General features: G+C 67.5%; 31 protein-coding genes. All 31 read left to right on the top strand.

The features are described from left to right. A partial coding sequence (locus tag VFW45_00915; protein ID HEU5179325.1) for a hypothetical protein occupies window positions 1-242 on the top strand: 242 nt, incomplete at its 5' end. Window positions 243-396: 154 nt separating this feature from the next. Beyond that, window positions 397-2,088 carry an O-antigen ligase family protein gene (locus VFW45_00920; GenBank protein ID HEU5179326.1) on the top strand — a complete coding sequence of 564 codons (1,692 nt, stop codon included), beginning with the start codon at window positions 397-399 and terminating at the stop codon, window positions 2,086-2,088. Window position 2,089: 1 nt separating this feature from the next. Then, entirely contained in the window at window positions 2,090-4,006 is a 1,917-nt protein-coding gene (locus tag VFW45_00925) for an O-antigen ligase family protein (GenBank protein ID HEU5179327.1), read from the top strand. 111 nt (window positions 4,007-4,117) lie between these two features. After that, window positions 4,118-6,064 carry an asparagine synthase (glutamine-hydrolyzing) gene (gene asnB / locus VFW45_00930; GenBank protein HEU5179328.1) on the top strand — a complete coding sequence of 649 codons (1,947 nt, stop codon included), beginning with the start codon at window positions 4,118-4,120 and terminating at the stop codon, window positions 6,062-6,064. Then, on the top strand, window positions 6,061-7,365 hold the full coding sequence (locus VFW45_00935; GenBank protein HEU5179329.1) for an oligosaccharide flippase family protein: 1,305 nt from the start codon (window positions 6,061-6,063) through the stop codon (window positions 7,363-7,365). The genes asnB and VFW45_00935 overlap by 4 nt, the downstream gene beginning before the upstream one ends. Beyond that, window positions 7,356-11,717, top strand: a complete 4,362-nt coding sequence (locus VFW45_00940) for a methyltransferase domain-containing protein (GenBank protein ID HEU5179330.1) — start codon at window positions 7,356-7,358, stop codon at window positions 11,715-11,717. Before VFW45_00935 ends, VFW45_00940 begins: the two co-directional genes overlap by 10 nt. 10 nt (window positions 11,718-11,727) lie before the next feature. Continuing rightward, a complete protein-coding gene (locus VFW45_00945) occupies window positions 11,728-13,785 on the top strand; it encodes an alginate lyase family protein (GenBank protein HEU5179331.1) in 2,058 nt (685 codons plus the stop codon). After that, complete coding sequence (locus VFW45_00950; GenBank protein HEU5179332.1) at window positions 13,782-15,905, top strand: Gfo/Idh/MocA family oxidoreductase; 2,124 nt, start codon at window positions 13,782-13,784, stop codon at window positions 15,903-15,905. Before VFW45_00945 ends, VFW45_00950 begins: the two co-directional genes overlap by 4 nt. Further along, the gene (locus VFW45_00955) at window positions 15,902-17,080 is read left to right on the top strand and encodes a glycosyltransferase (GenBank protein ID HEU5179333.1); all 1,179 of its coding nucleotides are present in this window, start codon (window positions 15,902-15,904) and stop codon (window positions 17,078-17,080) included. The genes VFW45_00950 and VFW45_00955 overlap by 4 nt, the downstream gene beginning before the upstream one ends. Next, window positions 17,077-18,177: a glycosyltransferase family 1 protein gene (locus VFW45_00960; protein HEU5179334.1), complete on the top strand. Its 1,101-nt coding sequence runs from the start codon at window positions 17,077-17,079 to the stop codon at window positions 18,175-18,177. The genes VFW45_00955 and VFW45_00960 overlap by 4 nt, the downstream gene beginning before the upstream one ends. Next, window positions 18,174-19,292, top strand: coding sequence for a glycosyltransferase family 4 protein (locus VFW45_00965; protein ID HEU5179335.1), 1,119 nt, complete (start codon window positions 18,174-18,176; stop codon window positions 19,290-19,292). Before VFW45_00960 ends, VFW45_00965 begins: the two co-directional genes overlap by 4 nt. Further along, a complete protein-coding gene (locus VFW45_00970) occupies window positions 19,289-20,284 on the top strand; it encodes an MraY family glycosyltransferase (GenBank protein ID HEU5179336.1) in 996 nt (331 codons plus the stop codon). The genes VFW45_00965 and VFW45_00970 overlap by 4 nt, the downstream gene beginning before the upstream one ends. Before the next feature lie 10 nt (window positions 20,285-20,294). After that, window positions 20,295-21,635: an FAD-dependent oxidoreductase gene (locus VFW45_00975; protein HEU5179337.1), complete on the top strand. Its 1,341-nt coding sequence runs from the start codon at window positions 20,295-20,297 to the stop codon at window positions 21,633-21,635. Beyond that, on the top strand, window positions 21,632-22,795 hold the full coding sequence (locus tag VFW45_00980) for a glycosyltransferase family 4 protein (GenBank protein ID HEU5179338.1): 1,164 nt from the start codon (window positions 21,632-21,634) through the stop codon (window positions 22,793-22,795). The genes VFW45_00975 and VFW45_00980 overlap by 4 nt, the downstream gene beginning before the upstream one ends. A 27-nt stretch (window positions 22,796-22,822) precedes the next feature. After that, on the top strand, window positions 22,823-23,743 hold the full coding sequence (locus VFW45_00985; GenBank protein HEU5179339.1) for an ABC transporter ATP-binding protein: 921 nt from the start codon (window positions 22,823-22,825) through the stop codon (window positions 23,741-23,743). After that, window positions 23,740-24,504 carry an ABC transporter permease gene (locus VFW45_00990; protein ID HEU5179340.1) on the top strand — a complete coding sequence of 255 codons (765 nt, stop codon included), beginning with the start codon at window positions 23,740-23,742 and terminating at the stop codon, window positions 24,502-24,504. Before VFW45_00985 ends, VFW45_00990 begins: the two co-directional genes overlap by 4 nt. Continuing rightward, window positions 24,505-25,344 carry a hypothetical protein gene (locus VFW45_00995; GenBank protein HEU5179341.1) on the top strand — a complete coding sequence of 280 codons (840 nt, stop codon included), beginning with the start codon at window positions 24,505-24,507 and terminating at the stop codon, window positions 25,342-25,344. A gap of 2 nt (window positions 25,345-25,346) precedes the next feature. Continuing rightward, window positions 25,347-26,174 (top strand): prepilin peptidase, encoded by an 828-nt coding sequence (locus VFW45_01000; GenBank protein ID HEU5179342.1) that lies wholly within the window; start codon window positions 25,347-25,349, stop codon window positions 26,172-26,174. A gap of 4 nt (window positions 26,175-26,178) precedes the next feature. Beyond that, the gene (locus VFW45_01005; GenBank protein ID HEU5179343.1) at window positions 26,179-28,098 is read left to right on the top strand and encodes an ATP-binding protein; all 1,920 of its coding nucleotides are present in this window, start codon (window positions 26,179-26,181) and stop codon (window positions 28,096-28,098) included. 169 nt (window positions 28,099-28,267) lie between these two features. Beyond that, entirely contained in the window at window positions 28,268-28,762 is a 495-nt protein-coding gene (locus tag VFW45_01010) for a prepilin-type N-terminal cleavage/methylation domain-containing protein (GenBank protein ID HEU5179344.1), read from the top strand. 12 nt (window positions 28,763-28,774) lie between these two features. Beyond that, window positions 28,775-29,278, top strand: a complete 504-nt coding sequence (locus VFW45_01015) for a hypothetical protein (protein HEU5179345.1) — start codon at window positions 28,775-28,777, stop codon at window positions 29,276-29,278. 45 nt (window positions 29,279-29,323) lie between these two features. Beyond that, a complete protein-coding gene (locus VFW45_01020; protein ID HEU5179346.1) occupies window positions 29,324-32,122 on the top strand; it encodes a prepilin-type N-terminal cleavage/methylation domain-containing protein in 2,799 nt (932 codons plus the stop codon). Window positions 32,123-32,132: 10 nt separating this feature from the next. Beyond that, window positions 32,133-34,040: a hypothetical protein gene (locus VFW45_01025; protein ID HEU5179347.1), complete on the top strand. Its 1,908-nt coding sequence runs from the start codon at window positions 32,133-32,135 to the stop codon at window positions 34,038-34,040. Window positions 34,041-34,129: 89 nt separating this feature from the next. After that, entirely contained in the window at window positions 34,130-34,759 is a 630-nt protein-coding gene (locus VFW45_01030; GenBank protein HEU5179348.1) for a hypothetical protein, read from the top strand. Further along, window positions 34,756-36,195 carry a sigma-54 dependent transcriptional regulator gene (locus VFW45_01035; GenBank protein HEU5179349.1) on the top strand — a complete coding sequence of 480 codons (1,440 nt, stop codon included), beginning with the start codon at window positions 34,756-34,758 and terminating at the stop codon, window positions 36,193-36,195. The genes VFW45_01030 and VFW45_01035 overlap by 4 nt, the downstream gene beginning before the upstream one ends. A 273-nt stretch (window positions 36,196-36,468) precedes the next feature. Further along, window positions 36,469-37,767 (top strand): aspartate aminotransferase family protein, encoded by a 1,299-nt coding sequence (locus tag VFW45_01040; protein ID HEU5179350.1) that lies wholly within the window; start codon window positions 36,469-36,471, stop codon window positions 37,765-37,767. Between the two features lie 36 nt (window positions 37,768-37,803). Beyond that, window positions 37,804-39,114, top strand: a complete 1,311-nt coding sequence (locus VFW45_01045; GenBank protein HEU5179351.1) for a cyclic 2,3-diphosphoglycerate synthase — start codon at window positions 37,804-37,806, stop codon at window positions 39,112-39,114. Then, on the top strand, window positions 39,115-40,104 hold the full coding sequence (locus tag VFW45_01050) for a carbamate kinase (GenBank protein HEU5179352.1): 990 nt from the start codon (window positions 39,115-39,117) through the stop codon (window positions 40,102-40,104). Continuing rightward, window positions 40,101-41,039 (top strand): ornithine carbamoyltransferase, encoded by a 939-nt coding sequence (gene argF / locus VFW45_01055; protein HEU5179353.1) that lies wholly within the window; start codon window positions 40,101-40,103, stop codon window positions 41,037-41,039. Before VFW45_01050 ends, argF begins: the two co-directional genes overlap by 4 nt. Before the next feature lie 87 nt (window positions 41,040-41,126). Next, window positions 41,127-41,561: a 50S ribosomal protein L13 gene (gene rplM / locus VFW45_01060; protein ID HEU5179354.1), complete on the top strand. Its 435-nt coding sequence runs from the start codon at window positions 41,127-41,129 to the stop codon at window positions 41,559-41,561. Window positions 41,562-41,579: 18 nt separating this feature from the next. Then, window positions 41,580-41,744, top strand: a 165-nt coding sequence (gene rpsI, locus VFW45_01065) for a 30S ribosomal protein S9 (GenBank protein ID HEU5179355.1), incomplete at its 3' end; no start/stop codon positions are given.

A 41,744-nucleotide genomic window follows, 5' to 3' on the forward strand; every position in this document is an offset into this window, starting at 1 on the left:
ACGCCAACGTGGTTCCGTTCGTGCAGCCGATCTACATCAAGACGGCGCCCACGTGGGACGGCTGGAACAAGGTATGGGAGTTCCAGGGCGACACCACCAACGGTGCCGACTACACCCTGATCAGCCGCGCCAAGGACGGCGTCGCGAGCGCCATCACGGGCGGAATGACCAACGACTTTCTCTGCGACATCTTGTTCGCCAACGGCCAGTTCTTCCAGTGGCCGCAGGGGACGCAGACCTAGCCGAGCGCTTCAGCGCTTCCAGGGCGGTGCCGGATTCGGCACCGCCTTTTTTTTGTCCGCATGCCGCCGCGACGGGGAAGGGGCGCTGCGCTACAATCCCCCGGCCCGCGCATAGGCGCCGGGAGGAGAGTCTTCCCGGTTCTTCCAGGAGGCCATGCCCCACCGACGGCTCCCCGCGCGCTCCCTCCTGCTCTGCTCCCTCGTCGGGACGGCGGTCATTCTCCCGCCCGAAATGCATCCCATCGGGCTGGCCCTGTGCTGCTTCCTCGCCTTGGTCCTTGGACTCGTCCTCCTATGCCGGATGCGCAGCGCGGCTGCTTTCGGCGGACTGGAGATTGCCGCGGCCGTCTGGCTCTTAACCCTGCTGCGCGTCTCCACCGATCGTCATGCGAGTGGGATGCTTCTCCTGTTCATCCTACTTGCCGCGACGGCGTTCAAGGCGGGCCGGGAGGAAGCATCCTCCAAGACGGGGGCGGATTCTTTGTCCGACACCATCATCCTGCTCGGTGGCGTGGTCTCGCTGTGGGGACTCTATCAGGTGGCGATTGGTCTCCCTGGCGCGGCGCGGTCGCTTCGCGCGATGGGACAGCCGGAACTCGACGCCATGGTGCTGCGCGCCGAGTCGGGGCGCGCCTTCGGCCCCTTTCCCCTCCCCGCGGATCTGGGAATCTACCTCGCCATGGCGCTGCCACTGGCCTTCCGGAAGCTGCTCGCCGAGAAAGGACGCCTGTCCCGAGCGGCCGGCGCGGCGCTTGCGGCGCTCCTGCTCGCCGGGATCGCCGCCAGCCGCTCCTACGGTGCCGTCCTTTCCCTGGGGGTCGCGGCCCTCCTCCTGCTCCCGATCACCCGGTTTCCGAAGAAGCTCCCCGCTACGTTGCTGGTCAGCGGGGCCGGAGCCGTCGGAACGGGGGCGTTTTTCCTGTCGCGTGGGGCCGAGCGCTTTTCCCCCCTGGCGCTGCGATGGCGCAACTGGGAGGCGGCGGCCTCGCTGTTCCTCGACAGTCCGGCCCTGGGAGCCGGACTGGGAGGATTTGGCGATGCCGTCACGCGGGTCATGAAGACCGGCATGAACGAAACGATCTTTGCCCATAACAGCTATCTCCAGGTCGCCGCCGAGACGGGCATGGTCGGGCTCGGGGCGGTGTTGCTCGGAGTCGCGCTCCTTCTGGGGCAGATGATCCGGGGCCTGAAGGGAGACCGCGACTCCGTCGGAAGGGCCCTTCTTTGTCTGGCTCCCCTGACCTTTCTCGTTCACAACCTTTTCGATTTTTCCGCCTACCTGCCGTCGCTCCTGATCCCCTTCGCGGCGATGGCCGGCTGTGCCGCTCGCGATGCGCTCCCCGGGGTTCCTCCCCGTCCGGCCATCAGTTCGAGAGGGGGCTGGTCTTGGCAGCGTCCGGCGGCGTGCGTCCTGCTGCTGGCCTTGGGACTCGGTTGGGGGCTGCGCGAATCGCTGGCCGCCGCGCTGATCCGCAGCGCGAAAGAAGAAAGTCCTCTGCAGGCCGGGCAAGCCGCGCTCGCCCTTGGGAGAGCGGCGCGGGTTTCTCCATGCCACCCCGATCCGCCGGCGATGCTTTCCGAGATGAGCCTCGTCGGCACGCCTGACGATCCCAACCGCCTCAGAGTGGGGGAGGCGTGGGCACGGCGGGCGGTCCGGCTGCGCACCGGGCGGGCTTATGGCTACTACATCCTCTCGCTCTACCGCCTGGCGGCGGGAGATATCGGGGAAGCCTACGTGATGCTGGAGCGCGCCCGGGATCGATACCCGGAGCGCCCGCTGTACCAGGAACAGGAGCGCCGGCTCAAAGAGATGAGAGGCAATCCGGCTGCCGCAGGCGGAAGCTGAGATGCCTCCCGAGACGAAGCGCTTCCGGCTGGCCATCCTGATCGCGCTCCTTTTCCTCACCCCTTTCGGCGAAGGAGGAGCGGGAGCCGCGGGGCTTTTCATGAGCCAGAGCCTGATCGCGCTGGCCTGGGCCATTCTGCTTCTCGACCGCGGCGAATCGTCCGGGTCGCGCTTTCTGCCGACTTCCGTTGTCGTACCCCTCGGCTGTTTTCTCCTCGTTGCCCTGCTTTCCGGATCCTTCTCCGGGTACCCGTATGCTTCCTTCCTGCGGACTCTCGATCTGGTCACCTTCGTCGCGGTCCTCTTCCTGGCGGGCGGAGAAGGATGGGACCCTGAGGAGAAGGGATGGATTGCCGACGCGCTCCTTGCTTCGGCGACGCTGCAGTCCCTCCTGGTCATCGTCTCCGTCGCGCGCGGCACCCTCGCCAGCATCCTGGCGAATCTCGGTCTTTTGAATTCGAATCATGAAGCCGCTTACCTTCTCCTCGGGGCGCTGGTGACCCTTCCCCGGCTTCTCCAGCAGCCCAAGGGACCACCCGCCCTGGCACGCGGCACAGCCGTCCTGATCACGGGGATCGGCTTCTTCCTTCTCATGTCGCGCGGCGCTCTGCTCGGTTTGCTCGCGGGAGCGATTCTTCTGTTGAGCTACCGGAAATCCATGGGCTGGCAGGTCGGCCGCCGCCGCATCGCCTTGCTGCTGGCGGCAATTCTGCTGGCCTGCGCCGCCGGGGTGGCGGCCCGTTTCTGGCGTGCCGAGGACCCGTATCGCTATCAACGCATGCAAATCTGGCAGGCCGATCTCCGCACCTTCGCCCAGGGCCCGCTGCTGGGGATCGGACCGGGGATGTTTCGGCACGTGGCGCAGCGCCAGAACTTCCCGCTCGCCGGACCCATTCGTTTCGGTCGCACCTTCCAGACCCCGCACAGCGATCTCCTGGGCACGCTGGTGGAGACGGGACTGCTCGGCCTCGGCGCGGCGATTCTCGGCCTCGCCGCGATCCTGCGGCATCTGGCCTCGAAGGGGAGCAGGGAAGGGGGCTTCTCCTTCGGAGTCTTCCTCGCATGCGCGGGAATCGCATCCCAAGGGCTGGTGGAAGATCTCTCCACCCGTCCCGCGATCCTGATCTCGCTGGCCATCCTGCTCGGGATCGCCCTCGCCGGAACCGATCCAAGGCGGTCGAGGCTGTTCGTAGGGCGCGGCCGGTGGCACGCCCTGGTGGCCGGCAGTGCCCTGGCCTTCTCCTGGTACCTGGCCTGCGTGCGTCCGTTCCTGGCGTATCGCAGCGATGCCGCGATGCGCCGCGCCACGACCTATGCGGCCATGGAGGGGAAATTCCAGGAGGCCATCTGGCGCAACCCATATCAGGCTCCCACCTATCTCTATCCGGCCATCCTGTTCCTCTCCGCCGATCCGAAGCAGCGGCTGAGCCTCGATCTCTACGCCCGCTTCCGCCGTGATCTCGATCGGGGCATTGCCCTGAACCGCGCCTCCGCCGATGCCAGCCTGGCACTCGCCAGGCTCGAGGCCACCGCGTTCCGCGAGCTCTTCCACGATGTCCCTTCGATGGAGCGCAGCATCGAGGCCTATCGCGCCGCCGTGCGGCTCGCGCCTCACGATCCCAGGATCCGGGTGGAGCTGGGAGGATTCCTGCACGAGGTGCGGCGCGGCGCGGAGTCGGCGCGGCAGATGGTCCTCGCCTTGCATGAGGAGCCGACGTACCTGAGCGCGCGCTATCTCCTCAGCCGGCTTCGTCTGGAGAGCGGCGATGATGAGTCGGCCCGCAGCGAGTTCAGGAGAGCGGAGGAGATCCGCGCCGGGCTCGCGAGCTACAAGCCCGACAGTCCTTATGCCCGGGACATCAGCCGCGACCCCGCCCCGCTGCGCCAGGCCCTTCAAACCCAACTTCCTGGGGAATAAAGGGTTTCGGGATCTCGTCAATTTCTGGACAAGGCCTGGAGGGGAATATATATTTCCCCGCTGCAAGTGCTTGTGTTTGTAAAAAGATGGCCCCTTCTCTGGAGAGTTCCCTTGTGCGGCATCTGCGGATTCTTCCGCTTCGGCGAGCCTCCCTCGGCGCTGAAAGGTGATGAGCCGATCCTGCGCCGGATGCGGGACTCGCTGATCCATCGCGGCCCCGACGACGCGGGACTCTGGCTGGAGAGGCGAGGGCGCGTCGGCTTCGGGCACCGGCGGCTGTCGATCGTCGATCTCTCCCCGGCCGGCCGGCAGCCGATGAGCAACGAAGACGGAGCGGTCTGGATCACCTTCAACGGAGAGATCTACAACCACCGCGGCCTGCGCGGCCCCTTGGAAGCGAAAGGCCACCGCTACGTTTCCGCCACCGACACCGAGACCATCCTCCATCTCTACGAGGAGGAGGGGGATGAGATGCCGCGGCGGCTCGACGGAATGTTCGCCTTCGCGCTTTACGATGCGCGGAGCGAGGAGCTGCTCCTGGTCCGGGACCGGATCGGGGTGAAGCCGCTGTATTACGCCGTCGTTCCCGGCGGATTGCTGTTCGCCTCCGAGATCAAGGCCATCCTCGCCCATCCCTCGATGTCGGCGACCCTCGATCTCGAGGCTTTCTATCACTACCTCACCTTCGTCTCGACACCCGCGCCTCTGACGTTGTTCGCCGGGATCCGCAAGCTGCGGCCGGGAACGATGCTGAAGGTGGGGCCGCGCGGCAACCTGCGCGAGCAGGTCTGGTGGGACGCGATCGTCCCCGGAACTCTGGAGCGCGAAGACGAGGAGGAAATCTGCGCCGAGATCCTCCGGCTCCTGGAAGAGGCGGTCCGCAAGCGGATGATGTCGGACGTCCCCTTCGGCGTCTATCTGTCGGGCGGTATCGATTCCTCCGCCAACGTGGCGCTCATGGCAAAGCTGATGGACCGGCCCGTGCGGACCTTTTCCGTCGGATTCGAGAACCAACCCTCCTACAACGAGCTGGAGGAAGCCCGCGCCGTGGCCCGCCGGTTCGGATGCGATCACCATGAGGTGGTCCTGTCGGCCCGCGACCTGCAGGCTTCGGTCCCGGAATTGATCCATCACCAGGACGAGCCGCTGGCGGACTGGGTTTGCGTTCCCCTGTTCCACCTCGCCCGCCAGACGCGCGACAGCGGCACGGTCGTGGTCCAGGTGGGGGAGGGAAGCGACGAGCAGTTCTTCGGCTATCCCGGCTACCTCTCGGTCTTCGGGCTCGAGAGCGCGCTGGGCCGTCCGCTGCGGGCGCTGCCGTCCGCCGCCCGGGGATGGCTGCGCGACGCGGGAGAAGCGGCGGCGCGCTGGCTGGGACGCGGGGGCGACCGGCTGGAGCTCTTGCGCTGCGCCGCGGCGGCGCGCACCTCCTTCTGGGGCGGGGCGATTGCCTTCCGGGGGGACGAGAAGCTGCGCATCCTTTCGCCCGCGGCCCGCGACCGCTGCCGGCCGCTCGACTCCTACCATGTCGTCGAGGAGATCTGGGAGCGCATCGCCCGCGACAAGCCGGAATCCGATTTCGGCGAGCGCATGGTCTACCTGGAGCTCAAGCAGCGCCTGGCGGAGCTGCTCCTCATGCGGGTCGACAAGATGACGATGGCGGCGGGCATCGAAGCCCGCGTCCCGTTCCTCGACTACCGGCTGGTGGAATACACCATGCGGATTCCCACCCGGCGGAAGATCCGCGGCGGGGTGCCCAAGTACCTGCTGAAGCGGGCGCTGAGGAACGTCCTGCCGGAGGAGGTCCTGCACCGCCGCAAGATGGGCTTCGGCGCGCCCGTTTCCGAATGGTTCGCCGGCGAGCTGGCGCGCTATGCCGAGAGCGTCCTCATGAGCTCCCGGATCCGCGAGCTGGATCTGCTCGACTACGAGGTCGTCGGGCAGCTGCTGCGCGAGCACCGGGAAGGCCGCCGCGATCGCGCCTTCCTGATCTGGAACCTGTTCAACCTGAGCCGCTGGTACGACTACTGGGTGGCCGGATTGCGGGAGGCGGCGTGAGGTTCTCGCGCGAGGTGGCGACCACTTTCACCGGCCGAATCCTGCTGGTCGGGCTGGGAGTCGCCTCGTCGGTCCTGACGGCACGCTTCCTGGGGCCCGGAGGCCGGGGGGTCCTCGCGACCGTGACGGCGATGGCCGGCATCGGTCTGCAGCTCGGGAATCTGGGGCTGCACGCCTCGAACACCTTCCAGGTGTCGCGCCGTCCCGATCTCCTGGCGCCCATCTGGGCCAACAGCCTGCGCACCGCTTCGGCGCTCGGATTGGCCCTCGCCATCGCGGCGCTCGCGGTCGGCTCGGTCTTCCCCGAGATGCTGGGGACGATTCCCCTGCCTCTGCTCCTTCCGGCGGTGCTGTCGATTCCTTTCCAGCTGCTGGTCCTTTTCGGGCTGAACCTGCTCGTCGGGATGGGGCGGACGGCGCTGTTCAACGTTCTCGAGCTGGCTTTCCGCGCCGCCACGGTGGCGGGGCTGGCGGTGATGCTGATTTGGTTCGGCAAGGATGTCCGGTGGGTGCTCGGGCTGAACCTGGTGCTGGCCATCGGCGCCGCGGCGGTCCTCGCCGGAGTGCTCGGGAGAATGGTCCGCAACAGCGGTGCTCCCGAATCGCACGGCAACATGACGCTGTTTCGCTCCGGCGTCGCTTATGGCGCCAAGGCCTACGTCGCCGCCTTGCTCGCCTACCTGATCGTGCGCTCCGACATGCTCCTGGTGAACGCCCTGCGGGGCACCGCGGAAGCCGGGGTCTACTCGATTGCCGTGCAGATTGCCGACCTGCTCTACCTGTTGCCGATGAGCATCGGGCTGGTGCTCTTCCCGCGCCTCAGCCGCCAGGGCGAAGGGGATCCGATCTTCGCCCTGAAGATTGCCCGGCACAACGCCTTCCTGATGCTTCTGCTGTGCGGCGGGGCCGCGGTGCTGGCTCCCTGGGCAATCCGCTTCCTGTATGGCGGCGAGTTCCTGCCCGCGGTGCGCGCCCTGTGGTGGCTGCTCCCCGGGATCTGGGCGTACGGCGCCTGCAATCCGATTGCCACGCAGCTCGCCTCCTCGGGAATGCCGATCTCGGCGGTGGTGGTCTGGATTCCGCCGCTGGTCCTCAACGTGGCGCTGAACCTGGTCTGGATCCCGCGCATGGGAATCGAAGGGGCCGCCGCCGCTTCCAGCCTCTGCTACCTGATGGTCCTGGTGCTGCACCTGGGATTGTGGAAGCGGCGGATCCGCGGCTCGATCTCCGACACGCTGCTGCTGAAGCGCTCGGACGTAAGAGAGATGACGGCGCTGGCGAGGTTCACCGCATGGTCGTGAGGCGGAACTTCGAGGATCTCTACCGGCGCGAGGACGATCCCTGGACGATCGGCGGCGCCGAGGCGCAGCGCTACGGGCAATACCTGGAGTGGATTCGCCGCTTCGCGCCGGATGGCGGGTTCCGCGCTGCCCTCGATCTGGGATGCGGCAAGGGGGCCTTCACGGCGCGCCTCGCCAGACTCGCGCGCGAGACGACCGGGGTCGAGCTCTCCGAGATTGCCGCCGCGAAAGCCCGGCAGGCCCATCCGGGCATCCGCTTCCTTCAGGGAGACGTCCGGGATCTCGACCGTCTCGGCCTGCCCGTCGGCGGATTCGATTTGATCGTGGCCAGTGACGTGATTGCCTACCTGACGCCACGCGAGGCCGACGTCTTCCTGGAGCGTGCCGCGCGGCTCCTGGCGCCGCAAGGACGCTTCTTTCTGGCCGCCTGGTCTCCCGGCGGCCGCTATTTCACCCCCGAGTCGCTGGAGCGGCTCGCGGCGCGGCGCTTCGCGCTGCTGCTGCGGCGCCTGCTTCCCAGCCGACACGCCGCTTTCATGATGCGCCGGCGCCGCACCGACGTGCTGCTCACCTACGATTACGAGACCTGGCAGCCGGTCCCGGAAGGGAAGCGGGTCGACTGGCGCGAGACGGTAATCCACCCGACGGAAGCGCTGCTGGACGCGGCCGAGCGCTGCGGCGCGCGGCTGACCTTTTTCGTGGAGATGGGAGAGGTCCTGACGCTGCGCCGGCACGACCCGGAGGTCTCGGCCGAAGTCGAATCGCAGCTGCGCTCCATCCGGCGACGTGGGCACGACCTGCAGCTCCACTTGCACCCCGAGTGGCTTCCCGAATCCTCTCCCCGCCACGATCCGGAGAGCGGATCCTGGGCGTGGGATCCGGATCGCAGCCGGATCCAGGCCCTCGAGGAGAATCCCGAATCGCTGGCGCGCCGGCTCAAGGAGACCCTCGAAGCGATCGTCCGTCCCGAGGATCCCACCTACCGGGTGCGGGCCTTCCGGGCGGGGAAATACCGCATCCAGCCGCACGCGGAAATCTTCCGCGCCTTTCTGCGCGCCGGCATCGTCGCCGACTCGAGCGTCTGGCAGGGGGGCTGGTCCTTCGAGCATCGCTTCGATTTCCGCCGCGCCGGATCGCGGGCCGTCCCTTATTTCCCGGCGGATTCCGACATCAGTGTTCCGGCGCCTCCCGCGGAGGAAGGGGTGCTGGAGCTGCCGATCTGCTCGGCCGACGGGGAGCGCCTCGCGCTGGACGGCGCCTCCGCGAAGCAGCTGCTGCGGCAGGTGCGCGCGCTGCGCCGGCGCGATTACATCACCCGGCTCAAGGACGATCATCCCGACCTCTGGCGGCGCTCGGCGCGCTGGCTGAGGCGCCTGCCGTTCTGGAGCGACTGGCCACGATGGGACCGCGAGCCCGTGGCCGACTTCCACGTCGAAGGGGACGACACGCTGGTGGCCATCGGCCACACGAAGGCGCCTTTGCGCCTCGAGGAGATCGAGTCGTTCGTGCGCGCGCTGCGGAGCGATCCGGAGGTGCGCTTTCCGACCCTCGGGGAGGCCCTCCATGAGCAGCTGGCGGAGCGCGCCCGCCGGCGCCCCGATCCTGAGGAGATCCTCCAGCTGCAGGTGGAGCGTGAGACCGAGGCGGTCCTCGGAGAGAGCCGCAACGAAGCCCAGTCCTCCCATCTCCAGCAGATGATCCCGGTCGACCGCTGCCGCATCCTCGATTTCGGGTGCGGCGCCGGCTACTGGACGAAGGTCCTGGAAGCTCGCCACGGCTTTTGCGTCGGAGTCGATTACGGCATGCCCTTTCTCGAGAAGGCGGCAGCGGAGCATCGGGTGCGCGTGGCCCGCTGCGATTTCAACCGGCTCCCCTTCCCCACCGGGGCCTTCGACGCCGTCTATGCCGACAATGTGCTCGAGCATTCGGCCGACCCCGCAGCCGCCCTGGCGGAGATCCATCGTGTGCTCGCCCGCAAGGGGATGCTCGCGGCGGCGCTGCCGCCCGACGCGCGGAACCGGCGGTACCCGGTCTCGGATCACCTCTGGAAGACCGACCGGAGGGACCTGGAGCGGCGCCTCTGGAACGCCGGCTTCAGCCGTATCCGCGTGAGCGAAGTGGACACGGTCGAGGCCTTCGGGATGGCCCCTTACCCGGCGGCCGGCAACGCCATGCTTTACGTGACCGCCTGGAAAGCAGAAGGGGAGGAGATAACCGATCGGCGGCGTGCCGAAGACCTGATGGAATTCGTCTATCGCCGCCTCGATCCGTCGCGCAGCCAGCGCTCGCTGCGCCCCGAGGAGATCCTGAAGGACGGATTCGCCTGGTGTCTCGGCTACTGCGCCGTGCTCGGAGCCCTGGCGAGGCAGGAAGGAATCCCGAGCCGCTACGTCACCCTCGAAGCGCGCGATCATCCGCGCGGCCGCGGCACGGTGGGATTGGACACCCACGAGCTGGTCGAGCTGCGATTGTCGGGCCGCTGGGTGGCCTTCGATCCGATGGCCAACCGCGTCCTGGGGGGCAGCGTGGAGGAGATCCTGGCCGACCCGGGGCTGGCCGATAAGGCAATGACCTCCCGCCTGGCCGACGAGCGCTTCCGGAACCGCGGCTATCATCTCTATTGCTCCGCCTTCTTCTACGAGAGGGTGATCCGCTACTGCCGGCGCGATGATCTCGCCTCCGGCGATCCCTGGAACTGGGTTCCGGTGCGGCGCCCGCGCCGCCGGCGCCCGGGCGGGCAAGTCCGCACCCTCCTGCTCACCGATCGTCCCGAAGCGGATCGCCAGCGCCTGGCCGAGGAAGCAGGGCGATCGGCGGATCGGATCTGGACCCGCGGCGATCTGGCCGCCCTGGGAGGCGCGCGCGCCGTGGCGCGCCGCCTGCGCGCCGCGCGCGAGCCGCGCCTGGAGATTCTCAGCGAGGATCTCGCCTGGCACGAGCGGGCCATCCGCGTGCATCTCCTGGGGGCCTTTTCGCGCGCCAAGGAAAAGCGCTTCCTCGATCGCCGCGGCCGCAGCGAGGATCTGGGATGGTGGCCGCTCGCGAGCCGCCAGGCGCCGCAGTTCCTGGCCGGCTGGCTGAGGTCGGCGGGCGCCTTGGGAACGATCCGCGCCGCCGCCGAAGTCCTGCAACGGGTTCCGCGCATCGCGCCACGCCGCGACGCGGCGCGGCGACCGACCTCGGTGCTCTACCTGCGCTCCGATCTCTGGCGCGGCGTGCGCGCCGGAGGATCGGTCGGACATGTCGCCGGCATGGCGGAAGGTTTCCGCCGGGAAGGCTATGCGGTCAGATTCCTGGCCGCAGAGGTTCCGGAGGGAATCGATCGGGAGGCCATGCCGGTTCACGTCGTCCCGCCGCCGGCTTCCTATCGTGTCTCGCGCTCGGGCGGCCGCTTCGAGCATGCGTTCCATCTATTCGCCGCGGGACGCCAGCTGTACCGTGACGACCCGCCCGGATTGCTCTACCACCGATTCGACGAAGGCAGCCTCGCGGGAGTTCTTCTCTCCCGCTCGCTCGGGATCCCGCTGGTGCTCGAATACAACGGCTCGGGAGTCTGGATCGCGGACCACTGGGATCGGCCGCTGCCGCACCGCGGGACCTTCCAGGCGATCGAGGCGGCGAACCTGAAGCAGGCTCATTTGATCGTCACCGTGTCGGGCGTGCTGCGCGACGAGCTGGTCGAGAAAGGAGTAGAGCGGCATCGCATCCTGGTCTGTCCCAATGCGGTGGATGCCGACGAATACCGGCCCGATCGCGACGCCGCGGCCGTCCGTCGGCGGCTCGCGCTGGAGGGGCGGAAGACCATCGGGTTCATCGGCACTTTCGGGCCCTGGCATGGAGCACCGATCCTGGCCGCGGCCGCCGGAGCCATCCTGCGCGGCGATCCGCAGGCAGCGCTGCTCTGGATCGGAGACGGGACGGAGCGAGGCAGAGTGGAAGCCATCCTCGCGGAGCAGGGCGTGGCGGATCGCTGCCGCTTCACCGGACTGGTCCCCCAGAAAGAGGCTCCCGATTTCTTGGCCGCCTGCGATCTTTTCGTCTCGCCGCACGTCCCCAATCCCGACGGCTCGCGCTTCTTCGGCTCACCCACCAAGCTGTTCGAGTACATGGCGACCGGGCGCGGCATCGTGGCGAGCAACCTGGAGCAGATCGGCGAGATCCTCGAGGACGGGAGGACGGCGCTGCTGGTGCCGCCCGGAAGTCCGGAGGCGCTGGCGGAAGGCATCCTCCGCCTGCTGCGCGATCCGGATCTCGCCGCGCGCCTGGGCGATGCGGCCCGGCGCCAGGCGATCGCTCGCCACTCCTGGGAGCGCAATGCCCGATCGGTTCTGGACCTCGTCGAGTTCCTCTGAGAGGGAGCGCATGGCCTATCGCCTGGAGCAACTCCGCGAAGACTTCCGCAAGGCGCTGGCGCTGCCGCCGGGGGAAGCCTTCCGGCGCTTCGCGGGACGGGCCCGCGGCTGCGCCGATCGGCTGCGCCATCGCCGCCGCCGGGAGCTCACCGAGGCGGAGTTCCTGGCGGCGCTTTGCACGCCGGCTGGCAGCTTGACGGAATTCGCCGCCGGGCGCGCGGCGCAGCCGCCCCTGATTGCGGCGGCGGCCGCGGCGCCCGCTCTGGCGCGCCTCCTCGAGTCGCGCGATCCCGCCAGTTTGCCTCCCATCCTGACGGCGGCGCGCGCCCTGCGCGAGGGGCGCTTCGACCTCCTCGGCTCGGGGAGCCGGCCTCTCGGAGAAGCGATCGACTGGCAGCTCGACTTCAAATCGGGAAAGCGGTGGGACGCTTCGGAGTACTCGCTCGACATCCTGCCCGAGCCCGACCTCGGGCACGACATCAAGGTCCCCTGGGAGCTCGCCCGGATGCAGCACCTTCCGACCCTGGGGATCGCCGCGGCCATCTCCTCCGATGAGGCGTTTCGCGCGGCGGCCATTCGCCAGATCGCCTCGTTTCTGCAGGACAACCCCGCCTACCGCGGAGTGAACTGGAGCTGCACCATGGATGTGGCGATCCGTGCCGTAACTCTGCTCGCGGCGGAGGGTTTCATGAAAGGAGCGGGAGAGCCCGCCTTCTGGAGCGCCTTCTATCGCCATCTGCTGACCCATGCGCGCTTCATCCGCGATCATCTGGAGGACGGCCCCCTGCGCGGCAATCATTTCCTCGCCGATGTCTCCGGGTTGTACCTCTGCGCGCTGTCGCTTCCGGAGCTGGCGGAATCGTTCCGCTGGAAGCTGGAAGCGCGCGGCTTGCTGATCGGGGAGATGCAGCAGCAGGTGCGATCCGACGGCTGGGATTTCGAGGCCTCCACCTCGTACCATGCCTTCGCCACCGAGATGTTCTTCTTCCCGGCGCTGTTCGGAGCGCGGCGCGGAGATCCTTTCCCCGCCGCCTACCTGGCGCGGCTCGAGTCGATGCTCGCGGCGCTGGCGTCAGTCGTGCGGCCCGATGGGAGCTTGCCGCAGATCGGCGACAACGACGATGGCCGCTTCCTGATCGTCTCTCAGTACCACCGCCCGCGACGCGACTGGCGACCGTTGCTGGCGCTCGGCTCGTACCTGTTCCGCAACCCATCCTGGCTGGAGCTGTCGGGCGACGCCTGGGTGGAAGGGGTCTGGATGCTGGGCGAGGAGTTCCTCGAATGGACCGATTCGATTCCCACGCCGCGCCGTGCGCATCCTTTCGCCAGCCGGGCCTGGCCGGAGTCGGGGTATTTCCAGCTTGCGTGCGGCCCCATCCAGATGCTGGTAGACGCCGGAGGAGTCGGCCAGAAGGGTAACGGTGGACATGCCCACAACGACACCCTGTCTTTCGAGCTGCACGCCTTCGGCCGCGAGATGCTGGTGGACCGTGGCGTCGGCTGCTACACACCGTCGCTGGCCACGCGCAACCGCTTCCGCGCCACGGCCGCCCACAACACGGTGCGGGTGGACGACGAGGAGATCAACCCGATTCCGCCGGCGACCTTCTCCCTGGTGTCGGCCGACGAGCCTTCGGCTTCGAGGTGGCGCACCGGGACGGCCTTCACCTATCTCTCCGCGGAGCATCGGGGTTACCTGCGTCTATCCGCCCCGCTCCTGCATCGCCGCTCGATCCTGCTGCGTCACCACGACGGCGAGCTGCAGATGGAAGACCGCTTCGAGGGAGCCGGCGCGCATCGTTATGAGGCCGGCTTCCACCTGCCTCCCGGATGGAAGGTCCGCACCGAGCCCCAGGGATGGATCGCATTCGAAGAGGGAGGGGAGGCTGGAATCAGCTTCCGCTGGATGCGGCCTCCGGAAGCAGCCGTCGTGCGCATTGAGGAAGACGAGCATTCTCCCTCTTACGGTGTGCGGGTCCCGGCGCTCGTAGTGCGCATTCTGTGGGAGGCGAGCGCCCCGCAGCGCATCCGCTATCGCCTGCAGCCTTTCGTGGGAGGCGGCGCATGAAACAGGTGGTGCTGCGCGAAGGCAAGGTGGCGGTAGCCGAGGTCCCCGCGCCGGCCCCGTCGCCACACCGGGCGCTGGTCGCCACTGCGGCGTCGGTCATCAGCTCGGGCACCGAAGCGGCGGCGCTGGGGGCCGCACGCTCGGGACTGCTGGAGAAGGCGGCCGCGCACCCGGCTCCTTGGCGCCGCCTCGTGGAGGTGGCGCGCGAGGAAGGGGTGCGCGGGTTGTGGCGCCGCATGGCGCCGGCAGCCGGGAGCGATCTGGTCGAGATGGGGTACTCGGCGGCGGGAATCATCCTGCAGGCCGGCGAGGGGATCACCCTCCCCGCCGGCTCGCGCGTCGCCTGCGCCGGCGCGCAGTTCGCCCATCATGCGGAGCTGATCTCGGTCCCCGAGCATTTGATGGCGAAGATTCCGGCCGGCGTCTCCTTCGAGCAGGCTGCCTTCGGAACGATCGGCTCGATCGCTCTGCACGGCTTCCGGCGCAGCGAAGCGGGGCTTGGGGAGACGGTGGCGGTCGTCGGTTTGGGGCTGGTCGGTCTGCTCGGAGCGCAAATCGCCCGCGCCGCCGGGTGCGAGGTGATTGCTTTCGACCCCGATCCGGAGCGCGTGGCGCTGGCGCGCTCGCTGGGGATCCAGGAAGCGCGAACTCCCGAGGAGGCCGATCCGGTGATGCAGGTATTGCACCGCACCGGCGGACAGGGGGCGGACGCGGCCCTGATCTTCGCCGCCACCCCGAGCGACGAGCCGCTGGCGCTGGCGATGCGGCTGTGCCGCAAACGCGGCAGGGTCGTGGTGGTGGGTGATGTCGGCATGAAGGCCGAGCGCTCGTTGATGTACGCCAAGGAGCTGGATCTGCGGATCTCGACCTCCTACGGGCCGGGTCGCTACGATCCCGGCTACGAGGAGAAAGGCCGCGATTATCCCTACGCTTACGTCCGCTGGACCGAGGGGAGGAACCTTGCCGCCTTCCTGGATCTCCTGGCCGCAGGCAGCGTCCGGGTCGAGCCGCTAATCGAGCGCATCGTCCCGGTCGAGCAGGCGGAGGAAGCCTATCTCCTGCTCCGCGAAGGAGGCAGGAAGCCGGCGGTCCTCCTGTCTTTTCCGAGGGCTCCCGAGCCGGAGCGCGGCGCGCGCAGCGTGCGCCTGCTGTCGAGCAGAGCTCCGGGGTCGGCGCGCCGGGCCGTCGTGATCGGACCGGGCACTTTCATGAAGGAAGTCTTCCTCCCGGCCTTCCTCTCGCAGCAGGTGGCGGCAATCGAGACGGTGGTCGCGGGGACCGGCGCCGGCGCGCGATCGGCGGCGGAGCGCTTCTCCGCCCGCATCGCTTCCACCGACCTGGACGAAGCGCTCGCCGACCCTTCGGTGGATCTGGCCATCATCGGGACGCGGCATCACCTGCACGGCAGCCAGGTGGAGCGCTGTCTGCGATCGGGCAAGTCGGTATTCGTGGAAAAGCCTTTGTGCCTGACTTTCGAGGAGCTGGAGCGGATCCGCGCGGCGCGCGAGCAGGGGGGCGTCCTGGCGGTCGGCTTCAACCGCCGCTACGCACCGCTGGCGCGCAAGATGAAAGAGGCCCTGGCCCTGCTTCCCGGTCCACGCATCGTGCAGATTCGCGTCAATGCGGGATGGCTCGAGAAGGAGCACTGGACCCAGGATCCGGAGCAGGGAGGCGGCAGGCTGGTCGGGGAAGGGTGCCACTTCTTCGATCTGATTCCCTTTCTGGCGGGATCACCGATCGAGGCCGTGCGGATCGAGGGAATCGCCGACAGCCGCCTGCAGGTCCCCGACAACTTCCTGGTCCTCCTCCGCCTCGCCGACGGCAGCCTCGGGTCTCTGTCTTACACCAGCCAGGGAGGCGCCGAGCTGGGTAAGGAGCGGGTCGAAGTTCACTGCGCCGGAACCTCGCTTGTCCTCGAGGATTTCCGCGAGCTCGCCATCCATGGCCCCGGCAGGACGCGACGCATCGGTGCGCGGCAGGACAAGGGAATCACCGGCGAGATCCAGGCGCTCAAGGCGGCGCTGGAAGGCAAGCCCTCGGAGTTGATCTCCTGGGCCGAGATCGAAGCTGCCACCACCTGGACGCTGCGGGCCCAGGCCTTGCTGGAGCACAAGGAATGAGCGGCAAGGTGCTGATGTGGGAGCATCACTCCTGGGGAAGCCCGATCCGGGTCGGGGGTCGCGCGATGGCCGAGGGTTTCCTGGCGCGCGGCTGGGAGGTGGCCTGGATCAACGGCCCGCTGGCTCCCTGGAACCTGGCCGGAGGCAGCGAGGAGACGCGACGGCGGCGCCGAGCCTGGGCGACGGGAGGCGAGGAAATCACGGTGGGAGCGGGACGCCTGCATGCCTGGGCGCCGTTGTCTGGGATTCCTTATCGCTCCTATCCGATCCTGCGAGGCGGCTGGTTCCACCGCCATGCCCTCGGTCTCGCCGTTCCCCCTTTCCTCCGGCATCTCCGCCGTCACGGCTTCGAGCGGGTCGATCTCCTCTGGCTCGCCACCGGCAGCCCGTTCCTCCCCCTGCTGGAGCAGGTGCCGCACGCCACCAGTGTCTATCGCCTGTCCGATGACACGGCGGCCTTTCCCGACACTCCTTCGAGCTATCGGTCGCTGGAGGAAGAGATGATGGGGCGCGTCGATTGCGTCGTGGCGACGGCCGCCACGCTGGCGGAGCGCGCGGCGCGCTTCTGCCGGCGCGTCCTCCTCCTTCCGAACGGCGTGGACCTGGCGCGATTCCGCCCGCCGGCGGGTGAGGAGCGGGGCGATAAAGCCGATCGGCGGCCGCGCCTGGTTTACGTCGGCGCCCTGGACAGCTGGTTCGACGGTGCCCGCATCGATCGGATCGCCCGCCGCTTCCCCGGTGCCGAGATCCTCCTCGCCGGCCCCTTGCGCGGCACGGCGCCCTGGGCTCAGCGGGAGAACGTGCGCCTGCTCGGAGCGGTTCCTCCCGAGGAGGTCCCCGCGCTGCTGCGCCGCTGCGACGTCGGGCTCATCCCTTTCGTGGATTCGAGGCTCACCCGCGCCATCCATCCGGTCAAGCTGTACGAGTACTGCGCTGCGGGCCTGCCCGTCGTTGCCGCCGATCTCGACGAGATCCGGCGCATCGGCTCGCCGGCGCGCCTCGCCTCCAGCGACGAGGAATGGTTCGCGGCGATCGAAGGAGCGCTGCAGGATCCCGATCCGGCGGGCTCGATCGCCTTCGCCGCGCAGCACGACTGGAGCGCGCGCTTCGCCCGCCTGGCCGCATTCCTGGAATTGTCCGAGGCGGTGCACGGCGCGCGGCGGGTGGCGCGATGAGGATCGGGATGGACGCGCGCTTCCTGGTGCAGGAGCGGACCGGCGTGGAGACCTATTTCCAGGAGCTGCTCCAGCAGCTCGTGCGCCTGGACAACGATGAAATCGTCCTGTTCCACGGCGCCGGGGTCCGGCCGAATCTTCCGCCGGGGCGGTGGCGCAGCGTCGAGGCCGTCGGACCGTCGTGGCTCTGGGCCCTCAACGGCGCGCTTCGCCGGGAGCGACTCGATCTCTTCTACTCTCCGGTCACCGCCTTCCCGCCGCTGGGCTCTCTGCGCATCGTGGCCACCATCCACGATCTCTCCTGGCATCACGTGCCGGAAAGCTACACCGCGATGGAGAGGCTGCGACAGAAACGCTGGACCGCCCTGGCGGTGCGCCGCGCCCACCGGGTGGTGACCGTCTCGGACGCCAGCGCCAATGATCTGGCCGCGCTGTTCGCGGAAGCACGCCGCAAGACCGTGGTCGTGCCTCCCGGCGTGCCGGAGATCTTCCATCAGGCCGTTTCCCCCCAGGAGCGCCGGCGCGTCGCCGGGCGGTACCGGCTGGAGGGGCGGTACCTGCTCACCGTGGGCTCATTCCATCCACGCAAGAACCTGACCGCGCTGGTGAGCGCCTACGACCGCTTCCGCTCCCAGACGCCGGAGAGAATCCAGCTCCTGCTGGCCGGCAAAGGCGGACGCGAGTCGGGCGCCGTCCTGGGAAGGATCGCCCGCAGTCCGCACCGCCGCGACATCCTGGTTCCCGGCTACGTTCCGGCGGAGGACCTGCCGGCGCTGTATGCCGGCGCGGACCTGTTCGTCCTGATGTCGAGCTACGAAGGCTTCGGAATTCCGGCACTCGAGGCGATGGCCTGCCGGACCCCGGTGCTGGTCTCCGACCTGCCGGTTTTCCGCGAGGTCTGCGGTGCGGGCGCGCTGTGCTCCGCTCCGGGCGATGCCGCCGCGGTGGCCGCCGCCATCGCGGAGTCGATCCGCGACACCCCGGAGCGCGGCAAGCGCCTCGAGGCGGCGGCGCGGCGGGCGCGCGAATTCAGCTGGGAGAGATCGGCCGTCCGTCTGCGCCAGGTCTTCGAAGACGTGGCGCGGGAGGCGGCATGATGGGCGGGGGAGGGGAGAAGGTGCTGATGCTGGCGGTCGGCATGGGCACGGGCGGGGCCGAGTCGCTGATCCGCGACGCCATCGAGCCGCTGCGTCAGGAGGGCTTCGACGTTTCGCTGTGGACCCTCAAGGACCTGTGCGCACCCGCATCCGGGGAGCGCTCCGCACCGGCGGAGATCGCCCGCTGGGTCCCGCCGGCGCGGCTGGCGCGCGAGCTGAACGCGGAAGGCTTCGACTTGATCCATTCGCACCTCTTCTGGGCGAACCTCGCGGCCCGCACGGCGGGACGCCTGGCCGGGGTGCCCGCAATCGTCAATTCCCACCATGGCATCGACGCCTGGCCGACCGCCTCGCACCGCTGGCTCGAGCGGCACACCATCGGTCTCGCGGACCGTGTCATTCTCTGCTCCGAAGCGGTCCGGATCCATGCGCGAGATCGCCTCGACCTGCCGGAAGACCGTCTCGTCGCCATCCCCAATGGCGTCGCCGCGGCGCGCTTCCGGAAGCCGCAGGCGCGGGAGGCGGCGCGCCGGGCCCTCGGATTGGGCCCTGAGGATCGGGTGGTCGGCAGCGCCGGCAGGCTGGACGAGCCGGTCAAGGGATACGCGGTTCTCCTCGCCGCGTTCCAGATCGTCGCGGCGCGGCGCGCCGACGCGATCTGCCTGGTGGCGGGGAGCGGCCCGGCCGAGGTTGCCCTGCGCGCCGCGGCGGAGGCGGCGGGCCTCGGCTCCCGCTTCCGCTTTCTCGGGGAGCGGCAGGAAATCCCAGATTTTCTCCAGGCGATCGATCTCTATGTCCAGCCTTCGCGGCTCGAAGGATTCGGGCTCGCGGCGCTCGAGGCGATGGCGGCCGGGCTGCCGGTGATCGCCTCGAGGACCGGGGGGCTGCCCGAGGTGATCTCGGAAGGGGTCACGGGCGATCTGGTGCCGCCGGGAGATTCCGGCGCTCTGGCGGAGGCGATCCTGACGCTCCTCGCCGATCCCGATCGGCGTCGTTCCTATGGCGCACTTGGGATGGCCCGCGCCGCCGAGAGCTTTCCTTTGGAGAAGATGGTTCGTTCCTGGGCCGAGGTGTATCGGGCCGTGCTGCGGGAGAAAGGGAGGCAGGCGGCGTGACCCGCATTCTCGTCACCTTCATCCTGGCTGCCGGCTTCGCCCATTACCTGACGCCGGTCCTGCGGCAGGCGGCGCTGCGCTTCGGCATCGTCGATCGTCCCGACGGCAAGCTGAAGAACCACCGCTCTCCGGTGCCTTACCTGGGCGGGATCGCCGTCTACCTCGCCTTTCTCCTCTCGCTCGCGCTGACCGCCGAGTTCGAGAGGCAGGTCCTGGGAATCCTCCTGGCCGGATCGATCGTCGTGATCCTGGGGCTCATCGACGACCTCGGCGCTCTGGGTCCTTCGGTGAAGCTGGCGGGACAGATCGTCGCGGTGCTCACCCTGATGAAGGCGTCGGTGACGATTAAGCTCTCCTTCCTGCCGCCGGGGGTCTGTCTGGTCCTCTCCTTCCTGTGGCTGCTCGCCATCACCAATGCCTTCAACCTCATCGACATCATGGACGGTCTGAGCGCCGGCGTGGCCCTGATCGCCTCGCTCCTCCTCTCCGCCGTGGCTGCCGGCAGCGGCCGGATGGTGGTGGCGCTGCTGCTCGCGGCCCTGGCCGGGAGCCTGGCCGGCTTCCTGCGCTACAACTTCGAGCCGGCGCGCATCTACCTCGGCGACACCGGCAGCCTCTTCCTGGGTCTCATGCTCGGCGCGCTCGCCATGAACAACAGCTACACCTCCAAAAACCTGGTCGCCGCGGTGTCGCCCGTCGTCATCCTGGGGGTGCCGATCTTCGACATGCTGCTGGTGATGTTCATCCGGTGGCGGCGCGGCATCCCGATCATGCGCGGCTCTCCGGACCACTTTGCCCTGCGGCTGCGCAAGTGGCGCCTGAGCGTCCGGCAGACGGTGGTGGTCAGCTACGCGGCCACCGCGCTGCTCGGCGCCGTCGGCCTCGCCATGATGCTGGTGGACGCGCGCGGCGCGGCGCTGCTCTTGGCCGGTACCCTGCTCGGAGGGCTGGCGTTGGGCTTCACCCTGAAAAAGATCGACATGACGCTGTAGGAGGGGAAGGGTGCAAAGCGTCAGGAACCTGATTCTGGGTGCGGGGCTGGCGGGACTCTCCGCCGCCTGCGCCCTGCGCGAGCGCGAAGACGAGACGCTGGTCCTCGAGAAGGAGGACGAAGCCGGAGGATTGTGCCGCTCGCGCCAGGTGGACGGCTTCACCTTCGACTGCACCGGGCACCTGCTGCACCTGCGCGATCGCGAGACCCGGGAGTGGCTGCTGGATCTGCTGCCAAAATCATTCGCCGCGGTGGAGCGCAAGTCGCTCATCTACTCGCATGGCGTCTACACCGGCTATCCCTTCCAGGCCAACACCTACGGCCTGCCGCCCGAGGTGATCCGGGAATGCGTCGTCGGCTTCGTCGAGGCCCTCATGCGCCGGCAGGCGGGGGGCGATGCCAGCCCGGCCGATTTCCGCGCCTGGGCCCTGGCCACCTTCGGCGAAGGGATCGCGCGCCATTTCATGTTTCCTTACAACGAGAAGCTCTATCGCGTCGACCTGCGCGAGATGGAATGCGGCTGGGTTTCCTGGTCGATCCCGACGCCGACCCTCGACGAGGTCGTGCGCGGCGCCCTGGGAATCGAGGTGAAGGGGCTCGGGTACAACCCGCAGTTCCTCTATCCGCGCCGGGGCGGCATCGCCGCCATTCCGAACGCCCTGGCGCAGCGCTGCGGCGGGCTGCGTCTCGGATCGGCGGTGCGCAGCATCGATCTCGCCGGACGGTGCGCGCACCTGGTCTCCGGGGAGAGGATCGCCTACGAGAAGCTGATCAGCACGATGCCGCTGGACGCGCTGCTGGGAATGCTGGATCCGCTTCCGGAGCCGTCTCTGAAGAAAGCGCGCGGCCGGCTGCGCGCCGTCAAGGTGGTGAACCTCAATCTGGGAATCGATCGCGCCGGGGTGCTTCCGGGGCACTGGGTCTACTTCCCGGATGCCTCCTTCCCCTTCTACCGGGTGGGCTCGCCGACCAACTACTCCGAAGGAGTCGCGCCCAGGGGCTGCTCGTCCCTCTACATCGAGGTGGCGCAGCGGCGGAACGAGACGCTGGATGCTCCGCGTCTGGAGGAAGAATGCCTCGAAGGGCTGCGGCGTGCCGGCATCCTGCGCTCCGGCGACCGGATCGTGGCGCGCGAGATGCTCACGCTCGATCCCGCCTATGTCGTCTACGACCACTTCCGCAAAGATGCCCTGCCCGCCATCCACCGGATCCTGGAGCGCTACGGCGTGATCTCCACCGGCCGCTTCGGTGCGTGGGAATACGGCTCGATGGAATCGGCGATGAAGCAGGGGCGCGAAGCGGCGCTGCGGGTGCAGGACGAAGGGCGGCGCGCCGCCGGAGGAAGCCGATGAGATCGAGGATGCCGGGACGCGTGCATGTCTGCCACATCGTCACGCTGCTGGAGCTGGGAGGCGCGCAGCAGAACACGCTGTACACGGTGGGGCACCTGGATCGGAGCCGCTACCGCGTCTCGCTCGTCGCCGGCAAGGGCGGGCTGCTGGACGCAGAAGCGCTCGCCCTGCCCGACGTCGAGGTCCATCTCCTTCCCGAGCTGGTGCGCGAGGTGGATCCCGCCTCCGATCTGAAAGCCCTGGGGCGCCTCACCGCGCTGCTGCTGCGCCTGCAGCCCGACGTGGTGCACACCCACTCCTCGAAAGCGGGAGTCCTGGGGCGGTGGGCCGCCTATCTGGCGGGCGTCGGCACGGTGATCCATTCGATCCACGGCTTCGGGTTCCACCCGGAGATGCCGCTCCTGCAACGGGGCTTCTACCGGGCCCTGGAGGCGGGCACCTCGGCGGTGACGACGCGCTTCCTGGCGGTTTCCCAGGCCAGCCTCGACGCCGGCGTGAGCCAGGGGATCCTGACGCCGGAGCGCTCTACGCTGGTGCGCAGCGGCATCCGTCTCGCCGCTTTCCGCCGCGCCGTCCCCGATGGCGCCCTGCGCCGCGACCTGTCGATCGCGGCCGAAGCACCGCTGGTCGGGATGATCGCCTGCCTGAAGCCCCAGAAGGCGCCGCTGGATTTCGTGCGGGCCGCGCAGCGCGTGGCGAGCCGCGTGCCCACGGCGCACTTCCTCCTGGCCGGAGACGGCGAGCAGCGCGGGGCGGTCGAGGAGGCGGCGCGCGCGGCGGGCCTGTCCGGGCGGCTGCACCTGCTCGGGTGGAGGCGCGATATCCCGGCTCTCCTTTCCGAGCTGAGCCTGCTGGTGCTGACCTCACTCTGGGAAGGGCTGCCGCGGGTCGTTCCCGAGGCCATGGCCGCGGGCCTTCCGGTGGTGGCCACCCGGGTGGACGGAACGCCGGAAGCGGTGCGCGACGGAGAGACCGGCTTCCTGGTCGATCCGCACGACGTGCAGGCCATGGCGGAGAAGATCGAATACCTGCTGACCCATCCCGCGGAGGCCCGGCGGATGGGGGAGCGGGGCAGGTTGCAGGTCGAGGAGTTCGACATCGACGCGATGGTCGAGCGTCAGGAGGCGATCTATGAAAGCTTGCTGTCGCGCCAGGTCTGAAGAAGCCGCGGCCGGACGGAGGGGGCGATGAGCCGCGAGGCGGTCCTCGAGGTCGCGCACGTGGCCCGCAGCTATCGCGCCAATTTCTCGCCCAGGAAGTACTGGATTCTGCGGGACCTGAGCTTCAGCGTCGAGCCGGGCGAGCTGTTCGGCTTCATCGGCCCGAACGGCGCCGGCAAGACCACGACCATCAAGCTGATTATGGATCTGGTGCGGCCCGACGCCGGGAGCATCCGCCTGTTCGGCCAGCCGCACCGGACCGTGGCGGTGAAGCGCCGCGTCGGCTTCCTTCCCGAGAACCCTTATTTCTACGATTACCTGACCGCTGGGGAGTTCCTCGATTTCTACGCCCGGCTCTTCGCGCTCCCCGCCGAGGCGCGCCGGCGCAAGGTGGACGAGCTGCTCGAGCTGGTGGGTCTCACCAACCGCCGCGATCGCCAGCTGCGCAAGTTCTCGAAGGGGATGCTGCAGCGGCTGGGGCTGGCGCAGGCGCTCATCAACGAGCCCGATCTGGTGATCCTGGACGAGCCGATGTCGGGGCTGGATCCAGTGGGCCGCCGGGAGGTGCGGGACATCATTCTCTCCCTCAAGCGCTCCGGCAAGACGGTGTTCTTCTCGACGCACATCCTCTCCGACACCGAGCTGCTGTGCGACCGGGTCGGGATCCTGAGCAAGGGGGAGCTCAAGGCGGTGGGCAAGATCCCCGACCTGATCGCCTCGGATGTGAAGCATTGGGAGATTGCCTTCGAAGGCGTGGCCGCCGAAGGGCTGCCGGGGCTGGAGCGCATCGTGTCGCGCGATGGCGCCAAGTTCCTGGTCACCGCCCGCGACGAGGGCGCCATGCGCGCTCTGGTCGGCGCCTTGCTGCAGCGGGGGGGGAGCCTGCACTCGGTCCTGCCGCAGCGGGAGCGTCTGGAAGATCTGTTTCTGCGGGAGATTGGCCGATGAGGCGCATCGGCGTGATCGCGCTGAACACCTTTCGCGAGGCGATCCGCGATCGCATCCTCTACCTGCTGCTGGTCTTCGCCCTCCTCCTGATGGTCTCGGCGCAGCTGCTGAGCCTGCTGACGGTGGGAGGCGAGGAGAAGATCATCAAGGATCTGGGGCTGGCATCGATCTCCCTGTTCGGTGTGCTCACGGCCGTCTTCATCGGCGTCTCCCTGGTAAGTAAGGAGATTGAGCGTCGCACCATCTACACCATCGTCTCCAAGCCGATCCATCGCCACGAATTCCTGCTCGGCAAGTTTTGCGGCCTGGCGCTGACCCTGGGGGTCAACACCGCGATCATGACCGCTTTCTTCTACCTGCTCCTGCTGCTCAAGGGGTTCGCCGACCCGCGCCTTCTGCTCGCGATCGTCCTGATCTACATGGAGCTCCTTCTGGTGACCGCATTCGCCACTCTGTTCTCCGCCTTCTCCACTCCGATCCTCAGCACGCTGTTCAGCCTGTCGCTTTATCTCGTGGGGCACCTCACCTGGAGCCTCGACCTGCTGAGCGCGCGGCTGGCGGCGCCGTCCGGCAAGGTGCTGTGCCGCATCCTCTTCCTGGCGCTCCCGAATCTGGAGATCTTCAATATCAAGGGGGACGTGGTGCACGGCGCGCCGATTCCGCTTTCCCTGCCGCTGCTGGCGCTGGCTTATCTCCTGGGCTATGGAGGCGCCGTCCTCGCGGCAGCCTGCTGGATTCTCGACCGCCGGGACTTCAACTAGATGAGGGTCGTGCGGATCCTGGGGATTACCGCGCTCGGGGCCCTGGCGGCGAGCGCCGCCTGGCGCGTCGAGACGCTGCGCTCCGAGCGCGCTCCCGGATATCATCTTCTCTATCTCCCCAGCGGCCGCTATCTGAAGGCGATGACTTTCGGCTATCCGGAAGTGGCCGCCGATCTGATCTACATCTGGTCGATCCAGTACTACTCGAACTACCAGATCCAGGACCGCTACGATTATCTCGATCAAATCTACCGGCGGGTGATCGCCGAGCTCGATCCCCGCTTCGTGGACCCCTACCTGGTGGGCTCGATGATCATGTCGGTGGAAGCGGGCCGCGACGATCTCGCGCTGAAGCTCCTCTCCGACGGGACGGCCAAGAACCCGGGTGAGTGGATCCTTCCGTTCCAGGCGGGATTCCTCTGCTACCAGAAGCTGGCCGATTACGGCTGCGCGCGCGATCGCTTCGAGCAGGCCCTGCAGATCCCGGGTGCGCCGGCGGCCGTGCGCCGCCTTTACGCCGAGATGTACAACCGCCTCGGGGACAAGAGAAGCTCGCTGCGCTATTGGACGGAAATCCTGGAGAGCGCCGATTCCGACTACGTGCGCCGCATCGCCTGGCTGCACGTCCACGATCTCGCTATCGACGTGCAGCTGGAGGACCTCGACCATCTGCTGGATCGCTATGCCGCCGCCAACGGCCGTCCGGCGCGGTCGCTGGAGGATCTGGTGCGGGGGCGGCTGATCGCCGGGGTTCCCACGGATCCCAACGATCAGCCTTATCTGCTGGACCGGACCACCGGCCGGGCGGCCTCCGCTTCCCGCCGGCTCCTGCAGAGGTGAGCATGTCCCTTCTCATCCAGGCCTTCGTCCTGGCGCTGGGAGCGGTGATCGGCAGCTTCCTCAACGTGGTCATCCATCGCCTCCCGCGACGCGAGTCGGTTGTGTTCCCCCCGTCGGCCTGCCCGAGCTGCGGATCCCGCATCCATCCCCTGGACAACGTCCCGATCCTGTCGTTCCTTCTCCTGCGAGGCCGCTGCCGCCGCTGCAGCGCCCCGATTTCCCCCCGTTATTTCCTGGTGGAGGCCCTCACCGCCGCCTGCACGTTGCTGCTCTTCGTTCGGCTGGGGCCGACCGTTACGCTGGCCATCTATCTTCCCTTCGCCTGGGCGCTCATTGCTCTGGCCTTCATTGACGCCGAGCACCAGATTCTTCCCGACAAGATCACGCTGCCGGGGATTGCGGTGTCGGCACTGGTCCCTCTCCTGGGACGCCTGCACCCCTGGAGTCCCGTGGTGGAGCGCCTGAGCTGGGGAAGCTGGGCGGCCGGCGTGGTGCTGGGAGCCGCGATGCCTTACCTGGTGGTCCTGGCCTATCGCCTTTCCCAGCTGCGCAAGCCTCCCGACGAGCGGGTCGAGGGGATGGGCATGGGAGACGTCAAGATGCTCGCGATGGTGGGCGGCTTCCTCGGATGGAAGCTGGTCCTCCTGACGCTGTTCGCCGGCTCGGTGCTCGGATCGGCGTGGGGTCTGGGAGGCATGGCGGTGCGGCGCTACGGCATGAAGCACGCCCTGCCCTTCGGTACGTTCCTGGCGATCGGGGCGTTTCTGTCGCTGCTTGCCGGTCCCGCGCTGCTGGCGTGGTATGCGGGGTGGCTTCCCCCCGAGGAGTGAGGCGATGCTCCGTGGATTGTCCACCTACGAGGGAAGGGTCCGGATTTTCCTGGTGCTCCTCGTCCTCTTTCTGTCCGCCGCCATCACGGTCAACTTCCGGCTGCTGATGACCGGCCGCAATGCGGTGCTGGAGGAGACAGGCGAGCGGGTCCTGCTGGAGGCTGAGTCGGCCGTCGCCCGATTGCAGCTGAGCGCCGCAGCGTCGGGCGACGGTTTTTCCGCCGGCGCGCCGGGCGGGGTCACGCAGGCACAGCTCGCGCGGATCGCGCGGGAGCACGATCTGGCAGGCATCGAAATCCTGAGTCCTTCAGGGCGCATCGAGGTCTCCTCTTACATCGGCCGCAGCGGGCTCCCCGACGGCGAGTATGCGTCTCTCGAGCCGGCGCGTCGGAGCGACCTCGAGGCGGGACAGGCGGTCGTCGCTTCCCTGCGGGACGAGGAGGGAGTCGCCTATGCGACGATTTCCGGCTTCCTTCCCCTGATTGGCTCGTCCGGGAAGCCGGGAGCCATCCTCAAGATCGAAGAGCATGCCGGAGAGCTGGCTCGCCTGCAGCGCAGCCTGAGGGTCCTGGCGGCGGTGCAGGCAGCGGGCGTCTGCTGCGTGGTGCTGCTGGTTCTGCTGTTCGCGCGCTGGCTTCTGGCTCCCTACCGGAAGCTGATGAGCACCGCCGCCGCGGCGGCGGGCGGCGTGCAAGCGGCGGCGGGGGAGCCCGACGAGCTGTTCGCGACTTTCCAGACCGTGACCGAGAAGCTGAAGGCGCAGGAAGACGAGCTGATTCGCCTGCGGGGCGAGGCCTCCGGAGGGTCCGCCGCGGGGCTGCCGGCGGAGAGCCTGGCCGCCGGATTGACCTCCGGCATGCTGGCCTTCGACGCGCAGGGGATCCTGCGTCTGGCCAATCCGGCGGCGCTGCAGATTCTCGGCGTCGGGCGCGCCGAGATTGCCGGCAGGGAGCTCGCGAGCCTCTTCGATCGCTTCACGCCGCTGGGGCGCCTCCTGTCGGAGGCGCTTCGGGATCAGGCGCCGCGCAGCCGCGAGATGGTGCCGTTCCAGCGCTCCGACGGCCGCGAGATCCATCTGGGGATTGGCGTCTCCCCGATGGGTGGACCGGCCGGCGGCGGGGGTCTCGTCTGCCTGCTTTCCGATCTCACCGAGATTCGCCAGCTCCGCGATCGCGTCGCGCTCAAGGAGAACCTGTCGCACCTGGGAGAGCTCTCGGCCGGGATCGCCCACGAGTTCCGAAACTCCCTGGCCACCTTGCAGGGCTACGCCCGGCTGCTGGAGCGATCGGAAGGGGAGGAGACGGTCGATCTATCCCGCCGCATCCTGCGGGAGGTGGAAGGATCTAGGAAAGTCGTGGAAGAGTTCCTGCAGTTCGCCCGCCCCGCCCGTCTGCAAATGGGGGAGCTGGACCTCCGCACCCTGCTCGAGTCATTGGGCCGCGAGCTCTCGAGCTCTGCCGGCGCGGGCGCAATCCGTTTCAAAGTCCAGGGGGAGTTCCCCTGCCTGGTGGGAGACGAGACGCAGCTTCGCAGGGCCTTCCAGAATCTCCTGCTGAATGCCGTCCAGGCATGCAACGGCCGCCCGCTGGAGATCGAAGTGACCGGCTCGGTGGAGGAGGGGAAGACCCTGCGGATCGAAGTCTCCGACAACGGCATGGGCATTCCTCCCGAGATCCTCCCGAGGATTTTCACTCCCTTCTTCACGACCCGCCCTGAAGGCACCGGGCTTGGCCTGCCGCTCGTGCAGAAGGCGATCGTGAGCCATGATGGCAGCATCGAGGTGGCCAGCCAGCCGGGGAAGGGAGCCTGTTTCACGATTCGCCTCCCGCTCGCAGGTTCTCCCGTTGCCGCGGCGGGCGAGGGAGAAATCCCGGAATCGGCGTCCACCTGGGAAAAGGCGGGCGGCACCCGGCACCTTTTGTAACACCCTCCATCCTTTCAAAGCTCCTCTGCCAGCAGCCCCGGCGCGAGGGTCATCCCCAACCCCTCTGTTTTCCGCCACCTGGGGAATCGTCAGATTCCCGCCGAGGCGTGGCACCCCCCTTGCTGTTCTCCTTGGCGTGGCTCAGGCGATGTTTCAAAGGAGCAGGAGAATGAGACCAGCGCGACGACCGATTCAATTCTCCGCGAGCAAGCGGAACCAAGACGGCTTCTCCATCGTCGAGATGCTCCTGGTCCTGGCGATCATGGGGATTTTCATCACCTTTGCCGGTCCCGCCTTCACCCAGGCGTACCGTGCCTACAAGGTGCGCTCTTCGGCCCAGGAGCTGACGATCGCCCTGCGGGCCGTCCGGCAGGTGGCGGTGAGCACGCGCGCCGCCAGCAGCCTGGTGGTCAACACCGCGAACCGCAACTACGCCTGGACGGACGCCAAGGGGAGGACACGGACCTGGGAGCTCCCGAACGGCGTCGATTTCGTGACGGCAAGCCCGGCGACTATCACCTTCGCCACCAACGGCACGGTCGCCACGGGCGCCGCCACGGTCGCCGTGCAAGGGATCGTGGCCGCCGGCCGGGCCGACCGCTGGACGTTGGACCTGAATACGGTGGGGCGCGTCACCAGCACCTTCAGCACCGTTGTGCCCTGAGGAGACAGCGCGATGAAGCCGAAGCAGACGTTTGCAGCGCAGCCATCCGGTGGAGCCCCCCGAAAGCGGGAGTCGGGCTTCAGCCTGATCGAAGTGACCCTGGCCCTGGGCTTGCTCGCCACGGTCCTGATATCGATCGCCACCCTGTTCATCCTGGGCGGCAAGCAGGTTCACCAGGGAAAGAGCACCACCAGCGCCACCGCGCTGACCCACACGATCATGGAGCGCATCGACCAGCTGCCCTACACCGATATCTATACCTATTTCGGCGGCACGGCGGCGACCACGAGCATGACGGTCAATACCACCACGACCGGCAACAATGCCAACCAGTGGCAGTCGGAAATCACCTCGCGCCTGGGCCCCGGCGCCTTCGGGACGATTCTCGTGACGCCGCTGGGGAGCGCCAGCCCGCTGAACATGGGGAGCGGCTCGGCCTTGCAGGTCCGCGTGTCGATCGTGTGGAGAGAGCTGGGGCGGTTCCGGACGGTCCAGCTGCAGACGATACGCTTCTAGCGAATGAACGGCCCCGGTGATCCGGGGCCGCAAGGAGGTTCTTCGATGCAACGGTACCGGCGCGGGAAGGGCAAGAGCGAGCAGGGCTTCAGCCTGGTGGAGATGATCGTCGCCTCGGCCATCTTCGCCATCGCGGCGGCGGTCGCGTTCATCCTCTACAACGCCGCCCAGAAGTCCTTCAAGGCGGGGCAGAACTTCACCGACCAGCAGCAGAACACCCGGGCGGCTTTCGAGAGAGTGCTCTCGGACCTGCGCAATGCTGGCTACAACTACAACCCCGACGGCAGCAAGTCCCGGCCCGACGAGCAGATCGAGGCGGCCTTCGACACGGCCGTGGTCCTGCGCGCCGATCTCGACTTCGAGGACTCCGTCCTGAAGGACGCCCCGGAAAGCAGCATCAAGGGAGTGTTCAACACCGTCAGCACCGGCAACGATGAGATCGTAGCCTACGTCCTGGGCAAGCCCGGCTGGACCGGCGGCAGCACCCTGGGGTTCACGGCCGACATCGACAATCCGACCCGCACCACCATCACCTACCAGGGAAACAACATCAGCGTAGGACCGCGCGACGCCATCCTGGAGGATGTCCGTCTGGGGAACGTGGCGCTGGTGCAGGACAGCCCGCCCTACACGCTGTACCGGGTCACTCTGAACAACGACCTGACGAACTACGTCTCGAGCGCGAACCCGACGGCCGCCGCTTTCTTCACCCGGCAGCCGGTGGCCGACAACATCCGGACGATGACCTTCCACTACTACGACGACGGCGGCACGCAGATCGGCACCTTCACCCCGACCGATTCGTCCGATGATATCGGCGGGGCAACCGCCAATGCGGCGCTGCGCAGCCGCATCCGCCGCATCTCCGTCGACCTGGTCGGGATGACCCCCAATCCCGATCAAAGCTATCTCGATCCCGCCGAGGCGAGCACCAGCAGCACGGCCCACTACCGCAAGTTCCAGCTCACCTCCAACGTCACGGTGGAGAACATGGGCCGCTCCGGGATGCAGGATTCGGACACCACGCCTCCCGGACAGGTGACACCGGCGCCGACCCTGTGCGGCGGACATTGCCAGGGGGTCCTGGTGAACTTCGTGGGACGCCCCGCCTCGGAGCTGGTCTCCAGCTACAACGTCGGCTACGGCAGCACGAGCACGGCGACGCCTTACGTGGTCAACAGTCCGTATCCGCACATGGATAACGGCGTGCCGAGCTACACGACCCATGCTTTCGTCCGTGACGCCACGCATTTCACCCAGGGGTCGACCTGGTACTTCAAGGTCCAGGGAAAGGATTCCTCGAGCAACGTCGGGGCATTCTCCACCTCGGCCTCCTCCGGTGCTTTGACTGACACCACCACGCCCTCGGCTCCCGGATCGGGCTGGGCGACGGAGCGGGGAAGCGCCACCCATCCGCCGCTCGACGCGCAAGTCCAGGTCCATTTCGGCGCCGTCACCACCAACACTTCGGGACCGACCGGCTGCGTCGACGCCGACGCCCCGATGATCCGGGACCTGAAGGGGTACCGGGCCTGGCGGGGCATCACCTCCGGCTTCACGCCGGGAGGAACCCCCTACGTTGACGAGACGACCATGACGGCGGCCGACACCCAGTTCACCGACTCGAACGTCGCCCAGTGCCAGACCTACTACTACAAGTTGGCGGCGGTGGATCTGTGCGGCAACCAGGGAGCGGTCTCTCCCGCGATCTCCGGCTCTTCGGAGACCAACGTCCCGCCGATGCAGCCCTACACCGTGAATGCCAGCCGCACGACGCAGAACGATGTGACCATCACCTGGCCGGCGGTAGTGCAGGACGTCCAGAGCCGGACGATTCAGGTGGCCAGCTACGAGGTGGTCTACGCCGCCGGGACGATCAGCTCCGATCCTTCGCTGCTGACCTACACCGCGGTGCCGGGAAGCCCCGTTACCGGCGGCACCCTGACGCTGGTCCACAGCCTGACGTCGTCGGACAAGAGCTACCTCCAGGTCCAGAACAACACCTATTTCTACAAGGTCCGGGCGACCGACGCCTGTCCGAATCTCTCGGCCTGGTCGACGCCCTCCTCGCTGATCTGCACCTTCAACGGCACCCCGACCATGTCCCCCGCGAGCGGCTCGAACGTCGCCGGCTCGGTCCCGATCTCACTGGCCGTGTCGGGCGGCGGCGACACCTACGTACGGGCGCGCATTTACATTCCCAACCCGCAGGGAGGGTCCCCCTACTACGACCAGACGGCGACGGCGTATCCCTTCGTCTTCCCGAACTGGAACTCGGCGGCGACGCCGGCCGGCACTTACACCATCTACATCGAGGTGGAGAACAGCAACGGCTGCATCAACTACCGCACGCAGACGGTGACGGTCAGCTCGGTCCTGGCCTGCCAGATCTCGCCCGCCAACCCGAACCTGAGCCCGACCACGGGCACCGCGGGCGGCACCAAGAAGAGCGACCTGACCTGGGACATCATCAACAACGCCCAGAAAGACCTGTACATCGATCGAATCGACGTGGCATGGACCAACACCTTGGGCTTCAACCCGCTGCTGAGCTCCTTCCTGTATCCGAGCTTCATCAGCCCGCCGAGCTTCACCTGGCCCACACCGGTAATCTCTCCCGCGACTACCGGCACCTTCTCGCTGCCCCTGTTCTTCGATCGGTTCAACGACGCCACCAGCCCGGTGAACGTCAAGCTCGACTTCACCAACTCGCTGGTGAACAGCAGCGGCACCAGCGGCGAAGTGATCACCATCCGCTTCACGTTCCACGACTCCTCCAGCGTCACGGGCAGCTGCACCTTCCAGGTCATCGCGAAGGACCTGTCGATCGTGGCAACCCCGTAGGGGAATGAACATGGCTTCCAGGATGCTTCCTTCGTCGCACCGTCCGGCGCCTTCCGCAGGGGGCGCCGGATCCTCCGAGCGCGGATCGGCCCTCCTGATCAGCGTGCTGGTCATGGTGATCCTGACGCTGCTCGGCATCTCCTACCTGATGCTGGCCCAGACCGAGAGCCAGATCGCCGAGAACGAGCTCAACGCGCAGCAGGCCCTCTTCGTGGCCGAGGCCGGCGCGCGCACGGTCATGAACTGGTTCAACGATCCGACCGGCACCGGCTACAAAGTCCCGACGGTGGCCCAGATGAACCGCGGGATCCGCTGGTACGACCACGACGGCAACCCCGGCACCGCCGTGGTGCAGGGAGTCGCGGGAAATCCCACGACGCCGATCTACCGCGACGGGACCGACGACCCGTTCGAGAAGGCATACCGCGGCAACAATTTCCTGGCTTTCATGGGAGAGGAATCCCACAGCGGCGGGGACGAGGGACCCGACCTGCGGATCGACGCCGCGGCGGGCGGCGCGCAGGCGGCTTTTCTCGCCGACATGAACAACACGATGTTCTCCAACTATCCCTCGCCCAACAAGCGGGCGCGGATCACCCGGATCGACGTCTACGCGCCGCCGCTCATCAACATCGGCGGGCAGATGGTCCGCTTCGGCATCGCCACCGTAAAGGTGACCGCGGGAGTGTTCATCAACCCGGGCACCGCGGCGGAGCGCCAGGTGGCGCAGCGGATGACCAAGGTCACGGTGGCCGAGGTCCCGTATCCCGGAGATTTCGGCCCTCTCACTTCGTGTAACTACCTGAGCACCTCGGGAGACCTGGCGGTCCACTGGGGCCTCATCAACGCGGCGGGGAACTTCCGCTTCAACACCAGCTCCATGAACAACAAGATGGACAGTGGCTTTCCCTATGACGACTCGGGAGCGGCGGGTTTTCCCAATGCTTATATCACCGGGGCCAAGCTGACCGCCTTCCTGAACGCCAACGACACCTCGCTGGAGGATCCCTGGTTCGGATCCAGGGCGGGCCAGGAGATCCAGGACAACTCCGGCACGCCCCTGGGCACCGCGGCCATGCAGCCGTGGCCCTACTCGTGTCCTACCCCCGCCTCCGGCAGCTGCACCGACGATGATCACAGCAACCTGTTTCAGAACCTGGGATTCTCCACGATTCCCTGTCCTGATCTGGATTACGGCTTCTGGCGCCAGGTCGCCATCTCGGGGATCAAGAACGCCTACTACTACAAGTATGCGGGAGGGGGGAATTTCAACCTGAACGGCAGCGGAGCGGCGGTGGACATTCCCACGGCGACCACCGGGAAAACCGGGCTGTTCTTCTTCGACACCGCCAACGGTCTGCCTCCGACCGACTCCGACGGCGACGGCGTCTTCGAGAACCTGACGGCGGCCGTGACCCTCAGCTCCGGCTGGAACTCGGGCGGCTTCATCTTCATGAACGCCGGGACCCTGACCAGCAGCGGATTGGGGAACTCCCCGCCGACCCGGACGATGTATGCTCCCGGCGAGCCCTGGATCGAGTCCAACGGCATCGACGGCTGGCAGAGCGGCGAGACGGTTCTGGACCTTACCTACCCGACGGGCGATCCGACCGCGAACCCCAAACCCACTTTTACGAGGGCCGGAACCAGCACGACCGCCCGGCTGGCCAGGGGACCGAACGTCACCGGCGCCGTGCATATGGCGGGAGTCATCTACAACAGCGGCTACTGGAACGCGAAGGGCAACGGGGCGTTCTTCGGCAGCATCATCACCAAGCAGGGAATCATCGAGGCGGGCGGAGGACCGGCCGGTACGCCGGACATCTGGTTCGACACTTGCCTGAAGGACAAGTGCTGGCCGCCTCCCTCCCTGAAGCTGCCCCGGGTCGTCGCGACCAGCTGGGAAAGCGATATGTAGCTTGAATCCGGCGGCGCCGGAATCTAGATTAGCCCGGGGCCGGAGTCTCTCTCCGCCCCGGGCTCTTATCTTTTTGAAAGGAACGCTTTATGAGGACTCGCGCCGGCGCTGCGGCTCTGGGAGCCGGGCTTGCCATTCTAGCCCTCCTGGCGCTGCCGCCTTCCCCAACGCTTGCCGAGCAGGCCTCCTCATCGACGAGCCAGTCCCAAAAAAGCCCGGCCAAGAAGCACTCGCCCCAGACCCGGCCGGCCCAGACGCACCCCGCCAAAAAAACCGCTCCGGCCAGGACCTCTGCGGCACCGGCAAAGAAGCAGGCCAAGCCGCTGGTCTTCACGGACGCGGATCTCGAGAAGTACCACACCGGCGGGGAAGCCACCGCCGGTCGGGGGACCGCTCCTCCCGCTCCCTCCAGCGACCCGCTGAAGGCCTTCAAGGACAAGGCGGAAAAGGATCGTTGGCGGCAGACGAGATCGGCCGAGCTCCAGAAGAGGGTCGCGGATCTGGAAGGGAAGCTGAGATTCCTCGAGCAGAAGCGGCTCTCCATACAGAACCCCCTCGTGCCGCGCCCCGTGGATCCGTCCGGGGAGTCCGACGGCGATGCGGGACTATCCGGCGAGGAGCGTCTGGCGAAGAACGACGAGGAGATCCGCAACACCAACAGCCAGCTCGAGACCGCCCGGAAGGAGCTGGCCTCTTTCCTGGCAGCAAATCCTGAATGAGCCTGGCCACCCCGCGGCAGGCTTCCGCACCGATTGCTCCTGCTGCTCCCGGAAAAATCCTGCTGGTCGAGGACAAGGAAGGGCTGCGCGACGCCCTGCGCCGAATCCTGGAGCGTGAGGGCTACAGCGTCAAAGCCTGTCCGGACGGCGAGCGTGCAGCGGTCCTGCTGCGTGAAGAGCGCTTTCTGCTGGTGCTGACCGACCTGAAGCTCCCCGGCTCCGACGGCCTGGAAGTGCTGCGCTGCGTCCGGCGGTGCGACCCGACGACGCCGGTGATCCTGATGACGGCCTACGGCACGATCCAGGACGCGGTTTCCGCAATGAAAGAGGGGGCCTACGATTTCCTGGAGAAGCCGGTGGATCAGGACCACCTCCTGGCCCTGCTCGACCGCGCCTTGCAGCATCGCCTGCTGGCGCGCGAGAACTCCTTCCTGCGCGAGCGCTTTGCGGAGGAGCTGGGGTTTCCCACCATCCTCGGGAATTCGAGCACGCTGCACAAATCGTTGGAGGAGCTCCGCAAGGTCTCGGCCACCGAGGCGACGGTGCTGCTCAGCGGCGAATCGGGAACCGGCAAGGAGCTGTTCGCGCGCGCCCTGCACCACTGGAGCCCGAGGCGGACGGGGCCTTTTTTCGCCATCAACTGCGCGGCGATTCCCGAATCGCTGCTGGAGAACGAACTCTTCGGCCACGAGAAGGGGGCCTACACGGGGGCCGGGTCCGCGAAGCGGGGCAAGATGGAGATGGCCGATACCGGCACGCTTTTCCTCGACGAGATCGGTGACCTGTCGCCGGCCCTCCAAGGAAAGGTCCTCCGGGTCCTGGAGGAGAGGCGCTTCGAAAGGGTCGGCGGGGTGGAGACTCGCAGCGTGGATCTGCGCCTCGTGGCCGCCACCAACCGCGATCTCAAAGGGCTGGTGTCGGAGGGCGGTTTCCGCCAGGACCTTTTCTTCCGAATCTCGGTGTTCCCGGTGCACATCCCGCCGCTGCGCGATCGGGTGGAAGACATCTCTCTGCTGGCGCGGCATTTCGTCGAACGCTTCGCCGTCGAGCAGAAGCGCCGGGCCCCGGGTATCGGTGCGGAAGCGCTTCGCCTGATGCAGGGTTATTCCTGGCCGGGCAACGTGCGCGAGCTGGAGAATGCTCTCGAGCGCGCGGTGATCCTGTGCGAGGCGGAGGAGATCCATCCGCAGCACCTGAGCCTCAGCGGCCCGTCCCCGGTGGAGACTGAAAACCAGGTACGGCAGCTGGTCGGATTGCACGGCTCGCTTTCCGAAGTGGTCTCGAGGGCTGCGGGGCTCGCCGAGAGGGAGAAGATCCGCGAAGCGCTGCGGCTGACCTCCGGCAACAAGAGCCGAGCTGCCGAGCTGCTGCAGGTGTCCTACAAGACGCTCCTCGCAAAACTGAAAGATCTCCGCCTCGATTCAGAGCAGGGTTGACAAGTTGAAGGTTCTAGGTATACTTGCGGCGCTCTGAGCCGGTCGCAAGGCCTTATCCCGAAACCTGGGACGGCCGGTTCGGGCAGGAGCGATCGACCCAAGGTTGCTCCATTTTTTTGCGGCTGGAAACCGCCCGCCTCTGCCGGTCGTTTCTGGCAATCCCAAGGGCTTCAAAGTGTTGTGCGGCGGCCCTGGATCCCTTCGGCCGATCTGGCCGTCCCGGTCCGCCCGGCGCCCGAGCAAACGGTCCTTCATATTAATAAGGAAGCAGCCATGAGCAGCATCGTGGATCGCGGCAAGCAGGTTCTCACCACGGCCCTGGGATGGGACACCGAAATCGTGGCGGTCAAGGCCTCCGGCGCCGTCGTCACCGACGAGAAGGGGAGGGAATACCTCGATTTCGCCTGCGGCACGGCCGTCACCAACATCGGGCACAACCACCCGGCGGTGATGCAGGCCGCCAAGGAGCAGATCGACCGGGTGATCCATACGGGCGGGGTGTTCTACTACGAGAGCATCGTCCGCCTGGGAGAGGAGCTTGGGAAGATCTGCCCCGGCGGGATCGACACCTTCTTCTTCTCGAACGCCGGCGCCGAAGCGGTGGAAGGAGCCATCAAGCTGGCGCGCTACGTGACCGAAAGGCCCGGGATCATCTGCTTCACCGGGGCATTCCACGGGCGGACTCTGGGGTGCGTCTCGCTGACCACTTCGGCCGTAAAGTACCGCACCCACTACCGGCCGCTGCTGCCGGAAGTCTACCGGGTGCCCTTCCCGAATCCGTACCGCAATCCCTGGCGCCGGACGCGCGAGACGGTGACCGAGGACGCGGTGGCGCACCTCGAGAAGATGTTCCGCGAGGAGATCCATCCTTCGGAGGTCGCGGCAATTCTGATCGAGCCGGTGCAGGGGGAGGGAGGCTACATCCCGGCCCCGAAGGAGTTCCTGGTGCACCTGCGCGAAATCTGCACCAAGCACGGCATCATGCTGATCTTCGACGAGGTGCAGAGCGGCTTCGGGCGCACGGCGCAGTGGTTCGCGGCGCAGGCCTACGGCGTGGATCCCGACATCATGGCCATCGCCAAGGGAATCGCGGGCGGCTTCCCCCTCTCCGCGGTCGCCGCCCGGCGCGAGACGATGCGCCGCTGGTCGCCCGGGGCGCACGGAACGACCTTCGGAGGCAACCCGGTCTCCTGCGCGGCGGCGGTGGCTACCATCGACGCCATCCGGCGCGAGCGCCTGCTGGAGAACGCGCGTGCGCAGGGGGAGATCGCGCTCGGCGAGCTGAAGCGCATGGCCCGCGAGAACCCGCGCATCGGCGAGGTCCGGGGCATCGGGTTGATGATCGGCATCGAGCTGGTGAAGGACCCGAAGACCCAGGAGCCCGATCCCGATGCCGTGACGGAGGTGCTCGCCGCGTGCCGCGAGAACGGGCTGGTTCTGATCAATTGCGGCACCTACGGCAACGTGATCCGCTTCATCCCGCCCATGGTGGTCACCGAGACTCAGATGCGCCAGGCCCTCAAGGTCCTGGAAGGAGCGCTGGCGCAGGTGCTCGGCGGAGTGCGGGCGTAGTTCCCAGGATTCTTCCAACTCTTTCGAGGTGATGTCATGAGCGCGCGCAGGGTCCTGATCATGGGGGCCGCCGGCAGGGACTTCCACAATTTCAACGTCGCTTTCCGGGATCGGGACGACGTGGAGGTCGTGGGGTTCACCGCGACGCAGATTCCCAACATCGACAACCGCAGCTATCCCGCCTCCCTGGCGGGCCGGCTCTACCCCAAGGGGATTCCGATATTCCCGGAGTCGGAGCTGGCGACGAAAATCCGCGAATTGAAGGTGGACGAGGTGATCTTCGCCTACTCCGACGTGAGCCACGAGTACGTGATGCGGCGGGCGTCGTTGGCGCTCGCCTCGGGAGCCGATTTCCGCCTCATGGGGGCGGACGCGACCATGCTCAAGGCGAGCGTCCCCGTGGTCTCCATCTGCGCCGTGCGGACCGGCAGCGGCAAGAGCCAGACGACGCGCCGGGTCTGCCGCAAGCTCGCCGCCAAGGGGCGCAAGGTGGTGGCGGTCCGCCACCCGATGCCCTACGGTGATCTGGAGCGCCAGCGGGTGCAGCGCTTCGCGCGCCTGGAGGACCTGGACGCCGCGAACTGCACCATCGAGGAGCGCGAGGAGTACGAGCCGCACCTCAAGAGTGGCACGATCATCTACGCCGGCGTCGACTACGAGCAGATTCTCCGGCAGGCGGAGCGCGAGGCGGACGTCGTGGTGTGGGACGGCGGCAACAACGACCTGCCTTTCTACCGCGCCGATCTCGAGATCGTGGTCGCCGATCCGCTGCGGCCGGGGCACGAGCTCTCCTACCACCCGGGGACCACCAATCTCTACCGGGCGGGCTGCATCGTCATCAACAAGATCGACGCGGCCTCCGCCGAGAACGTGGCCAGGGTGCGCGAGAGCATCCGGCAAATCAACCCTCGCGCGACGGTGATCGAGGCCGCCTCCCCTCTGACGGTCGAGGATCCCGCGGCCATTGCCGGCAAGCGCGTGCTGGTGGTGGAGGACGGTCCGACGCTGACCCACGGCGAGATGAAATTCGGGGCCGGGGTGGCGGCGGCGCGCAAGTTCGGGGCGGCGAGCCTCGTCGATCCGAGGCCTTTCGCTGTGGGCAGCATCCGCAAGACTTTCGAGGACTACCCGGAGATCGGGGTGCTGCTTCCCGCGGTCGGCTATGGTGACGCCCAGATGGCCGACCTGCGGGCGACCATCGACGCGGCCGACTGCGATCTGGTGATCATCGCCACGCCCATCGACCTGCGCCGCGCCATCCGGATGAGCAAGCCTGCCCTGCGGGTCACCTATGAGCTGCAGGAGATCGGCAAGCCCGATCTGGACGACGTCCTGTCCAGGTTCTAGGTGCCCGCGCGTCGCCTGGCCGTAGTGGCGTTCGGCGGGAACGCCCTGATCCGCCGCGGGGAGGAAGGGACGCAGACCGAGCAGATCGAGAACTCCGATCGGCTCGCCACGCGTCTGGTGCCGCTGATCCAGGGCGGCTACTCCCTGGTATTGGTGCACGGCAACGGACCCCAGGTCGGCAACATCCTCATCCAGGTCGAAGAAGCGGTCACCAAGGTGCCGCCGATCTCCCTGGATGTGTGCGTCGCGCAATCGGAAGGAAGCATCGGCTACATGCTGGCGCGCTCCCTGATCAATGCGCTCGCCGCACGCCGTGTCCGGCGCGAGGTGATCTGCCTGGTGACGCCGGTCGTGGTCGAGCGAACCGATCCGGCCTTCCGCAAGCCCAGCAAGCCGATCGGCCCGTTCTACACGAGGTATCGGGCCGAGTACCTGATGAAGAGGATGGGCTGGCTGATGGTGGAGGACTCCGGCCGGGGCTATCGAAAAGTGGTGGCCTCCCCGCGTCCGCAAAAGATCCTCGGGCTTGGAGCAGTGAAGGAACTCGTGGCGCAGGACCGCGTCGTCATCACTGGCGGAGGAGGCGGCATTCCGGTCTTCCGCACCGACGAGGGCCGGCTCAAGGGAATCGAGGCGGTGATCGACAAGGACCACACCGCCGGCCTGCTGGCGGCCGAACTGGACGCGGAGCTGTTCGTCCTCCTGACGGGAGTCGACCAGGTCTATCTGAACTTCGGGCGGCCCGATCAGATCCGCATCGAGCGTCTAACTTCTTCGGAGGCGCGGCGGCACCTCGAGGGGGGGCAGTTCCCTCCGGGGAGCATGGGCCCGAAGGTAGAGACCGCGGCGACCTTCGTCGAGAAGACCGCGAAAGAAGTCCTTATCACGTCCGTGGAGAGAATGAAGGAGGCGCTGGCCGGCCGGGCCGGGACCCGCGTGGTGCCCGATTCCCGCCGCAGCGTGGCCAACAACCGACGGAGCCGACGATGAAGCTGACGCGCAAGGACCTCTTGAGTCTGGCGGACCTCTCGCCCGAAGAATTCAAGGAAATCCTGGACCTGGCGGTGACCATCAAAGCGGAGCCGGATCGCTTCGCCCGCTCGCTCGAGCGCAAGACCCTGGCGATGATCTTCGAGAAGCCGTCGCTGCGCACCCGGGTCACCTTCGAGGCGGGAATGACCCAGATGGGCGGGCACGCCATCTACCTGGCACCTTCTGACATCTCGCTCGGAAGCCGTGAATCGGTTCCCGACGTGGCGCACAATCTCGAGCGCATGGTGGACCTCATCATGGCCCGAACCTTCCGGCACGATACGGTCGTGCAGTTGGCCCGGCACAGTCGGATCCCCGTCATCAATGCCCTGAGCGACTATTCCCACCCCTGCCAGGGGCTGGCGGATTTTCTGACCCTGAAAGAGGTCTTGCGCGATCTCCGGGCCGTGAAGCTGTGCTACGTGGGGGACGGCAACAATGTCTGCCACTCGCTGATGTTCGCGGGCTCGAAATGCGGCGCCTCGGTGACGGTGGCCTGCCCGGAAGGCTTTGAGCCGCTGCCGGAAGTGGTGGAGAAGGCCCGCCGGGACGCCTCGCAGACCGGAGGGAGCGTGCGGATCGTCCACGATCCCGCCGAAGGAGCCCGCGGCGCCAACGCGATCTACACCGACGTCTGGGCCAGCATGGGGCAGGAGGCGGAGACGGAGGCGCGCGCCAAGGTATTCCGCCCCTTCCAGGTCAACGAAGCGCTCATGGGCATGGCCGCGAAGGGGGCCTGCTTCCTCCATTGCCTGCCGGCCCACCGCGGCTGGGAGGTGACCGACGGGGTCGCCGACTCGCCGGCCTCGGTGATTTTCCAGCAGGCGGAGAACCGGCTGCACGCCCAAAAGGCCGTCATGCATCTTCTGGCAGGAAGAGAAATTCGTCCTTGACAAGCCACGGAGGTTGTTGTAAAAGTTACGCTTCTGCGAACAGGCCTTCAGGCGGGACCTTCCCCGCGGAGGACCCGGAGGAAGTTGATGGCGACGTACGTTCCCACGAAAGAGACTGCCGAGCATCGCTGGCTGGTGGTCGACGCTGAAGGCCAGACCCTGGGAAGGCTCTCCACCTTCGTGGCAACCCGCATCATGGGCAAGCACCGTCCGCAATGGTCTCCCGCGGTGGATACGGGCGACTTCGTCGTGGTGGTGAATGCCGAGAAGGTGAAGCTGACCGGGCGCAAGCTGGACCGCAAAGTATATCGCTGGCACACCGGCTACCCCGGCGGGCTGAAACAGGTGACCGCGGGCAAGCTCCTGCGCGAGAAGCCGACCCGGGTGGTGGAGCTCGCCATCCACGGCATGCTCCCGAAGAGCCGGCTCGGAAAGAAACTGCGCCACAAGCTGAAAGTCTATTCGGGGCCGGAGCACCCGCACCAGGCCCAGCGTCCGGAGCCGATCAAGATCGGCGCTTAGCTCAGGAGGAATTCAGGCGTGACCTCGATCCAGTATTACGGCACCGGCCGGCGGAAGCACGCGACCGCCAGGGTTTTCCTGAGACCGGGAGCCGGCGCCATCCAGGTTAACGATCGACCCATCGACGAATACTTCAAGCGCGAAAGCCTCAAGCTGATCATCCGCCAGCCGCTCATGCTCACC

The sequence above is a fragment of the Candidatus Polarisedimenticolia bacterium genome, assembly GCA_035764505.1.
In the GTDB taxonomy this organism is placed as follows: Bacteria; Acidobacteriota; Polarisedimenticolia; order Gp22-AA2; family AA152; genus AA152.

What these genes read in the sequence shown, in the direction of transcription:
- VFW45_00920 (HEU5179326.1), top strand. Translation starts at nt 397, where the DNA reads ATGCCCCACCGACGGCTCCCCGCGCGCTCCCTCCTGCTCTGCTCCCTC.
- VFW45_00925 (HEU5179327.1), top strand. Translation starts at nt 2,090, where the DNA reads ATGCCTCCCGAGACGAAGCGCTTCCGGCTGGCCATCCTGATCGCGCTC.
- VFW45_00940 (HEU5179330.1), top strand. Translation starts at nt 7,356, where the DNA reads ATGGTCGTGAGGCGGAACTTCGAGGATCTCTACCGGCGCGAGGACGAT.
- VFW45_00945 (HEU5179331.1), top strand. Translation starts at nt 11,728, where the DNA reads ATGGCCTATCGCCTGGAGCAACTCCGCGAAGACTTCCGCAAGGCGCTG.
- VFW45_00950 (HEU5179332.1), top strand. Translation starts at nt 13,782, where the DNA reads ATGAAACAGGTGGTGCTGCGCGAAGGCAAGGTGGCGGTAGCCGAGGTC.
- VFW45_00955 (HEU5179333.1), top strand. Translation starts at nt 15,902, where the DNA reads ATGAGCGGCAAGGTGCTGATGTGGGAGCATCACTCCTGGGGAAGCCCG.
- VFW45_00960 (HEU5179334.1), top strand. Translation starts at nt 17,077, where the DNA reads ATGAGGATCGGGATGGACGCGCGCTTCCTGGTGCAGGAGCGGACCGGC.
- VFW45_00965 (HEU5179335.1), top strand. Translation starts at nt 18,174, where the DNA reads ATGATGGGCGGGGGAGGGGAGAAGGTGCTGATGCTGGCGGTCGGCATG.
- VFW45_00980 (HEU5179338.1), top strand. Translation starts at nt 21,632, where the DNA reads ATGAGATCGAGGATGCCGGGACGCGTGCATGTCTGCCACATCGTCACG.
- VFW45_00985 (HEU5179339.1), top strand. Translation starts at nt 22,823, where the DNA reads ATGAGCCGCGAGGCGGTCCTCGAGGTCGCGCACGTGGCCCGCAGCTAT.
- VFW45_00990 (HEU5179340.1), top strand. Translation starts at nt 23,740, where the DNA reads ATGAGGCGCATCGGCGTGATCGCGCTGAACACCTTTCGCGAGGCGATC.
- VFW45_00995 (HEU5179341.1), top strand. Translation starts at nt 24,505, where the DNA reads ATGAGGGTCGTGCGGATCCTGGGGATTACCGCGCTCGGGGCCCTGGCG.
- VFW45_01000 (HEU5179342.1), top strand. Translation starts at nt 25,347, where the DNA reads ATGTCCCTTCTCATCCAGGCCTTCGTCCTGGCGCTGGGAGCGGTGATC.
- VFW45_01005 (HEU5179343.1), top strand. Translation starts at nt 26,179, where the DNA reads ATGCTCCGTGGATTGTCCACCTACGAGGGAAGGGTCCGGATTTTCCTG.
- VFW45_01010 (HEU5179344.1), top strand. Translation starts at nt 28,268, where the DNA reads ATGAGACCAGCGCGACGACCGATTCAATTCTCCGCGAGCAAGCGGAAC.
- VFW45_01015 (HEU5179345.1), top strand. Translation starts at nt 28,775, where the DNA reads ATGAAGCCGAAGCAGACGTTTGCAGCGCAGCCATCCGGTGGAGCCCCC.
- VFW45_01020 (HEU5179346.1), top strand. Translation starts at nt 29,324, where the DNA reads ATGCAACGGTACCGGCGCGGGAAGGGCAAGAGCGAGCAGGGCTTCAGC.
- VFW45_01025 (HEU5179347.1), top strand. Translation starts at nt 32,133, where the DNA reads ATGGCTTCCAGGATGCTTCCTTCGTCGCACCGTCCGGCGCCTTCCGCA.
- VFW45_01030 (HEU5179348.1), top strand. Translation starts at nt 34,130, where the DNA reads ATGAGGACTCGCGCCGGCGCTGCGGCTCTGGGAGCCGGGCTTGCCATT.
- VFW45_01035 (HEU5179349.1), top strand. Translation starts at nt 34,756, where the DNA reads ATGAGCCTGGCCACCCCGCGGCAGGCTTCCGCACCGATTGCTCCTGCT.
- VFW45_01040 (HEU5179350.1), top strand. Translation starts at nt 36,469, where the DNA reads ATGAGCAGCATCGTGGATCGCGGCAAGCAGGTTCTCACCACGGCCCTG.
- VFW45_01045 (HEU5179351.1), top strand. Translation starts at nt 37,804, where the DNA reads ATGAGCGCGCGCAGGGTCCTGATCATGGGGGCCGCCGGCAGGGACTTC.
- argF (HEU5179353.1), top strand. Translation starts at nt 40,101, where the DNA reads ATGAAGCTGACGCGCAAGGACCTCTTGAGTCTGGCGGACCTCTCGCCC.
- rplM (HEU5179354.1), top strand. Translation starts at nt 41,127, where the DNA reads ATGGCGACGTACGTTCCCACGAAAGAGACTGCCGAGCATCGCTGGCTG.